40 protein-coding genes, 2 tRNA genes, 1 other RNA gene and 2 pseudogenes are annotated in these 49,486 nt (G+C 60.3%); 28 read left to right on the top strand and 17 right to left on the bottom strand.

What is annotated here, in order from left to right:
* Positions 1-179 precede the first annotated feature (179 nt).
* The 5 genes from M5J06_RS11675 to M5J06_RS11655 all read right to left on the bottom strand — a co-directional run bounded on the left by M5J06_RS11675 (position 180) and on the right by M5J06_RS11655 (position 5,600).
* Entirely contained in the window at positions 180-707 is a 528-nt protein-coding gene (locus M5J06_RS11675; protein ID WP_250224726.1) for a hypothetical protein, read from the bottom strand.
* Positions 700-1,734 carry a hypothetical protein gene (locus M5J06_RS11670; RefSeq protein WP_250224725.1) on the bottom strand — a complete coding sequence of 345 codons (1,035 nt, stop codon included), beginning with the start codon at positions 1,732-1,734 and terminating at the stop codon, positions 700-702. Before M5J06_RS11670 ends, M5J06_RS11675 begins: the two co-directional genes overlap by 8 nt.
* Positions 1,735-2,167: 433 nt before the next feature.
* Complete coding sequence (locus tag M5J06_RS11665) at positions 2,168-3,262, bottom strand: XRE family transcriptional regulator (RefSeq protein ID WP_250224724.1); 1,095 nt, start codon at positions 3,260-3,262, stop codon at positions 2,168-2,170.
* Positions 3,237-4,190, bottom strand: a complete 954-nt coding sequence (locus tag M5J06_RS11660) for a hypothetical protein (protein WP_250224723.1) — start codon at positions 4,188-4,190, stop codon at positions 3,237-3,239. The genes M5J06_RS11665 and M5J06_RS11660 overlap by 26 nt, the downstream gene beginning before the upstream one ends.
* A gap of 186 nt (positions 4,191-4,376) precedes the next feature.
* Positions 4,377-5,600: a DUF3322 domain-containing protein gene (locus M5J06_RS11655; RefSeq protein ID WP_250224722.1), complete on the bottom strand. Its 1,224-nt coding sequence runs from the start codon at positions 5,598-5,600 to the stop codon at positions 4,377-4,379.
* Positions 5,601-6,776: 1,176 nt separating this feature from the next.
* Between M5J06_RS11655 and M5J06_RS11650 the strand changes: the two genes are divergently transcribed.
* Positions 6,777-10,445 carry a hypothetical protein gene (locus tag M5J06_RS11650; protein WP_250224721.1) on the top strand — a complete coding sequence of 1,223 codons (3,669 nt, stop codon included), beginning with the start codon at positions 6,777-6,779 and terminating at the stop codon, positions 10,443-10,445.
* A gap of 395 nt (positions 10,446-10,840) precedes the next feature.
* Here the strand turns inward: M5J06_RS11650 and M5J06_RS11645 are convergent.
* Positions 10,841-11,383 (bottom strand): annotated as a pseudogene (locus M5J06_RS11645) (DUF488 domain-containing protein).
* Between the two features lie 523 nt (positions 11,384-11,906).
* On the opposite strand from M5J06_RS11645, the pseudogene M5J06_RS11640 reads away from it, so the two are divergent.
* Positions 11,907-12,076, top strand: a pseudogene (locus M5J06_RS11640) (HigA family addiction module antitoxin); the annotation flags it as partial.
* 3 nt (positions 12,077-12,079) lie between these two features.
* On the opposite strand, the gene M5J06_RS11635 reads toward M5J06_RS11640, so the two are convergent.
* On the bottom strand, positions 12,080-12,427 hold the full coding sequence (locus M5J06_RS11635) for a VOC family protein (protein ID WP_250224720.1): 348 nt from the start codon (positions 12,425-12,427) through the stop codon (positions 12,080-12,082).
* Between the two features lie 76 nt (positions 12,428-12,503).
* On the bottom strand, positions 12,504-13,838 hold the full coding sequence (locus tag M5J06_RS11630) for an AAA family ATPase (protein WP_250224719.1): 1,335 nt from the start codon (positions 13,836-13,838) through the stop codon (positions 12,504-12,506).
* Between the two features lie 152 nt (positions 13,839-13,990).
* Here M5J06_RS11630 and M5J06_RS11625 point away from each other — a divergent pair, with 152 nt between their 5' ends.
* From M5J06_RS11625 to M5J06_RS11590, 8 genes are all read left to right on the top strand, one after another.
* Positions 13,991-14,416, top strand: a complete 426-nt coding sequence (locus M5J06_RS11625) for a hypothetical protein (protein ID WP_070532726.1) — start codon at positions 13,991-13,993, stop codon at positions 14,414-14,416.
* Between the two features lie 212 nt (positions 14,417-14,628).
* Positions 14,629-14,702 (top strand) — tRNA-Ile (locus M5J06_RS11620).
* 31 nt (positions 14,703-14,733) lie between these two features.
* Complete coding sequence (locus M5J06_RS11615) at positions 14,734-15,807, top strand: trimeric intracellular cation channel family protein (protein ID WP_250224718.1); 1,074 nt, start codon at positions 14,734-14,736, stop codon at positions 15,805-15,807.
* A gap of 38 nt (positions 15,808-15,845) precedes the next feature.
* On the top strand, positions 15,846-17,444 hold the full coding sequence (locus M5J06_RS11610) for a peptide ABC transporter substrate-binding protein (RefSeq protein ID WP_250224717.1): 1,599 nt from the start codon (positions 15,846-15,848) through the stop codon (positions 17,442-17,444).
* 43 nt (positions 17,445-17,487) lie between these two features.
* On the top strand, positions 17,488-19,068 hold the full coding sequence (locus M5J06_RS11605; protein ID WP_250224716.1) for a mechanosensitive ion channel family protein: 1,581 nt from the start codon (positions 17,488-17,490) through the stop codon (positions 19,066-19,068).
* A 256-nt stretch (positions 19,069-19,324) separates the two neighbouring features.
* Positions 19,325-19,891: an excalibur calcium-binding domain-containing protein gene (locus M5J06_RS11600; RefSeq protein WP_250224715.1), complete on the top strand. Its 567-nt coding sequence runs from the start codon at positions 19,325-19,327 to the stop codon at positions 19,889-19,891.
* Positions 19,892-19,901: 10 nt separating this feature from the next.
* The gene (locus M5J06_RS11595; RefSeq protein WP_143334723.1) at positions 19,902-20,705 is read left to right on the top strand and encodes a serine hydrolase domain-containing protein; all 804 of its coding nucleotides are present in this window, start codon (positions 19,902-19,904) and stop codon (positions 20,703-20,705) included.
* Positions 20,706-21,104: 399 nt separating this feature from the next.
* A complete protein-coding gene (locus tag M5J06_RS11590; protein ID WP_070596522.1) occupies positions 21,105-21,539 on the top strand; it encodes a hypothetical protein in 435 nt (144 codons plus the stop codon).
* Between the two features lie 3 nt (positions 21,540-21,542).
* Here the strand turns inward: M5J06_RS11590 and M5J06_RS11585 are convergent, their stop codons facing one another.
* Entirely contained in the window at positions 21,543-22,322 is a 780-nt protein-coding gene (locus M5J06_RS11585; protein ID WP_250224714.1) for an HAD-IIA family hydrolase, read from the bottom strand.
* Positions 22,319-22,621: an acyl carrier protein gene (locus M5J06_RS11580; RefSeq protein WP_154762671.1), complete on the bottom strand. Its 303-nt coding sequence runs from the start codon at positions 22,619-22,621 to the stop codon at positions 22,319-22,321. The genes M5J06_RS11585 and M5J06_RS11580 overlap by 4 nt, the downstream gene beginning before the upstream one ends.
* Positions 22,622-22,647: 26 nt before the next feature.
* On the opposite strand from M5J06_RS11580, the gene M5J06_RS11575 reads away from it, so the two are divergent.
* On the top strand, positions 22,648-23,661 hold the full coding sequence (locus M5J06_RS11575; RefSeq protein ID WP_250224713.1) for an alpha/beta fold hydrolase: 1,014 nt from the start codon (positions 22,648-22,650) through the stop codon (positions 23,659-23,661).
* Positions 23,662-23,886: 225 nt separating this feature from the next.
* Here M5J06_RS11575 and aceE read toward each other — a convergent pair whose 3' ends face one another.
* On the bottom strand, positions 23,887-26,643 hold the full coding sequence (gene aceE / locus M5J06_RS11570) for a pyruvate dehydrogenase (acetyl-transferring), homodimeric type (RefSeq protein ID WP_070532701.1): 2,757 nt from the start codon (positions 26,641-26,643) through the stop codon (positions 23,887-23,889).
* A gap of 173 nt (positions 26,644-26,816) precedes the next feature.
* Between aceE and M5J06_RS11565 the strand changes: the two genes are divergently transcribed.
* The gene (locus tag M5J06_RS11565) at positions 26,817-27,254 is read left to right on the top strand and encodes a DUF3052 domain-containing protein (protein ID WP_070517365.1); all 438 of its coding nucleotides are present in this window, start codon (positions 26,817-26,819) and stop codon (positions 27,252-27,254) included.
* A 110-nt stretch (positions 27,255-27,364) separates the two neighbouring features.
* Positions 27,365-27,440: transfer RNA gene (locus M5J06_RS11560), tRNA-Val, on the top strand.
* Positions 27,441-27,534: 94 nt separating this feature from the next.
* Here the strand turns inward: M5J06_RS11560 and M5J06_RS11555 are convergent.
* Entirely contained in the window at positions 27,535-28,491 is a 957-nt protein-coding gene (locus M5J06_RS11555) for an SURF1 family cytochrome oxidase biogenesis protein (protein WP_250224712.1), read from the bottom strand.
* Between the two features lie 31 nt (positions 28,492-28,522).
* Complete coding sequence (locus M5J06_RS11550; RefSeq protein ID WP_070519723.1) at positions 28,523-29,014, bottom strand: low molecular weight protein-tyrosine-phosphatase; 492 nt, start codon at positions 29,012-29,014, stop codon at positions 28,523-28,525.
* A 102-nt stretch (positions 29,015-29,116) separates the two neighbouring features.
* Here M5J06_RS11550 and M5J06_RS11545 point away from each other — a divergent pair, with 102 nt between their 5' ends.
* From M5J06_RS11545 to M5J06_RS11525, 5 genes are all read left to right on the top strand, one after another.
* Positions 29,117-29,965, top strand: coding sequence for a Nif3-like dinuclear metal center hexameric protein (locus M5J06_RS11545; RefSeq protein WP_070519725.1), 849 nt, complete (start codon positions 29,117-29,119; stop codon positions 29,963-29,965).
* Positions 29,966-30,682, top strand: coding sequence for a zinc ribbon domain-containing protein (locus M5J06_RS11540; RefSeq protein ID WP_070519727.1), 717 nt, complete (start codon positions 29,966-29,968; stop codon positions 30,680-30,682).
* The gene (locus M5J06_RS11535) at positions 30,679-31,860 is read left to right on the top strand and encodes a bifunctional RNase H/acid phosphatase (protein ID WP_250224711.1); all 1,182 of its coding nucleotides are present in this window, start codon (positions 30,679-30,681) and stop codon (positions 31,858-31,860) included. The genes M5J06_RS11540 and M5J06_RS11535 overlap by 4 nt, the downstream gene beginning before the upstream one ends.
* A gap of 15 nt (positions 31,861-31,875) precedes the next feature.
* Positions 31,876-32,309: RNase P RNA component class A (gene rnpB, locus M5J06_RS11530), an RNA gene on the top strand.
* Positions 32,310-32,345: 36 nt separating this feature from the next.
* Positions 32,346-33,749, top strand: coding sequence for an RNB domain-containing ribonuclease (locus tag M5J06_RS11525; protein WP_250224710.1), 1,404 nt, complete (start codon positions 32,346-32,348; stop codon positions 33,747-33,749).
* Here M5J06_RS11525 and M5J06_RS11520 read toward each other — a convergent pair.
* A complete protein-coding gene (locus M5J06_RS11520) occupies positions 33,746-35,017 on the bottom strand; it encodes a galactokinase family protein (RefSeq protein ID WP_250224709.1) in 1,272 nt (423 codons plus the stop codon). The two genes, M5J06_RS11525 and M5J06_RS11520, sit on opposite strands and share 4 nt — an antisense overlap.
* 146 nt (positions 35,018-35,163) lie before the next feature.
* On the opposite strand from M5J06_RS11520, the gene M5J06_RS11515 reads away from it, so the two are divergent.
* Complete coding sequence (locus M5J06_RS11515) at positions 35,164-35,352, top strand: hypothetical protein (protein ID WP_070519735.1); 189 nt, start codon at positions 35,164-35,166, stop codon at positions 35,350-35,352.
* Between the two features lie 124 nt (positions 35,353-35,476).
* On the opposite strand, the gene M5J06_RS11510 is transcribed toward M5J06_RS11515, so the two are convergent.
* Together M5J06_RS11510 and M5J06_RS11505 are read right to left on the bottom strand one after the other, a co-directional pair.
* Positions 35,477-37,201: a CYTH and CHAD domain-containing protein gene (locus M5J06_RS11510; protein ID WP_070623325.1), complete on the bottom strand. Its 1,725-nt coding sequence runs from the start codon at positions 37,199-37,201 to the stop codon at positions 35,477-35,479.
* A 110-nt stretch (positions 37,202-37,311) separates the two neighbouring features.
* Positions 37,312-38,175, bottom strand: coding sequence for a DUF2786 domain-containing protein (locus M5J06_RS11505; RefSeq protein WP_230310853.1), 864 nt, complete (start codon positions 38,173-38,175; stop codon positions 37,312-37,314).
* Between the two features lie 411 nt (positions 38,176-38,586).
* Here M5J06_RS11505 and M5J06_RS11500 point away from each other — a divergent pair, with 411 nt between their 5' ends.
* The 4 genes from M5J06_RS11500 to M5J06_RS11485 all read left to right on the top strand — a co-directional run bounded on the left by M5J06_RS11500 (position 38,587) and on the right by M5J06_RS11485 (position 43,950).
* A complete protein-coding gene (locus M5J06_RS11500; RefSeq protein WP_070519741.1) occupies positions 38,587-39,924 on the top strand; it encodes a glutamine synthetase family protein in 1,338 nt (445 codons plus the stop codon).
* A gap of 7 nt (positions 39,925-39,931) precedes the next feature.
* Positions 39,932-42,991, top strand: coding sequence for a bifunctional [glutamine synthetase] adenylyltransferase/[glutamine synthetase]-adenylyl-L-tyrosine phosphorylase (locus tag M5J06_RS11495; RefSeq protein ID WP_250224708.1), 3,060 nt, complete (start codon positions 39,932-39,934; stop codon positions 42,989-42,991).
* Between the two features lie 175 nt (positions 42,992-43,166).
* Positions 43,167-43,484 carry a Cgl2226 family protein gene (locus M5J06_RS11490; protein ID WP_070519746.1) on the top strand — a complete coding sequence of 106 codons (318 nt, stop codon included), beginning with the start codon at positions 43,167-43,169 and terminating at the stop codon, positions 43,482-43,484.
* 34 nt (positions 43,485-43,518) lie between these two features.
* Entirely contained in the window at positions 43,519-43,950 is a 432-nt protein-coding gene (locus M5J06_RS11485; protein WP_227485674.1) for a hypothetical protein, read from the top strand.
* Positions 43,951-44,259: 309 nt separating this feature from the next.
* On the opposite strand, the gene M5J06_RS11480 is transcribed toward M5J06_RS11485, so the two are convergent.
* Positions 44,260-45,561: an MFS transporter gene (locus M5J06_RS11480; RefSeq protein WP_250224707.1), complete on the bottom strand. Its 1,302-nt coding sequence runs from the start codon at positions 45,559-45,561 to the stop codon at positions 44,260-44,262.
* Between the two features lie 38 nt (positions 45,562-45,599).
* Here M5J06_RS11480 and thrC point away from each other — a divergent pair, with 38 nt between their 5' ends.
* The 5 genes from thrC to M5J06_RS11455 all read left to right on the top strand — a co-directional run bounded on the left by thrC (position 45,600) and on the right by M5J06_RS11455 (position 49,304).
* A complete protein-coding gene (gene thrC / locus M5J06_RS11475; protein WP_250224706.1) occupies positions 45,600-47,045 on the top strand; it encodes a threonine synthase in 1,446 nt (481 codons plus the stop codon).
* A gap of 4 nt (positions 47,046-47,049) precedes the next feature.
* Complete coding sequence (locus M5J06_RS11470) at positions 47,050-47,202, top strand: hypothetical protein (protein WP_168165060.1); 153 nt, start codon at positions 47,050-47,052, stop codon at positions 47,200-47,202.
* A 61-nt stretch (positions 47,203-47,263) separates the two neighbouring features.
* Positions 47,264-48,043, top strand: coding sequence for a trypsin-like serine protease (locus M5J06_RS11465; protein WP_230310854.1), 780 nt, complete (start codon positions 47,264-47,266; stop codon positions 48,041-48,043).
* A 17-nt stretch (positions 48,044-48,060) separates the two neighbouring features.
* Complete coding sequence (locus M5J06_RS11460; RefSeq protein ID WP_070623311.1) at positions 48,061-48,591, top strand: NUDIX hydrolase; 531 nt, start codon at positions 48,061-48,063, stop codon at positions 48,589-48,591.
* A gap of 131 nt (positions 48,592-48,722) precedes the next feature.
* Positions 48,723-49,304: an META domain-containing protein gene (locus M5J06_RS11455; protein WP_250224705.1), complete on the top strand. Its 582-nt coding sequence runs from the start codon at positions 48,723-48,725 to the stop codon at positions 49,302-49,304.
* Positions 49,305-49,486: the final 182 nt, after the last annotated feature.

The raw sequence follows: 49,486 nt of genomic DNA, 5'->3' as shown, positions 1-49,486 counted from the left end.
CGCACCCGAGTGGTGCGGCTACCGGAAGTATCACCCCGAGCGCCGCGAGCTGCTACCAGATACTCACTGAAGCGCTACCAGATAGTCACGACACTGCTACCAAATAGCCGGTCGCAACACTTGCCTCGGGCTCTATGGCGTCAAACGCCTGGCGGGAAGCCTAACAGCAAGATATGCAGTTAGGGCCTCATCGCAAGTCTTAATGAACGAAATCGGTTGATTATCATCCCCGACATAATAAAAAGGTGTGCCAGTAAGAAAGCCACGAGACCAGTCGTGATATCTGATGCAATGCCGAACCAAGCTGGTTCGGTGAAGAATGTCGCGCACACCAAGAGGCTAGTAGTCAGAACCCCGACCGCCACTGTGTAATTCACATTTGCAAACAGCTGGTCGACAAGCGTAATTGTGTCGCTGTCTCCTTGGAAGAATATATCAGCTCTCAAGGAGAGGCTCTTATCAAAAACCTGAAAAGCCAAGTTGAACACCAGCCCAGTGTATACAGCTACGGCGGAAAGGAGCGAAGAGATATTAGCATGCGGGTCACCGAAGAATCCCGCACCTAGCCCGAACAAAAGAGGTAATACGTAGAGCGAAATTAGCATGTCCGCTCGAATTCGTTTTCGCCCATCTCGAGTCCTTAGGGTGTCGAGTTGGTCTTTGACGACCTTTATCGGGGTTGCACCAGAGTAAATCAAGTTACTCATCTAATTTCCAAACCTCGAAGCTTTGCAGGCTGCCGACTTCTTCAAAGCTATCTATATTTTTACTGGGGCGCGAGTCAATGTCAGTGAGATTAGACGTTCCCTCGATAACGAAATCTGCTGTTGCGAGAAACTCTGCGTCTGTGGGAACTTCGTCTTGAATTTCACGTTCAATGGAGAACGATACTGACGGAGTTTCCTCATCGAGGATTGAAATGGTGCGCGACTTGCCCCGAGCAGTTTCGACTGTTGCAACGACTTCAGTTTCTTCTAGATTTTCCGGGTAATAACCAAAAGTTTGGGCGAGCTCTTCGGTCGATTTATTGCGGAATTTAGAGAACTGACCAAATCCACCACGTACTGTGTACTTGGTCGCTCTCTTCAAAGAAGCACGCGCAATCCAATCGAGGGGATTAACTTCATCTTCACCCGCGGCTTCTTCCTCTATTTCAGATTCTCCTCGAGCAAGTGGCACTCGAAACTCAACCGACTTCGTTATCATCTCTCCAAGATTCTGACCCATCGTTCTTATATCCTGAATTGGCTCGAATCTTGCAGTAAGGTCTCTTTTGAGGTTAACTCGCGCTGCATTCTTGAATAGTTCTGAGATGATTCCATATGCGCTATAATTTGCGACACGCTCAACTAGAAGCAAGGCCTTTCGGCCTCCTTGGATCGAAACAAACAGTGCGCGCAGCGTGAACCATTCAGCATCTCCAAACTTTCTAGTGGCGGTCGTTCCAAGTGAAGCAAGATCTAGGTTGCTGTTGAAGCCTTTGATGCCGACGCGCATTTTAAAGAGTACTTGGTCTCCGGATCTTAGTACCTCCATCCCCTCAAGCAATCTGGTCGAATCAGTGCCATACACGCGTGGGTCTTCTTCTTTGACTAGCTGATAAAAACAATTGGCGGCAAAGTCGGATCCTGTTAGTTCGGGATTAGAGCAAACGTTTCCCATTTTCAAAATCTCTGTGGGTTTACCTTTCGGTGCTAGTGAGAATAAATAAGGGGTAATGGAGTGCTCAGCCATAGCTTTTCCTCTCAGTTGATCAACCGGATAGGCCTACGAGACCTCGATTTTACGGCTCTACGGTTCCGATTCTCGAAGTTCTAGAAGTGATTTTCTCATGTTCTAGTCATTTCCGCAGTTGGCTAGGTGCGGTTATCCAGGCACGTAACGTGCTAGCCAACCTGGGCAAAAAGCACAGTAAAGCCACCCTAGAAGCAGCATGCCAGCAGGTTGTGGATAAGAACCTGGCTCCTACGATGGCAGTGATCAAACGCATCCCGACTGATATTGCCCACGCTTGTCAGATGCGAGTTTTGGTACCGAGTCCCCAGAACACCGGTACCAAAACTCGGATCTGACACGAGACCTTATGCTTGACTACTTTCTTAGGGTAGGCCTTTATGACGGTTTAGGTGTCTACAAAATCTGGCGAATTTAAAGAGTTTCGGCTTTTTTAAAGAACTACTCGCAGTCTCGGGGAGTGTGGGGCTCCGACGATTTTTTCTAGCTGGGGTAGCCTGAGATTCGATTCTTTGGCGATTACCTCCCGATGAACACCATTCTCTTCAAGAAGCTGAATGGATTTTTCCAATAGCGCAGGGCGGTCACATTCGGTGACGAGGCCTGGCTCTGCGCGCCTCCACTTCTTACGCGAAAGAGTGGTCATCGCGCCGCGGTAGCTATTTTCGCTAATCGTACCGAGCCGACGCATTCTGAATAGCAGCGCCTGAACGGACATGCCCCACTTTTCTTTCAGTTGGAAGAGTCGCTGCCAAGACTGCTGATTTATCGAACTAGGGAGGTCAGGGAGCAACGACGGGGTTGGTGCCAGAAATTCTGATGCAAAAAGATGGGCTTGAGATTCTGCAACTGTCTCGCCTGGCTCGGCTCCATCATGCATAACCAAATGCCCAAGTTCATGCGCTATATCGAATCTTTGGCGGTAGAAGTCATTCTTCTGGGGATTTAGTATGATGTACGCTCTATCTGCCACCCACATCGAGTATGCATCAACATTGGCGGTGGCTTCTTCGTTGAAAGCGACAATCACCCCTTTCCTTTCGGTGGTGAGAAGTAAGTTCTTTATCGGAACCGTGCCCAAGCCCCAGAATTCTCGGAGCAGAGACGCTGCAGCTTCCACTTCGCCATCTTCTTCAGGAAATTCTACTGACGGCAAGTCTGGTTCCGGAAGAATCAGATGTTGCTCTAGGGTGTCAGTGACAATGGCGGCGAGCACCCCAAACTGATGGGCTTGTTTGCGGGTTTTTTGAGGGGTAGCTTTCAAGGAACGAAAATGCGGTGGGGTTGAGGAACTTACAAGTGGGGAAATAGTCTTGCGGAAAAACTCCGGTTCGACCTCGAGTTCATTGGCTAGTCTAAAAATAGAGTCCTCAGTAGGGGTTTTAGTTCCGCGCTCCCAAGAAGAGACTGCTGCCGGTGTCACGTTTACACGCTCTGCGAGCTCCTTCTTGAGCAGACCACTAAGCTCACGTGCCTGAGCCAATCGCTCTGGTGCGAATGAATCAGCTACTTCCTTTAACCTGCCCATTTGTCTGTCCTCGGTTGCTTGTTCTTGTTTGTGGTCGAGTCGTGCGCGTCGATGTGTTGCGCAGCTGAATCCCTAGTTCATCGGCTGAATGGTTGGAGGCTGGTACTGCCTTCTTGATGGTCTTAGTGGTGGTCGGAAGCGAGAGGTCTAGATTATTGTATGTTGCCCAAGCACTCCCGAGAGTTTGGCCCTCTGTTGGAACGCCAATTCTAGCTTCTAGGAGTCCGTCGGAGGGGGAGGCTCGATAGGCTACGAAAATTACGGAGTGGAAGGAGGTGATTTCTTGGATTTTTTGATAAGCAAGCCCGCCGACGAATGTTGAGGCTTCATGCAGGAATAGTGCAGTTTGGGTCCCTGAATTGTTCTCTGCGTCGGAAGCTCTAACAAGATCACGACGGATGTCACTTTGTTTCATCCAATCTACAGTGTCTAGATCCTTGAAGGCTGAGCAGTTAATGACCGTGATGATGCAGCCATTAGAGATCCATCCGTGGAAGCCTCCGTATGAAACTTCGCTGATGTCGAAGTCCGGTTTTGGGGGAAGTGACGCAAACATTTCTGGGGGAAGGTTTTGGGATAGGACATCCATCCCCGCGTCGTCAGCACTCTGCTCGGGTATTGCGTATTCCTCCAGCCTAAAAACCCTCCTGAGCTCATCGCGTAGATACTCTTGGCAAAGTGCAGCAAAGGTTTTGGGTCCTTGCTTCTTTTCGGGTGTCCAGTCCTGGTTTGCCCTAGCAATTGCCGAGAGCAGGGCAAAGGATACGGATTGCTGAAATGGATGGCTGCTAATTAACTGATATGGGGCAATCGCGGAAGTAAATATACCATAGTGCTGCGATAGGTGAGTAAAACTTAACCAGTCGAGGTTGTTGTTAGGGCTACAAGTGGAGATGCAATTAGATGAGCCGTTAGTCAGCGCGCACATGAATAGTTGTATTCGTCTACCTGGTGACAGGGCGGGTTCATCAGAGGAGCGGAGAGAACTTCCGATGGAATGGACAGTGGCTACTTCCAAGTCGGTGCATCCTTCGAAGGGGCTGGCTTTGATAGGAACCATCGCTCTGATGACACAAAACCGTCAGGAGCCCTTTGAGAGTCATGCAGGAAGCGCTCAACGACCTGCGCCATTTTGATTAGTCGGGGTCGCGGGGGAATTCGAAACGAAGGGAGAATGACATCTGAGTTGTTTGTGTTCCATGTCAGCGGGGCTTAACAAAGTACGGATTTTCGCACTCACATAGGAAAACGGAATCCGCTCCTGTTCAATGCGCAGCCTTCCTTTGGTGTAAAGCAAGCGGTAGGCGCGTTGCTCGTCGGTGGTGAGGTGGGTGAGTGTGGCGGAGCCGTCGCCGGGGTCGGGGACGGCGAGGTGCTGGAATTCGGTGACGGTGGCGGGGTCCATGAGTAGTGATGTGGTGTGGGGGAAGTGGGCGCGCACGGCGTTGAGGATGGCAAAGCCGGCAGCATCGAGGTCGCCCCAGTAGGTGATGTTAGCTCGCTGTAGCCAGCCCAGTGCCTGGAGTTGGTGGGCGGCGGTGCCGGAGCCGAGGATGGCGATGGTGGTTGGGGAGGCGTCGGCAAGCGCGGGAAGTGCCAGGAAGGTTTGTTTGTTCTCCACGATGAGCACTCGGGGTGGGGTGTCGGGGAAGAGGGTTGCGGCGTCGGCGAGGGGGATTTCGATATCGGAGAGTGCCGGGGCGTGGTTAAGGTAGCGCAGGCGCAGGCGGGCGTCACTGCGGCGCAGGCCCAAGTCGGTGATGCCGAAGGGAGCAAGGAGTGCTTGGAGCAGGCGGCGGTGGGTGCCTATCCATTTGCCGTCCACACCTTCCACCGGCACGGCGCGCTCCCATTCGCCGGAGTGGGGGTTGGCGCGCAGCCAGGTCAGACACGGCCCAAGGCAGCGCAGGTCGTAGGCGCTTAAGTCCTTCCACTGGTTGTACGTGCGGCGGACGGTATGAGTGAAGTCCGGGGAGTCGGGAAAGATGGCGGCGATGCCCTGGGCGCGCTGGAGAGCCCGGTTATAGTCGGACATCAGGCCCGCGGCGGCAGCGATGCGCGCGGCGCCGGTGAGTACTGCGCGTGTGGGAACGTCGTTGGTGCCAAGGCCCGCGCGGGACCAATTGCGGGATTCATAGATGACCTCGTCCTGGTGCGGCCAGCGCTGCCAGGCGCGGATGAAGTCCCTCGTGGCCTTGATATCGCGGGCGGCGGCCGTAGCTGTTGGCGGGTGCAGCGGCCAGTCCAGGTTGAGTGCAGCGGGATCGGCGAGTGCTTCGGCGTAGTGGTTGCGCAGGTACTTGGCGGCATGCCCCTGCAGGTCTTTAGGAGTCCGCATCGTCGGAGTCCTTGGGGGTGGGTTGTTGGGGGTCGTGGGTGGTGGAGGCGTCGATAAGCTTCTTGTCTCGCCGGCAAGGTGGCGTTGGACAACTTCCTTCTTGATTTCGAACGAGTACTGCTGCTCGCGCTGATATTCGCTCGGCAAATTTCGTGCTCTCAATGAAAACTGCTCCCCTCTAGTCGGAAACTGATTTCTCAGTCCTACTAATGGGGAGCAGCTCACCCAGGCTGGCGGGGTTTTATTTGTGCTCATTGCTGGCCACCGCCCAGGAGCCGAGCGAGGCGGTGGATCTGCTGATCACTCAGCGGGGAAACAGCGGCGGCGATGCGGCTCACGGCCGACTCGATATCCTCAAATGTCGGCTGGCGGCCGGTGGGGCGTTTGAGAGCCTCGAGGTCAGCTCTCTCGATCTTGATGCGCCCACCGTTTTGCTGGCGCGCAGATGCCCCTCGGAGATGTACTTGCGGAGGGCGGAGTAGCCGCCGAAACCTTCGGCCACCGCATCCTGCAGGGTAAGAAGTGTTTTCTCGTCTTCTAGTGACGGTAAGGCGAATGTGCCCATGGAAACTCCCGGTAGCGTTTCTCCTTCCGTCAAGAAGGCGCTACCGGAGCCAATCGGCGCTCCGGCCCGGGGTCCATCCCCTCAGACGTGTTCGGCGAGCCCGTTCCGTCGCGCGGGCCAGTGGCGACCATTGTCGCCAGCCGTCGAATCCAATGACGCTCCAGGCAATTACTCCCGTCATGCTGTAGATGAAGGATAGTCACACCAGCACAACGTGACGCCAGAATAACACGGATGAGCGGCCCAGAGCGTGACTGAGCGCTGTGAAGTTATAGTTGTGTGAAACGTGGTGGTCCAGTTCAACATATGGTGCTCTTCCGTAATTACTCTTCTGATATTGATCAATTTGGGGCCGCGCGTTCAGGTATAAGGAATCGTTTATCCATTAAACTCTCTAAAGCTGGGCCTGGAGCGACCGAGTTTATGGGGAGTAACTTGCGCGACTGGAGGCGTATCCCGTGAGGAATAGAGCAGGCTACATTGACCGAAGTAAGCTGAAGAACTGGGCCGATACTCGTAATTCGGAGTCTGAACTCCCGCGTCTGGTGCGCCGTCTCATCCTTGAAACGACACCGGGGTTGGTCCAGCTAGGGATGCCCGCAGGCGACGGTGTGGCAGCAGGAGATTGGGACGGTTCTGTTCGGGCAACCGAAGCGACGGCTTGGGTTCCAGATGGTTTGTCGGTATGGGAGCTGTCGGTTAATTCCAGCCCTAACAAGAAAGCCGATGAGGACTATTCTAAGCGAACAGACACTCCAGACGGTACACGGACCGCTGAATGCACCTATATCGAAGTAATCCTGCGCACTTGGACGGCACGGGACAAATGGGCTAAAAATAAGCGAAACGACCAGGTCTGGAGAGACGTCAAGGCTTTTGGGCTTGATGATATCGAGACTTGGCTTGAGGCCGCCCCAATTACATGGGCGTGGCTGTCGGAAGAACTGGGGCTTTCTCCATACGGACTTCGCACCGGTCTGACCTGGTGGCGAGATTGGGCAGCACAAACGAATCCAACATTGATACCGAAAGTTGTGCTCGCCGGTCGAACTGACACTGCCAAGAATCTCGAAGACCGGCTTGGTTCATCCGGCTCCGTCACTACGATTGCTGGCGCCTCGATGGAGGAAGTATGCGCCTTCATCGCTGCGATCGCCGTCAACCTTGATGACCAGGGCAGCGGCCAGATGCTCGCACGGCTCGCATTCGTCGACGACATTTCCACATGGAGGCAGTTGATAACCTCGTCCCAACCGCTCGTCTTGGTTCCTCGCACACCCGAGTTGGCAAGCGAGATCCCTGCAGGTACTGTGCACAACTTTTGTGTGCCGGTTGTCTCCAACGAAGGTGCCGACGTCACACTTCCAGCGTTGGATGCTGCTGAGGCAGCAGTCGCGCTGACGAGCGCCGGAGTCACAGATAGAGATAGGGCCGATGAGCTCGGTAGGCTCGCACGGCGAAGCTTGACCGGTCTGCGGCGAAACTTGGCTGTAAAGGCCGTCCTGCATCGACCGACCTGGGCTGATGCGAGTCCGTCCCGAAACTTCCGATCAATCCTGTTGGCTGGCTCCTGGGGAGACACTGCAGAAGGGGATCGTTTGATCCTCGAGGCGCTCACGGGAACTGACTACGAGTCGTTTAGAGAGGCGATCACAGGAATAGCCGACAATCCTACCGATCCTCTGGTAATCCGCACTGGCGAAGCTTGGCATCTTGTCTCACCGGTGGATGCTTGGATGCTGTTGGTGCCGAAGCTGACTCACGATGACATGAAGCGGTTCGAGACCATCGTCGAGCGGGTCTTCGCAGAGGACGATCCGGCCCTCGACCTACCGCGAGATCAACGGTGGAGAGCATCGATTGATGGCAAAACCCGTCGCTACTCCGGTGACCTCCGTCGCGGCCTCGCTCAGTCACTCGCTCTATTGGGAATGTACGGCGAAACTGTCGTCTTGTCGGGTGGAGTATCAGGGTCAGACTTCGCAAACTATCTGGTTGGGAAGCTACTCGAAAGGGTGTCGACAGATGATACCGGGCGAGCGTGGCAATCACTAGCTGACATCTTGCCCCTCCTCGCTGAGGCCGGGCCGGACGCCTTCCTCGATGCGGTCAGTGCAGCAACAGCAGGCGATTCCCCTCTATTGGCCACCATATTCCAGGACAACGCCGACGAATCGGGAATCTTCTCGGGCGGAACTCCCCACAGCAATCTGCTGTGGGCGCTCGAGTGCGTGTCCTGGTCCTCTGATCATTTCGGACGTGCTGTCGATCTCCTGGCACGCCTTGACGAGATCGATCCGGGTGGTCGGCTGGCTAACCGTCCCGCGACCTCTTTGGCTGCAATATTCCGCCCGTGGCATCCAGATAGCTCTGTCGATCCTGACCGGCGGCTTATTGTCCTCGACACGTTGCGCCGAAGACGCCCTGGCGTTGCCTGGAAGTTGGAGTGCAGCATGCTTCCTGAGGGGCACGGGACGCATTTCCCGATTAGTACACCTGCGTTCCGAACTTGGAGGCCGGACAAACTATCTGTGACATACGGCGAATTCTGGAAGATGACGACCGCCGCGGTAGAGCGTTGCATCGAAGATACTGGTCAGGATGCGCAGCGCTGGTCAACGGTCCTTTCTCACGCGGCAGAGTTACCACCAGCAGACCGAGCGCGAGTGGTGGATGCTCTCGAATCGATGGCCGACCAGCCGGAGTTTACGGCTGACTTTCGAGAAGCGGTGTGGCGAACCCTGGTGGACCTCATCGGCCGTCATCGCAAGTTTCCGGATGCTGCCTGGACACTTCCCGACGAGGAACTCGGCAAGCTCGACGCACTGGCAGCGCGCTACCAGCCGAGGTCTGCGTATGTCCGACTGATCGGACTCTTTCAATCATGGACTCCGTATATCGGCGCTCACAAACAAGATGATTATGAAGCCTTTGAACGTGAGCTCGGGCGCCGACGCGTCCAAGCCGTAGAGAAGATCGAGGCCGAGGGCGGTTTTGACGCCATCACGAGACTGGCACGAGACGCGTCGGTGCCGGGGGCCGTTGGTACCGCCTTGGCGAAAATCGGCTCGTCGCACGATGATGAGTTGCTCGGTTGGTTGACGTCTGCCGACCAGGCTCTCGCCAGCACCGCGATGTCGTATTTCTTGACTCGCTATTCCCTAGAAGGTTTCGCTCTGATCACAGACTTCCTTGAAAAGAGCGATCTTTCGGTCGATCAACGTGTTCGACTCCTGCTTGTCGCGCGCGACAACCTCGCGGAGGTATGGGCTCTGGTTGGTAAGGACCCGGATCTTGAGGCCCGGTACTGGAGGGCATTCCAGACAATCGGCTTGGGGCAAGACATTGACAAGATCGACGAGATTGCTGAGCACTTGATCCAAGTTGGCCGCCACGCCGACGTTGTACATCTCATGAGCATGTACACCCACATCGGCAAGGACGGTCCGCGTCCCCAGGTAGCGAAACTCATTGTGCGAGCACTGGACGGGCTCCTGGCAGATCAAACTCCATCTGCCGCTGCTCGTGATCTATCGTCCTATGATTTTCAGCGGCTCTTCGCCTACCTCGAAGCTATGCGCGAGCACCTTGAGCCTGGCTGCCTTGTTCGACTGCAGTGGTCGTACCTTCCGGCGCTCGGCTATGACGCGAGAGTCCCAGCGCTATCCGAAAGCTTAGCTGCCGACCCTGCAAAATTCGTCGAAATCGTGTGCACTGTTTACCGTGCCCGGCCGAGCGGTGAGGACGAAGAAGGCACCGAGGACCCGGCTCGCGAAGAACAACACGACGCTTCTCTGGCAACCAATGCGTACCGCTTACTCAATCTATGGGACACACCGCCCGGCCTCGTCGATGGAGTCATGAATGCCGAGGTGCTTCGAGCCTGGCTTGATCGAGCTATGGAGCTCCTGGCTGAACGAGGCCGGACCGAGGTTGGCCTGCAGCAGATTGGCCAGGTTCTCGGCCATACCCCATCAGACGATGACGGCACCTGGCCGGGTAACGTCGTGCGGGATCTCATTGAAGAAGTGCAGCTTGATCACATTGAGACCGGCTTCTACCTCTATATCCTCAATAGTCGTGGAGTTACTAGTCGCGGCTTGGAAGACGGTGGCGAGCAGGAGCTTAAGCTTGCTGCGGACTATCGAGTCAAGGCCCAAACATTCGCCGACATCGCGCCTCGAGTGGCTGGTTTGTTTAGGAGAATCGCTGTCTCGTACGAAAACGACGCACGACGGAACGAGGAGGAGGCAGAACGTTTCCGGCGCGGGCTGCACTGAGCGGCATAAATCGCGTCACACAGCGAGCTTGCAGGCCACTGTGAGCTGGAGTGTGTATGCACATCGCTCGAGACGTTATAAGGATATGGAATGTGGTGGACTTCAAGTTCAACGTCTAGGGCCGTGGCAAGTCGGTAGCACGTTTTTCGATTCGACGCTTTGGGGCACTACCGGGGCTACCGGTGGTCTTCTTAGATTGAGCGGTTCAGATTTCCTAACCTAAAGCTCGTTTGAGCGTGCTACCCGCTGGTCTGTCTCCGATGCTGCTGCTCATAAGGTGGTGGGCGCTCCAGGAATACAAGGCGTAGGTCGCGCCTGAAAGCAGGCAGAGGAGGATGCCGTGGCTGACTGAGTCGTAGTCCGAGTTTCCGCACCCCTGGCCTCTGGTGTACGCGCTAGCCCCGCTCGGGGTAGCACACGAGGAGATCGTTGCCGATGACTGCGCCGTCGTTGAGCGTTGCCTCGCTTACCTTCGCCCCGGCTGCACCCAGGCCCATAATGTGGCCAACCGCGTCACCGTGGGCGATGAGGTGGGCGGCGATGATACGCCGGTGGCAGCGCCACCACACCGCCTCTGCGCACATGATCGCGGTGGGGGTTTCGGCGGTGTTCGCCCGTAGCTGCGAGAACGCGTCCGAGGACTCCTCGCCCAGCGCAGAGTCGGCGTAATTGTGGAAGCTGCGGTTACGCCAGTTGCCGTTAACCTCAAACGGCACCGCATGGGACACGTTGCGCCTCCCGGTGAGGCCCTCGCTTCTGCTGTAAGTGATGCCACATGTGGGAAGGTGTTCGGCAAGGTGGTCGCCGTTGAACTACGGGTACTTCCTGGACCCGGGCAGCTTGCGCACATTCACGATGGATGCCACACCGGCAGCCTTGAACATTTCAGCGAAGTCCTCGAACTCGAGGTTGGAGTGGCCCACGATGAAAATGCGCATGTCGCCAATGCTACGCGCCAAGCGGTTACACCCACATCGGCGTCCAGGTATCGTGCACCGGCAGGTACTCGGACCGGTAGAACGCGCGGGTAGCAGGGAGGACGTTTAATGTATTCGCGCCCACCTTTGCGCGGCATCAATCCTATTTACGGCCGAGCGTTCCGCACGGACCGTTCGGTAAAGTTTCAACGGACTACCTGGGCGGTATTGGAAGCCTGAATTAGCCGTTTGCGGGGCGAATCCCATGTATGTCTTGTTAAAGGACGCTGCTGCACGATGAGCGGGGGCTGAGGCTACCTGGTACGCACTCTATCGTTGCCGCACATAGCCAGGGTGGTGGTTTTAGCTGCTGTTCACGAATGAGAAGGTTTCTTTGCGCCGACACGCCGTCGAGTTCAGGTTTAACGTGTGATCCGACTTCGGTCGCCGAGCGTGCGCTCCGAGACGAGAAAACCGTGTAGCGTGAGCTGAATCCCAGTTGCAAGGATAAGGGGAGGATTGTTGACTACCACTGAGGTAAATGGTGACTGAGAAGCTTTACGTGCCGATTCACCCTGGCGAGGTCCTGACGGAGGACTTCATTGAGGGACTCGGCATCGCACATTACAAGCTCGCTGAGTCTATCGGTGTTCCCAGCGGCGGATCAAAGAGATAGTGCATGGCAAGCGCGCCAACACTGCCTTGCATCTTGGGTGCTCATCGAGAATGTATGCCAACGTTGATGGCGTTGCTTGATCCGTCGCGGTAGAAGAAGCGCGTGACGCCCCGCTCTTCGGTCGTGAGAGGGTGCACGATTTCACGACCTGCCTCGACAGTGCGACAGTAGGCGGCTTCGACATCATTGACGAAGATTAAGACATCGGGGTTCTCGCGGGCTGTGGCATCTCTCGTGAGGAGATTCAGCTGACAGCCTCTGGAATAGGCGAGTGTGACGATCCAGCCGTGATCCATCACCACCTCGAGACCGAGGACCGCAGCGTGTTCGTCGACGCTTCTGCGGAGATCTGCCACTGTGAGGTTGGGGACGATGCGTTCGATGTTCATGCAGTCAAGTTTCCCGATGAAGGCGCGCCAGGCAAGAGGTTATTCGACTACAGAACGTGGTCAAGCGCTCGCCCTTTTATACGCCGTCCGCGACGAGCTCCTTGAGTGCATTGAGCGCCTCGCGTGAGGCGGTGCCGTAGCGCTGGCGCAGGAAGTGGTGGGTGGCGTCGGGGTTGCCCAGGGACACGGGCGCCTCGCTGAGGTTGTGCAGTTCCGATTCGCCGGCTGAGGTCTTCTCCACGGACCAGAAGCTTTCCGGGCGCAGACCCAGCTCGCCGGCGCGCTCGAGGACGCTGAAGGTGTGGGATGCAAAGATGAGCTGCGCGCCGTTGACGTTGATGCTGGGCTCGCGGAAGGCCTGGATGATGAAGTCGAGGAGCGCTGGGCGCAGGGCGGAATCTAGTTCATCGGCCACCAGGATCCCGCCGCGGCGCAGAGTATCGAGCACCAGGGGAGCGGTGGCCATCCAGTTCTGCGTGCCGCCGGATTCATCGGTCAGCTTCAGCTCGTAGAAGGAATCATCGGCCTTGTGCTCCACGATGATGGCGTGCAGTAGGGATTCAATCTCCGCATCGGAGTAGGCGCTGAACTCGTCGGGGCGGCGGAGCCGTGCGCTGCTGCGGCTGAGCGCGTTAATGACCGGGCGCATCTGGCGGAAGACGTGCTCCGGGATGCGGTCCTGGTTGAGGCGTACGGAGTGGATTCCGGCATCGGCCGCGCGAAGTAGGGCGGCAGCCTCATGCAAGTGCAGCTTGCCAGTCCGGATGAGGGTGGTGATGCGTGAGGCCGTGCTGATGGAGGAGTGCCCGTGCGGCAGGTAGGCCACGTCGTGCACCAAGGCACGGGCTAGCGGGGCGAGGACCGGGTGACCATCGCGCAGGCCGGCGGAGAGGAGCAGCTCGGTGTCCGTAACGGGGCCGAGCTTGGTCGCATCCCCCTTGTCCATGAAGGACCTCGTCCACTGCACCTCCTCACCGCGGGTGCGCACGAAGCAGGGGCTCCACCTCGTCGATGGCACGCGGCTGAGCCATTCCGCGTGCACGCCGGTGAAACTCCACTGGAATCCGTAGAGGTAGCGCACGCCATCGAGCTCAAATTCCAACTCGAAGGTGCTGGGCAGGCGCTGCGTGCGGGGATCCAGGCGGTACGGGGCGTGGGGGAGTTGGTTGGGTGGGGCGTCGGCAAGCCAGGTGGTGGCGGAGGATTCGATGGCGAGCAGTGCAAAGGCGAGGGCATTGAGGACGCTGCTCTTTCCCGACGCCGTGGGGCCGATGAGTACGGTGGTGGGCTCGCTGACCTGTGCCCATCCTTCCTCCGGGGCGGTGGAGTGCTGCCAATGGTGGTACAGCGAAAGCGTCTGCGTCGCGCGGATGCTGCGGAAGTTAGACACACTAAAGGAAAGGAGCCTCATGGTCGCGACACTACAGGCTCACACATGCCGGATCATAGAAGGCTGTTTCAGAACCGGGTGCGTGCCCTCATCCGGATTTCGGACTCACTCCAGCAGTCGCTGGTAGCGTCTGTTTACATACCGCAACCAGCAACCACAGGAGGCCGCATCCTATGGACGGAGATATCACTGGGCTGCTTGTGTGTGTCGGTTTAGTGCTGGTCATGGTGGCCTATTGGACCTTTTATATCCGGTACGTGCGGAGGAATCCCCAATCAGAAGAGTGGTACGACTCAGCTGATGCAACAGGTGCAGAAAGCGATGGCGTCCTTTTCATTTATCCTTATGGCACGCTCATTATGGGCGCGGCCGGTGCCACAGGGTTGGTGGCAAGTGCGAACCTTCCCGAGTCCGTCGAAACGGTGCTGATTGTTCCGCTCGTGGCAGCTTTCGTCATTGGAGTTATTGGGTTTACGGGGGCGATTGGGATTCCGCTTCCGTGGCCTTTTGTTCCGCGGTGGGTCGTGGACATCCGCAAAGCAAAGCGCGCGCGACGCCGCGCGCGCAGGCAAGCCAGAAGAATGAAGAAGAAAGAATAGGCCTGGCCGTTATCCCAGCGTCCTGAAACTCAGCCCGGCCAAAAAGTGAGCAGAAGCGTGCCTTGGCTCCGTCGTGGCGGTGAAAGGGCGGAAGAGCGCTGCTGAAGCTTAGACAGCGATTTCAGGGGCCTAAATTGCCGTTTTCTGGGGCCGCCGATTAATGTTGCTGGGAGCGGATTCGCTGTGTGCATAAAAGCAGGCGGGGAATACGCGGGGCTATAGCTCAGTCGGTTAGAGCTACGGACTCATAATCCGTTGGTCCCGGGTTCGAGCCCCGGTGGCCCCACTTTTGCGGCTTACCCGATACGATGACCACCATGAGCGTTGTCGAGATGGACCCTTTGATCGAGTCGCTGTACTACTGGTCCGACATCATCGGTGTCCTCCTCATGGGCATGATTGGCGGCACCATGGCCCGCCAGCGTGGCTATGACATCGTGGGCTTCTTCTTCATCGCGATGTTCTCGTCTCTCGGCGGCGGCATGATCCGTGACGTGCTGATCAACCGCGGCACTGTCGCCGCGATGAGTCAGCCGGAGTATCTCTACCTGGCGTTTGCCGGCGCAATCATCGCCCGCTTCGTCTACTTCAAAGGAAAGACGTGGGATTATGTCCAGTCCCATGGGGATGCGGTGGTCTCGGCGCTGTGGGCGTCGACAGGCGCGCTCAAGGCCATTGCTTATGGGCTGCCGCTGATTCCCTGCATCATGATGGGCGTGTTCACCGCCACGGGTGGTTCCATGATCCGTGACATCGCCATGGGGCGCGAACCCGCCGTCTTTGGGGATAACACCCCCACCGTGATCCCCGCGGTGGCCTGCGCTTTGGTGGTCCTCGGCGCGGATTCGGCCGGCTACTTGGCCTGGGGAGTCATTCTTGGCCCGGTCGTCTCCTTCGTGATGACCATGCTGGGTATCTGGGCCGGGTGGCGCGTGCCCGCCCGCCAGGAGTGGGCGCCGGTTAATGACACCGCGGCCTACGTCATGGTGATGGCGCGTAAGGCGGAAAGCAAGGGCAGGGCAGTGGGGCGTCGCCTAGAGCCCTCCAAGCTCCGCTCTTGGCGCCACAACCAGATGGAAAAGGCACTGCAGCGCCGTATCGAGCGCGAAGTGCGCGCCGGCAAGCGTCGTTCGGAAGCAGCCATCGATGCCACCGAGTTCCTCGACTCCTTCAATGAGGAAGTCGCGGAGATGTCACAGATGATGGAGCCGCCCGCCGCGGAAGCGGAAACCTCCGATTTCGGCGTGGACTTGAGCGGAGACTCCTACGAGACTCCGAGCGCCGAGGGGCCGACACCACGCGAGCTTTTGGATCGCATTTTGGCCGATGACCAGCTCACCGATGAATTGGTGGAGAGGCTCATGCGCCGTTATGAAAAGAGAGATGATTAGATCCTTTAAAGTATTAGTGAGAGTGAGGTGATGAACGCGTGACTTCGAGGCGTTCTTTTCTAGGCATGCTGGCGGCGCTAGCGGTGTCGGGCGTCGTGGCGCCCACGGTGGCGGGATGCACGGCGGAGCCTGGCAACGTCGACACCTCTGACATGAACCTCATCACCACGGATATCTCGGAGCCACAGCGCACCCTCATCCCGGCTGATTCCAACGATGCGCCGGGGCAGACCATCATCAACCTTGTGTACTCGGGGTTGATGTACCTGGATGAAACCGGTGGCGCTCACTATGACTTGGCGGAATCCATCACGCAGGTCGATGACACGACATATGACGTGGTGATTCGAGATGACGCCGTGTTTTCCGACGGTTCAACCGTGGAAGCAGAAGACTTCGTCGATACGTGGAATACCGCGGTGCGCCAGTCGCTGCTCTCCGCGCATCACTTTGAACCAATCCGTGGCTTCCACGAAGGCAGGAAGTCAATGCGCGGCCTTAAGGTGACGGGGCCGAAAACTTTCCGCATTGAGCTCTCACGCCCCACGGCGGGATTCCTCGAGCGCCTGGGATACTCGGTCTTTTTCCCCATGCGCTCCGAAGACCAGGATAGGCTGAGCGATCGCGGAACGGATCCCATCGGCAGCGGGCCTTATGTGCTGGCTTCCTGGGAGCGCGAGAAAGCTGTGACCCTCGTGCCGAACCCTCGCTACAAGGGGCCGCGAACGCTGCAGAATGAAGGCATCAAGTTCGTGGTGTATTCCTCGGAGGAGCAGGCCTACCAGGACCTCGTAGATGGCAAGCTGGACGTGCTCACGCGGATCCCGGCGGAGAAGCTAGGCAGCTTCGAAAAGGAACTGGGCTCCCGCGCCTTGACCAAGCCCGGCGGCTCCATCATGGAAATCACCATCCCCGCCAACGATGCGAACTTCCGCGGTGAGGCCGGACGCTTGCGCCGTCGCGCGTTGTCCATGGCAATCGACCGCGAAGGAATGGCCCGGGACATCTTCCACGGTATGGTGCTTCCCACCACCGGCTTCGTCGCGCCGCTGGACGGTTCCATTCCACCAACACCGGAGGGGGCCGACGTCTTGACCTACCAGCCGGAGAAGGCCCGCGAACTGTGGGAGCAGGCGGAAAAGCTGGAACCGTTTGATGGGATTTTCAGCATTTCCTATAACACCGACGGCGGCCATAAGACGTGGATCGACGCCGTGGCGAAGCAACTGTCGGATACCCTCGGCGTGCCGGCGGAGGGCCATGAGTTTGCCACTTTGAAGGACCTCAGACAAGAGGTAATTGCCCGTCATCTCACCGGTGCCTTCCGCACGATTTGGCAGGCGGAGTTCCCAGAGGAATCTACCTTCCTGGTGCCGCTATATGCGTCCTACTCTTCGGAGAATGAATCAGGCTTTAACAGCTCTGAATACGATGAGCTGCTGAAGAAGGCGGGTCAGGCGAAGAGCCGGGAGGAAGCCCAAAAGCATTACACGGAGGCTCAAGGCCTGTTGCTGGAAAAGATGCCTGCGATTCCACTGTGGACGACGAAGACTTTCTGCGCTTTCGGCGAGGACATCGTCCCCGCGGGCTACACGTGGAAGCCAACCCCGAATTACTATCTCATCCACCGCGCTTAAGGCTCCAAGGGTTCTGTCAGGCTGAAGGACTAGGCTTGGCGCAATGCTGAAGTATTACTTGTTCGCCGTGTGGCAGGCCATCGTGGATCACGGCCTGCCGCTGTTGGGAATGCTGTTGTTGGCGATTCTCATCCCGCGCATCGGCCGCTTGGCAGTGCGGGTCATTGAGTCCCGTCTGGATGAGAATCAAGAATCTACCAAGGCGCGTTTGGCGCTTGCCGGTGCACTGGTCTACGTGGCGCAGGCGGTGGCCTATTTCCTTCTTGTGTTGGCTGCGCTGGCCAACCTCGGGGTGCCGCCCCTCGGCGCGGCTATCCCGGCGACAGTCGTTTCGGCCGCCGTCGGTTTTGGCGCGCAGGCCATCATCGGTGACTTCCTTGCGGGATTCTTCATCCTCTCGGAAAAGCAGTTCGGCGTGGGTGATTACGTCAGCTTCGACGGTGTAACTGGCGTGGAGGGCACCGTCGTTTCGCTGACGCTGCGCACGACGACTGTGCGCACACCTACCGGTGAAGTGGTCATGGTGCCGAATGGTTCCGCGGGCGTGGTCACGAACTTCTCGCAAGAATGGTCGCGCGCGGTGGTGGATATCGCTATCCCGGTCCACGAGGGCGAGTCCTTGCCGGAGATCACCGAACAGGTGGAAAAGCTTTCGAAGCGAGCCCTTGAAGCCCCAGACATCCACGCGGATGTGGCCGGTGAGCTCGACGTTCTGCCCGCCACTGGGCTCACGGCCCCCACTGCGGCCGGCCAGCCATGGCAGGTGCAGTACCGCGTCCTTGTGCAGGTCAACCCCGCCCGCCAGTGGGCGGTGGAGCGCGCGATCCGCTCGGCGCTGCTCTCCACCTTCTGGGATCTGTACAAGCTTCCCACCACTGAGGGCGTGCCGGGGGATGCCTCGCAGGAGCTTGGCGACGTCTCCGCTGCCGACGCCCCCACCACCATCATGCCGGCGGCAAATACTGCGGAGCTTTCGCACAAAGACGTGGCATCGGATGCGGAGACGGAGGTCATTGCTGCCGACGCCGTCGCTGATGCCGGCGCTATGCCCCAAGACAGCAAGGATGACGGGCCGGGCCGGCCGGCTTATGCGGGCGACTCCGAGGAGGATGAAGAGGACGATTATCAGCGCGGTATCTGGCGCGACGATAAGCCGGACAACAAGTGGAACTATTTCTGGACTCTAGGCGGGCGCGTGCGGGCCTCAACGACGGGGCTCATCGTCGGCCTCGGTGTAGTTGGCCTGTTGCTGCTTTCCTCCGCTAACCCTGATGGGGTGGACGCTGGGTGGCTGTCGCCCTCGCGGTGGATGGGGCAGTCCGAATCCACTTCTGAGTCGGCGCAACCTTCTGCGTCTTCCTCCGCGCCACTGACCACACCTCAGGAGGCGCCGGCAACTGACTCCACGGGCTCCGCAGAACAGGAGCCGACGGCAGAAGTTGATCCGCACACGCCAACTGATAGCACCCCGGACAGCGAAGCTGTGTATGCCCCCGCGGATCCGCAGGACGCCGAAACCCAGGCCCCAGTGGAGCAAAACTCCGAAGCACCCGCGCCCACGGCGAACGAGCAGCCTTCCGCGATCGTTTCTGAGGGAGCCGCAGAGCCGTCCACCGTGATGTAGCTCCGCGGCATCACCGAGAGGCGCCGCAAAGAAATGAGAGAGGCGCGTGGAGAGGGCGCACCAGAGATATGAGTGATAGGGAAGTGCAGCGACGAAATGCGCTACATTTTTGATATCGGCGCGGCGGGCTCATCCGTTAACTCATGCGGTGTAGCCCGCTGCTGGCTTCCAGCTCGCTGTGGCTTTCCGGCGTGATGTAGCCCTCGGATGAGTGCGATTTCCTGCGGGGTAGTGCTGCAGGATATAACTTGAGTTTATGAAGAAGTTCTCTCGCGCGGTTCTCGCCGCCTCTGTTTCTGTATCTGTCGCACTGTCCGTTGTTGTTCCTGCTCAGGCGGAGACCGCGGCCCCTAACTCCGAGGCAACCGCAACGGTTTCCTCCGAGTCTGACTCCTCCTCCCAGGAGGCTGATTCCTCGAGCCAGGGTTCTGGCTCCTCCAACAAGGACGAGGATGACGCCGAATTCCAGCAGTCCTCCGAAGGCGAAATGATTGCGCTCGGCGTAGGCATTACCGCAGCGGTCCTCGCGGCTGCCGCCGGCGGCGTGTACTGGGCGGTGCAGCAGCGCATCATTCCGAACCCGCTGCCGGGCATCATCCTGTCTCCGCCGGCACCAGCTCCGGCTCCTGCTCCAGCCCCGGCGCCCAAGCCGGCTCCCGCACCTAAGTCGGCTCCGGCCCAGAAGCCTGCCCCCGCGTCCTTTACTCGCTGCGCAGACGTGTGGAACGCACTAGGCCGCCCGATCTATGCGGGTGAGCCAGGTTTCCGCTCCAAGTTCGACCGCGATGGTGATGGCGTAGGCTGCGAGCGCGATCCTCGTTAAGCTGGAGCGCATGAGCGCTTTTTCTTCTCTTGAGTCCTGGCCAGTCGATACCGTTGCCGCCGCCTTGTTGCACCGCGGCGAGGTAGTAGAGCAGCTGGGGGATGCCCCCCGCCGCTTCCCGGTGGCCTCCGTGACCAAGCTGGTGGCCGCCTATGGGGTGATGGTGGCCGTGGAAGAAGGGGCGGTGGAGCTGGATCAGCCGGCAGGCCCTGAAGGCTCCACGTTGCGCCATCTTTTAGCCCATGCCTCGGGGGTGGGCTTTGATACTCGGGAGCAACAAAAGCCTGTCGGCGAGCGCCGTATCTACTCCTCGGCCGGCTATGAATGGGCCGCCGAGGAAGTGGAGAAGGCCACCGAGATTCCTTTTGCTGAATACCTTGCTGAAGGCGTGTGCGCCCCGCTGGGGATGCGGGCCACTACCTTGGAAGGCTCGGCCGGGCACGGTTTGGTTTCTAGTGTGGAGGACCTCGTCGCCTTTGCTGCTGAGGTCTACTCGCCCAGCCTGCTTGATCCTTCGACGGTGGAGGAAATGCGCAGCGTTCAGTTCCCCGGTCTGCGCGGCATTGTTCCCGGCTATGGCAGCTTCAAAGACTGCCCGTGGGGGTTGGGCTTTGAAATCCACGGTGAGAAGCAGCAGTGGATGGGTGGCTTGCCCGCCGATGCCGTGGGGCATTTCGGCATGAGCGGTACCTACCTGTGGGTGGCTGGTGACTGGGCCATGGTTTCGCTGACGGATCGCGATTTTGGCGAGTGGTGCAAGCCTTTGTGGGCCGAGACCAACACGGCCATCTGGCAGGAGTGCCAGGCGGGGTAGCCGGGGTGGCATGACGGTGTTGAGCGTCGTCGCGGCGTACCGTAGGGCGCCGCAACGGGGGTGGTGGGGTAGCTGTGGCGACAACGCGCGCGTGTTACACGCGTTGACTTATGTGACTGAAGTGATTGGTGGGGCGGTTTTCAGGGGGGAAGTCTCAAGTTCTTGTTGAGGCTGTGGGGGCTTAAGCGCAGGTTGAGGGTTGTTGTGGTTCAAGTGGCGGGGGAAAATTGTGGGCACACAACGACGCACCGTGTGGCCGCATACTGCGGCCACACCAAGCGGTGTTCGCGCCTCGGCGCGAGTGACGTGATGAAGACAAGTTCGTAGGGGAAGACGAAGCTCGTCTTGCGTCGGCGCATGCCGGCGTGCCATCACTCGCACGTCAAAGGAGTTTAAGGAGTGAATCAACGCGTTCACCCGCAGCTGGCCGGTGACACCGCGCCGGCCGCTTCAGCCACCCCACTTGGCAGCCCGGCAGATAGCTGGCCTAACCGCGCCTGCGGTGAGGTCTGCACCGCCGTGCTGCAGATCTCGGGCATGCCGCGCAACCTGCGCCCTGCCATCGAGCGCGCCATGGCGCGCTGCATCAGCAGCGAAAGCGAGTTCATCGTGCCTGGTGATGACCCGCTGACCGCACAATGGTGTACCCGTTGGCACCGCGACCCAGTATGGGATCCGCTTAGCGGCCGCGTTCCTGACAACGCAGGCGGCCTCGGGATAGGCTGCCAGCAAGTTATTACGGGAACGCCCAGCGAACTGGACGCACTGGGCCGCGCCGTGGAGATGTTGGCGGGGGAGTACGGATTCAGGGGCGTCGTCAAGCGTGCGGTCTAAGTCCTAGTCCGCGAAGGGATCCAGGATGCGCTCCGGAAGCTCCGTCACGGAGTCAATGACGTGAGTCGGGCGGAAAGGGTAGCGCTCGATGATGCTGTCATCACTGATGCCTGAGCGCACCAGGATGCTGCGCATGCCGGCCTCCAAACCGGACTTGACGTCGGTATCCATGCGGTCACCGATCATGACGGTATTTTCCGAGTGCGCGCCGATGTTATTCAAAGCGCTGCGCATCATGACTGGGTTCGGCTTGCCCACGTAGTAAGGCTCGCGGTTGGTCGCCGCAGTAATGAGTGCCGCGACAGCACCCGTGGCCGGCAGCACGCCCTGCGGGGCCGGGCCCGTGACGTCCGGGTTGGTCGCGATGAACCGCGCGCCGTTGCGGATAAGGTTGATCGCCGTGGTGATGGCTTCAAAAGAATACGTGCGGGTCTCACCCAAGACCACGAAGTCCGCGTCGCGGTCGTTGAGAATCCAGCCGGCCTCGTGCAGAGCGGTGGTCAGCCCGGACTCGCCCACGACGTAGGCCGTGGAGAGGCCAGCCTGGGTGGACAGGAAGGCCGCCGTGGCCGTCGCCGAGGTCCAGATGCGCTCCGCCGGGATGTCGAGACCGGTGTTCTTCAGACGTGCGGAGAGATCCCGCGGGGTGGACATCGAGTTGTTCGTGAGCACCATGTACTCGATGTTGTTATCCTTCAGCGCCTGGATGAATTTATCCGCGCCGGGAATCATTTCCCCTTCCTTGATGAGGACGCCGTCCATGTCTGAGAGATAGGAAATCACGAGTGTTCCTCCACATAATCAGCAAGTTCGCCCACCGTGGTGACGGAGAGCATGGTTTCTTCGGTGAGGCGGACTCCGCAGGCTTCCTCGAGGCGCACGGCTAATTCGATACGCTCGAGCGATTCAACCCCCAGGTCCTCCAATTTCGCTTCGCGCTCCAGGCCTTCCTCCACGCCGGTCACCTTCGTGATGAGGCGGGTGAGCTCGCCGTATGCGTCGCCAGCGGGTGCAGAATCATTCTCTTCCGCCGGCGCGGAGCCGAAGCGGGCTTGGAGTTGCGCTGAAAGGTCATTAGCCATGGGGCCCAGTCTAGTATTGAAATGTCATGGTTATTCGAGCACGTTCCTCCGCCATCGCCCGCAGCTGGTCGCGCCGGGCCCGCCCCCGCATGCGCTCCATCGAGCACACCGTCCACGATCAGTTGCATGATCTCACGACAGAGCCGGGCCTGACCGGGGTGAAGGACTCGGGCTTCGTGGACAACGACGGCGTGCGCGTGGCATGGTACGAGGTAGGCCCGCAGGACGCGGAGGTCACCGTGGTTTTCATCCACGGCTACTGCTTGTCTGCTGAGAGCTTCTACTCCCAGGTCAACAACGTGCGCCGCAACTACCCTTCGGTGCGCTGCCTGCTTGTCGACGTCCGCGGCCACGGCCAATCCACCCACGTCGCCCCCGCGCAGTGCACGGTTCGGGGCGCGGCCGATGACGTGCTGGCCGTCATCGCTGAGCGCGCCGCCGAGGGGCCGTTGGTGCTGCTTGGGCACTCGATGGGCGGAATGATTGCGCTTAACCTGCTGCGGCGCGCCCCGCGGGAGGTCTTTCACCGCGTTAAGGGCATGACGCTGGTGGCTACCTCGATGCAGCGCTTTGCGGCCGAGGGTGTGGCGCGAGTCTTGGAATCGAAGACTCTGGGCATGGTCTATCGCGCCTGTTTGCGGTTGCCGAGCCGGCTCAACCGCGTGCGCTTCGAGGCCGCAGCGCTTATCGCCCCGGCCTTCGCGGCGCTGCTGCAGGGCTTCCCGCAGATGGACAAGCTGCAATTCCACGTGGCGATGCTGCTGGATACTCCGATGTCGAGCTACGCGGGCTTCTTCGACGACTTGGTGGAGCACTCCGAGTTCGGCGCGACGGCCAGGATTAGAAACGTGCCGGGCGAAATTGTGGTGGGCAGCCTTGACATCGTGACCCCGCACCGCCAATCGGAGGTCATTGCCCGCCACTGGCCGGACTCCACCCTGACTGTCATCGACGGCGCCGGGCACATGGTCATCTTGGAGGAGCCCAGCGAGATCTCCAAGGCTTTGGGGCGCGTCCTCGATGGAGTGCTGGGCAGCTAGGGTCTGCTGCTGATGGCGGTTGAGCCTTCTATTGGCGTTGGCTGGGCCTCCTGTGGTGGTCGAACTGCCCGTTCTGCCAAAGTTATAGCCTCTGATTCAAGATCTGGCCCGATCTTTGGCAACAAGGGCAGTTGCCCCTCGGCTTGAACATGAGTTGAACATGAGAAAGCCCCTCCTGCTCAGGCAGAAGGGGCTGGAAAGCTTGAGGCTTTTAAGTCCTAAGCCTTAGTCCTCATCGGAGGACGTGGAGAGGGTGGACGTCGGGTCGTCGAGCTTGAGCTCGCGAGCTGCCTTCTCCACGGTGCTGCGCTCCACCTTGCCCTCGCGAGCCAAGCCCTCGAGGACTGCGACGACGATGGACTCGGCGTCGGTGTTGAAGTAGCGTCGGGCACCCTCGCGGGTATCAGAGAAGCCGAAGCCGTCTGCACCCAGGACGATGTAGTCACCCGGGACGTAGGGGCGGATCTGCTCCTGCAGGTCCGTGGCGAAGTCGGAGACACCAACGAACGGTCCCTCGAAGCCCTTGAGCTGGGAGGTGGCGAATGCCTCGGTGGGCTCAACGCCCTTGCGCAGAGCTTCCTTGTTGCGGGCAGCGCCGTCGCGCGCCAGCTTGACCCACGAGGTGACGGAGAACAGCGACGCCTTGACGTCGTAGCTTTCAGCCAGGATTTCCTGTGCGCGCAGGGCCTCGTACATGCCCACACCAGAGGCCAGGATGTTGGCCGGGATGGAGCCGGACTCAGCGGTGTTGTAGTGGTAGATGCCCTTGTGCAGGCCCTCGACGTCGAGGTTCTCCGGCTCGGCAGGCTGCTTGACCGGCTCGTTGTACACGGTGATGTAGTACATGATCGGCTCGTTGTCCTCGCCGTACATGCGCTCGATACCGCGCGGAACCAGGTGTGCAATCTCGTAGCCGAAGGCTGGGTCGTAGACCTCCACGGCCGGGTTGGTCGATGCCAGGATCGGCGAGTGGCCGTCCATGTGCTGCAGGCCCTCGCCGGTCAGGGTGGTGCGGCCGGCGGTAGCGCCGATGATGAAGCCGCGGCCCAGCTGGTCGCCGGCGGCCCAGAAGGCATCGCCGGTGCGCTGGAAGCCGAACATCGAGTAGAAGATGTACAGCGGAATCATCGCCTCGCCCTGGGTGGCGTAGGAAGTAGCAGCTGCGGTGAAGGATGCGGCTGCGCCTGCCTCAGAAATGCCCTCGTGCAGAATCTGGCCGTCGGCAGCCTCGCGGTAGGAGAGCATGAGGTCATGATCCACCGGGACATAGTTTTGGCCGCGCGGGTTCCAAATCTTGAGAGTCGGGAACCAGGAGTCCATGCCGAAGGTGCGGGCCTCATCCGGAATGATCGGAACGACGCGCTTGCCCAGCTCCTTATCGCGCATGAGCTCCTTGAAGGTACGCACCAGAGCCATGGTCGTGGCCACGTCCTGCTTGCCGGAGCCCTTGCGCACCGAGCGCAGCTTGGACAGATCCGGGGTGGTGAGAGTTTCGAAGTTCTCACGGCGCTCCGGCAAGAAGCCACCCAACTCGTTGCGGCGCTCCAGCATGTACTTGATTTCCGGGGCGTCCTTGCCCGGGTGGTAGTACGGCGGCAGGTACGGATCGGCTTCGAGCTGCTCGTCGCTGATCGGGATTCCCTGCTTATCGCGGAAGAGCTTCAGATCCTCCAGCGTCAGCTTCTTCATCTGGTGGGTCGCATTGCGGCCCTCGAAGTTGTGGCCCAAGCCGTAGCCCTTAATGGTGTGGGCCAGGATGACCGTCGGGCGGCCGGTGCCCGCGTAGCTCAGCGCCTTGTCGTATGCGGCGTAGATCTTGCGGTAGTCGTGGCCGCCTCGGCGCAGTGCCCAAATCTCATCATCGGACATATCCTCAACCAGCTTGAGCGTGCGCTCATCGCGGCCGAAGAAGTGCTCGCGGACGTAGGCGCCGTCGTTAGCCTTGAAGGTCTGGTAGTCACCATCAGAGGTGGTGTTCATGATGTTGACCAGGGCGCCGTCCTTATCGGCTTCAAGCAGCTTGTCCCAGCCGCGGCCCCAGACAATCTTGATGACGGACCAGCCGGCACCGCGGAAGAAGGACTCCAGCTCCTGAATGATCTGGGTATTGCCGCGCACCGGGCCGTCGAGACGCTGCAGGTTGCAGTTGACCACGAAGGTCAGGTTGTCCAGTTCGTAGAGGGACGCCATTTGCAGCAGACCGCGGGACTCCGGCTCATCCATCTCGCCGTCACCCAGGAAGGCCCAGACGTGCTGCTTGGAGGTGTCCTTAATGCCGCGCTTCTCCAGATACTTGTTGAAGCGTGCCTGGTAGATGGCGTTAATGGGGCCAAGGCCCATGGACACGGTGGGGAATTCCCAGAAGTCCGGCATCAGGCGCGGGTGCGGGTAGGACGGCAGGCCCTTGCCTTCGCCGCGCGAGTGCTCCTGGCGGAAACCATCGAGGTCTTCCTCAGTGAGGCGGCCTTCCATGAAAGCACGTGCGTAGACGCCCGGTGAAGCGTGGCCCTGGAAGAAGACCTGGTCACCGCCGGAGGGATCATCCTTGCCCTTGAAGAAGTGGTTCAAGCCCACTTCGTAGAGCGGGGCAGCACCTGCGTACGTGGAAATGTGTCCACCGACGCCAATGCCCGGGCGCTGTGCGCGGTGCACCATGATGGCCGCGTTCCAGCGGATCCAGCGGCGGTAGCGCTTCTCCAATTCCTCATCGCCCGGGAACTCCGGCTCGAGGGAGGTCGGGATGGTGTTGACAAAATCCGAGGACGTCAGGGACGGCAACGGCACGCGCTTGGCGGTAGCGCGCTCAAGAAGACGCAGCATGAGGTAGCGGGCGCGCTCCGGATCGGAAGAGTCCAGAAGACCGTCGAGGGAGTCCATCCACTCGCGGGTTTCCTCCGGGTCGGAGTCGTGCAGGTATGCTGCCACGCCATCGCGAACGATGGGGAAGTTGGAGTCGCCGTTGTGGGCGTCCAAGTCGGCCATTAAATCCTCCTGGTTCGTAGTACAAAGATCTGTTCCTAGGATACGCGCCGCTTTCACGGCGGGGCATTTGGAGGCCCCCAGGGGTGGTTTCATGGGGGAAAATGTCCACCACTGGGGAAGATGGGGGGAGGTTCGTCGCGAAAAAGTGCACCGTAGACGTTAAAATACTCTGCATGACATCAACTACTTCATCGGAAGGAACTCAGCGAGTGACGGGATTTGCAGCCAAGCTCGGCATCGAAGAGGGGCAGATTGCTCTGGAGCTTGGCTGGGACGAGGACTGTGACTCCACGATTTCTGAGTCCATTGAGGACGTGTTGGGGGAGGACTTCCTCGATGAGGAGACCGACGAGCTGTGTGACCTCGTGTTGCTGTGGTGGCGCGCGGAGGACGGCGATTTGGTCGATGGGCTGGTCGATGCCACCCGTCCCCTGGGTGATTCGGGCCGTATCTGGCTGCTGACCCCAGGTGCTGGAAAGCCGGGCAACCTCGAGCCCGGTGAGATCTCCGAATCCGCACAGCTGGCTGGTCTGGTGCAGACCAAGGCTGAGCGCCTCGGTGAGTGGCAGGGCTCCTGCCTTGTGGCCCGCGGCTACACCAAGAAGCCTTAAGGAGTATCGCAGGTTATGCCTGCTCACGCGGCATTCGCAGCGACTAGTTGCACCCTGATTTGTTGCTGCGGGTGCCCATAGGCTAATCTTGTGCGAGCACACAGTGCACTGCGGCTTTAGCTCAGCTGGAAGAGCAACTGGTTTACACCCAGTAGGTCGGGGGTTCGATCCCCTCAGGCCGCACCATTTCAGACCCCCTTTTCGAGGAATCGAAAAGGGGGTCTGTCGCATATCCACGGCAATCCCACGACGCCCCAGTGGGCCCGTGGAACTAGGAAGGCTAGTAGCGCTCCTGACCGCGCTCGCGGATCTTCTCGTAGAAGTCCGGCTTGGCGGAGCCATAGCGCGAGCGGGAGCGGCGCGAAGGCTGCGTGGCAGCCGCAGACGTCGTAGCATCAGAGTGCTCGCCGGAAGGCTCCTTGTGCTCGGAGCTTTCGACGTCCGCGGCCGCATCGGGGGAGCCGGCACCGGTGGCGGCCGCAGTGGCCTCAGCAATCAGGGCATCCTCATCGCGGGCGCGGCGGCGCTCCCGAATCTCAGACCACACGAAGTAGGCAAACCCCAGCGGTGCCATCACACCGAAGGCAATCCACTGGTAGCCATAGGACAAGTGGTTGCCGCGGTCCAGCTTTGGAACCGGCAGCGCATGCAGCTCACCTGGCTGCTCGGGGGAGAGTTGGAGGTAGTCGTGGGCTAGGGGGACGTCGACAAGCTCTGCAATCTGCTCCGTATTGATGGAGTAGACCTGCGTATAACCCTGTTCCTCAATGGGTGCGGAGGTGTGCTTGCGCTCGTCGTAGCGCGCCATGGCCACGATGGTGACCTCGCCCTGCGGGGCCGGGTCGATGTGGGGGACGGAGTTGCCCTCATCCGTGGGCATCCAGCCGCGATTGACCAGGAAGGTCTCACCAGACTCGGTTTCAAAGGGGACCAGCGATTGGAATCCCGGGGCGGATTCCACCGGGCGCAGGCGCAGGAGCACCTCATCTTCTGAGAGGTAGTGGCCGGTTAGCTCCGCGCGTTCCCACTCCTTGTGCAGGGAGCCATCAGCAGAAAAGACTTCGGTGACCGGCTGGGGGTCGGCGTCGTAGGCCTCCTCAATGAGGTGGTTGCGCTCCACAATCTGCGCGTCCTTATTCAGCTGCCACGGAGCGAGCACCGTGAAAGACAAATAGGAAAACGCGACGATGAAGATGAGAGAGAGCACCCACCCAGGCTTGAGGAATGTCTTAAGCATGATGACCAGTCTAGTAGCCGCGCAGAATTATCTAGCCGTGGTTTTCTTTAATCCAGTCGAGCAGCCCCGGAACGGAAGCATCGATCTCACTGCGGGTGCGGGCGAAGTCCTCCTCCGTGCCGTAGAAAGGATCCTCCACGCTGGCATCCTCCGGTGAGTTCGGATCGAAGCTGCGCATGAGGCGCACCTTGTCTTCCGGGATGCCGCGCTCGATGAGGGCATCGCGGTGGCCGGTGTCCATGGCCACGAAGAGGTCCGCGTCCATATGGTCCGGACCCAGCTGGGCGGCCTGGTGGCCGGCGCCATCGTGGCCGCCGCGGCGCAGCTCAGCCACGGCGCGCTCGTCCGCGCCCTGGCCCACGTGCCAGCCGCCGAGGCCGCAGGAAGAAACTCGCGCGAGGAGATCGAGCATGTCGGTCTCCATGGCGTCGCGTGTAATGATTTCCGCCATGGGTGAGCGGCAAATGTTGCCCGTGCACACGAAGACGATGTGGAGCTGGTTGTCGTTCTCCGGAGGCGTCATGCAAAGGCTCCTTAAGCTAGAGGGGTGCGCTGGCGAACGAAAGCTAGGATATAGCAGCGACGCGACTGACGTGAAACCTCAAGCCAACAAGGAGCATACGAGATGGCAGAACGAACGACCGTTGGCGAGATCCGCCGCGTAATCCACGAGGCCTATCCGCCGCAGCTGGCCGAGTCCTGGGATGCCGTTGGCCTGGTGTGCGGCGACCCCACAGACGAGGTGAGCACCGTGGCCTTCGCTCTGGACTGCACCCAGGAAGTGGCAGACAAAGCCGTGGAGCTCGGCGCGCAGATGCTCGTGGTGCATCACCCGCTGCTGCTTCGCGGGGTGACCTCGGTGGCGGCGGATACGCCGAAGGGCAAGGTCATCCACACTCTGATACGCAATGGCGTGGCCCTGTTGGCCGCGCACACCAACGCGGATAAGGCCCGCCCGGGTGTCAACGACAAGCTGGCTGAGCTCGTCGGTATCACGCCCGGCCGCCCCATCGTCCCGGTGGAGCCCTATGAGAACCTCGACGAGGCCTTAGGGCTAGGGCGCGTGGGCGAGCTTGAGCAGCCGGTGACTCTGCGCGAATTCACCCAGCGCGTGGCCGATGCCCTTCCGGAAACCGAATGGGGAGTGCGCGCGGCCGGCGATCCGGAGCGCATGGTGAAGAAAGTTGCCGTCTCCAGTGGCTCGGGGGATTCCTTCCTGGACCACGCGGCGGCTCTCGGCGTGGACGTCTACGTCACCTCCGATTTGCGCCACCACCCAGTGGATGAGCACCTGCGCGCCGCGCACCTGGCGGAGCCGGAGGGCCCGGCCGTGGTGGATACCGCTCACTGGGCCAGCGAGTTTCCCTGGACTGCCCAAGCGCGCGATATTGTGGAGGACGCATTGCGCGTGAACACCGAGATCATCGATGTCCGCACCGACCCATGGACGATTTCTGCGCATAAGGAGAACTAAATGAAACTGCCACAGGACCTGCAGAGCATCTTGCTGGAGCTGGCCACCCTCGAGCGCTCCCAGGCGCTAGGTGGGGCAACCACCATCCCGGAGCAAGAGGAGTACGAGAAGGCCCAGGCCGCACACGCCCGGCTTGTCGACGCCTCCGGCTCCGCCCAGCTCGCCGTCGACGACATGGAACTGGAGATCTTGCGCATTCAGGCTGACGAGCGCAAGCTGCGTCAGCGCGAGCGCGATGACAAGGCGCAGCTTGGTGCTGCGACCGACCCAGAGACCCGCAAGGACCTGGAGCACGATCTCTACGCTGCAAAGTCCCGCATCGCGGATCTTATGAGCGAGCTACAGGAAGCCCATAACGAAATCCACGCACTGCGCGCCAACCTTGATGTTCACGGCGCGAAGGTCTCCGATTCCGAGCGTAAACTCGAAGTACTCAAGCGCGCGGCCGAGGCCGCCCAAGAGGCCGCGGCGAACCGCCCGGATCCGCAGGTGCGCATCGGCGAGCTGCGCGAGCAGCTGCCCGCGGATGTCCTGGAGGAGTACGAGACCGTGCGCGAAGAAAACGGCGTGGGCGCTGCGGCCTTCACCGGGCGTGGTTGCGGTGGTTGCTTCATCGTGCTGCCGCCGGCCGAGCAGAACGCGGTGCGCAACGCTGCTGCCGACGAGGTTCCGCAGTGCAGCGACTGCGGCTCCTACCTGGTGCGCCCGGCCTCATGAAGCTAGTCATCTTTGCTGACGGCGGCTCCCGCGGCAATCCCGGGATCGCCGGCTCCGGAACTGCGGTCTATAACGAGGACCGCTCGCAGCTGCTCAGGGAAATCGCTTACGTCGTGGGCCAGAAGTCCACGAATAACGTGGCCGAATACCACGGGTTGCTGCGCGGTTTGGAGGCCGCGGTGGAGCTGGGCGCGGATGAGGTGGAGTTCTATATGGACTCCAAGCTCGTGGTGGAGCAGATGAACGGGCGCTGGAAGATCAAGCACCCGGATATGCAGAAGCTCGCCATCGAGGCGCGCCGCCTGCTCAACCAGATTCCGCGCTTCAGCCTCGAGTGGGTTCCGCGCGCCAAGAACTCGGTGGCCGATGAGCTCTCCAACGTGGCGATGGACGCCGCCGCGAAGGGCGAGCCCGTGGGCATCCTCGATATGGGTGCCGGCGACGCCGTTGAAACCGGCGCCGCTGTCGATGCTGCGGGCAGTGAAGAACCCGGCGGGGAGGCAGGGGAGACGTCGCCAAGCACGGCGTCTTCAACCGCGGCCGACTGGCGCTCCGAGACCGGACAGTCCACCCGCTTCATCCTGCTGCGCCACGGGCAGACGGCGATGTCCGCCGCCAAGCAGTACTCCGGGCGTGCAAACCCCGAGCTGACCGAGCTGGGCAAGAAGCAAGCGCTCGCCGCTGCCCAAGCCCTGGCCGATACCCACATCGATGCCGTGGTGTGCTCGCCGCTGCGCCGCTGTCAGCAGACGGCTGCCGCCGTGGTTAAGGGCCGTGAGCTGCGCGTGGAAACCGTCGAGGACCTCATCGAGGTGGACTTCGGGCGCTGGGAAGGCAAGACCTTCGCCGAAGCCGATGCCGCCGACCCCGAGCTCCACGCGCGTTGGCTGAAGGATACGTCCGTGGCCTGCCCGGGTGGCGAGTCCCTGCGCGCAGTGCACCGCCGCGTCAGTGCTGCGCGCCGCGAGCTGCAGCAGCGCTATGCAGAGCAGACTGTCCTCGTGGTCTCCCACGTCAACCCCATCAAGTCCTTCGTGCGCCAAGCACTCGATTCCGGACCGCAAACGCCCAACCACCTCTTCCTTGAGCTGGCTTCCTTGAGTGAGGTCGAGTTCTTCGACGGCGGTAGCACCCTGCACCGTTTCAACGATGTGGGGCATCTGGGCGCGCTGCGATAAACTAACAGGCGCGAATGAGCCGACCGGGCAAACGCGTTCCGTCGAACCGGCCCCATTATGGAGCTAGGCGCGGGCCGAGGAAAGTCCGGACTCCACAGAGCACGGTGGTTGCTAACAGCAACCCGGGGTGACCCGCGGGAAAGTGCAACAGAAAGTAGACCGCCGCGTGCCTCCACTGCGTTTCGGCGCGGCGAAAGGGAAGCGGTAAGGGTGAAAGGGTGCGGTAAGAGCGCACCAGCACCGTCAGCGATGGCGGTGGCTGGGTAAACCCCACTGGGAGCAAGGCATCACGGCCCGCCACGCTTGCGGGCCCGATCAGGCGTTAGTAGGTTGCTCGCCGAAGCCTGAAGGTAGCTGCTTGAGCCAACTGGCAACGGTTGGCCTGGATGGATGTTTGCCACCGCGCCACGCGCGCGGCACAGAATCCGGCTTATAGGTTGGCTCATTCGCACCCACGCTTTTATTTTTTGGAACAATGGGGCAGCATGAAACTGTATGCCGCGCCCTTGGACTTTCGGCCCATCGCCGAGGAATTTTCCGTTCCGACAGACTTCCCGGAGGACGTCACCGCACAGGCCGCCTCCGCGCAGGACCGCTATGCCGAACAGCGCCGCGATGCCCGCGACATCCCGCTGGTGACCATCGACCCGGCCGGCTCCATGGACTTGGACCAGGCCGTCTTCATCGAGGCGCGCGATGGCGGCTACCGCGTGCTCTATGCCATCGCGGATGTCGCCGCGTTCATCGAACCGGGCTCCGCGCTGGAGCAGGAATCCCTCAAGCGCGGCCAGACCATTTACCTGCCCGATGAGCCGGCGCGGCTGCACCCGGCAGAGCTCTCCGAAGATAGGGCTTCGCTGCTTGCCGACGTCGACCGCCCCGCCGTCCTCTGGACCTTTGACCTTGACTCCGCGGGTGAGGTGGAGGACTTCTCTGTGGAGCGCGCGCTCGTGCGCAGCCACGCGCGGCTGGACTACGACCAAGTGCACGCCGACTTGGAGAAGGGCACGCTGCATTCCTCCATCGCCTTGCTGCCGGAGGTGGGAAAGCTGCGCCAGGCTTCCTCGCTGCGCCGCGAGGCGATCAACTTGCGCATTCCCTCGCAGCGCGTATCCGAAAGCAGCGATGGGGAGAAAGGCCACTACGAGCTGGTCATGGAGCCGCGTCATGAGGTGATGGACTATAACTCGGAGATTTCCTTGCTCACCGGGATGTGCGCGGGGCGGCTGATGGAATCACATGGAGTTGGTTTCCTGCGCACCCTATCGGCGGCCACCCCGGAGGCTGAGGCCACCTTCCGCTCTGAGGCGGAGGCGCTGGGGTTTGACCTGGGGGAGCGCAGCATCTCTGAATTCCTGCATTCCGTGGATGCGGATTCACCGCGCGGGATGGCGGTGATGCGCGAGGCCCAGCGTTTACTTCGTGGTGCTGACTACGTGTGGCTGGAGGATGGCCAGGCGGACGTGCACGCGGGAATCGGCGGCTACTATGCGCACGTGACGGCCCCGCTGCGGCGTCTAGTTGACCGCTTCGCCACGGAGGTCTGCTTGGCGCTCAGCGGCGGCTACGAGGTTCCGCAGTGGGTGCGTGAGCGCGCCGGGGATGTCATTTCCACGATGCGCTCGACATCGCAGCTGGCCTCCCAGGTGGATAAGGCCTGTTTGAACCTTACGGAGGCGACGGTCTTGGCGCCGTGGGTAGGCACTAACTTCGAAGCCGTGGTGGTCGATGGCGGGGAACAGCGCGAGAAGGCGCGCCTCTTCGTCTTGGACCCGCCGGTGATGGGGCAGGCCGTGGGGCACCCGGAGACCGGCAAGGAGACGATGGTGTCCTTGGTCAAGGCCGACGTTGAGGAGCGCGATGTGCTCTTCGCGTGGCCGGCGGACTAGTCCTCGGTGATTGCTGGGCTTCCGGCAGTAAGCGGGACGACAAGCAGGCCGTCCTCGGCCAAGTCGGCCGCAAAGTTTGTGGCCTTGGTGCTCGGCACGTAGGCGATGACCGCGGAGGACGTGCCCGCGTGGGCGGAGCGTGCCGCTGCGGCGCCGCGCGCGGTGGCCAGCTGCGCGAGTTTCTCCGCGGAGCTGAATTCATACACGGTGGACAAGGCTGACTGCGACTGTGTGAGGAGCGGGAAAAGCTCGGTGCCGCGGCGCGAGCGCAAAGCGCGGGCAACTCCTTCGGCGCGCTCGGTTTCCTCTGAGTAGAAGGTCAGCCACGCGGTGGCTTGCGCGATGGTCGGCTGATTCTCGGTGCCGTGCACCTTGTGGACAGCGGCGAGCCACTCGAGGACGCGTTGGGGTGCATCCGGCAACAGGCGCAGCGAAGGCGTGCCGAAGGCGCGGCAGGCGGCGTCGATGAAACGCTCGCGGGTGCGAATTTCTGCGACGGCTTCTAGGGAATCGGCGTCACTTGGCACGGCCAGCGCGAAGGCTGCGATGTCTTTGTTGACCATGTGCGGTGCCTGGGTGACGGAGCCGTCGGCGTAGTCGATGATGGTGATGGACTCACCAGCGCCGCGCAGGGCGGCGGAGTGGCGGGCGCGCAGCGCAGGGAATCGGGCGAAGGTGCCAACTGCTTGGGAACACACCTCCGCGATACGGGCACGCAGCGGGGCATCGTGCAGATCATCCGCGTTGCCGAGCAACGCCAGCGCTGTGGCAATGTCGATGGCTGCGGCGGCGCCGAGTCCAGTTGAATCGGGGATGTCGTTGACCACGGTGATATCGGCGCCGGCGGTCTCGCGGGTAAGGAGCTGGCGGTTGATCATGGTGTAGATGATGCCGCCGAGGCGCGCGGCGATGGCCCCTTCGGGTGCAGGGGGTTCGATGGGCTGGCCTTCGGAATCGACGCTGGGCTGTTGCTCCGCGGCGAGGGAAGAGACCTGCTCGAGGGAAATTTGGTCTTCGATGGTTTCGCCGTTGGTGTGCTCTAGGCGAACCTTGACCAGTCCGTCGCTGCGGGGGCTGACAGCTGCTGCCGCGCGGATGTTGGCCAGGCCCATGATGGCGATGCCGCCGTAGTGATCGATGTGCTCGCCGATGAGTGCCCAGGTGGCAGGGGCGCTAGCAACATGAGCTGCATCAGCGCCCACGTTCTCGCGGTGTGCGGCGCGAACGCGGTCGACGGCCGGGGTCGAAGGGGCAGTCCACAGGGGCATCGGGAAGGTTCTCCTTTGCTGGTGGCGAAAGCCTGCCTAAAAGAAAAGGCAGGAGTAGGTGACCAATCTATTCTAACGGGCAAGGCCCGCGGGCGGTCTGTAGTGTGGGGTGCACTGATTACTTGCCCGACAGAACGGAGAAAACTATGGCTGAGGCTGACAACAAGTGGTTCTACGACCCGTCTACCGGCGAGGTATCCCAGGGAAAGGTGTCCGGCTGGGAGAACCGCATGGGCCCCTACAATTCCCGCGAGGAAGCCGAGCGCGCTATTGAAATCGCGCAAGCCCGCACCGCCGCGGCTGATGCTGAGGATGCCGCCGAAGACGATAACTAAACGCCTCATGGCCGGCCATGAAGCGGCTACGAAAAGCTCGGGCCCACACCACCGCAAGTAGGCGATGGTGTGGGCCGTTGTGGTGACTGCACAACTACGCAGCCACGCAGGATGAGCCGGCGGCCTAGCGCAGCTTCTTGCGCAGTGGCTTAAACGCGGACTTGATGGCCTTAAAGCTGTCCGAGTAGGCGTTGAGTGCTTCCAACCCGATGACGCGCTCGCGCTGGTAGAGCAGACCATAGCCGAAGGTATCCTCGCCACGCCGGCGTGCGGTTTCTGCCAATTCGAGCAACTTATCGCGAGATGTCACGGAATCCTGGAAGTCTCCCAAGACAGATTGCATCTGCTTGCAGGCCTTGTAGAGGTTCTTGGTCTTTAGCGTGGTGGCTGAACCAGCTGCCTCAGCTGCATAGCGCAGTTTCTTTGCGGCCTTGCGCATATCGTGGAAGTACTCTTCACGCTCATGCAGCGTCAGCTCGGTGTTATCCCAGTTGGAGATAGCCTTCTTGTGGCGCTTGACCAGCTTGTCATAGGCCTGCTTGAGGTGCAGCGCCATCACCGTGTCAAGATCGTGGGACTCTTCTTCATCACGTTTGGCGTGCTTCGGCGCATAGTCCTTCGCTGCCTCCTGCTGCTCAGATAGTTCAGCGGAAGCTGTGGCAGCGGAATCAGATTCCACCGCACCGTTGTCCCCGGCGCTGGTGTCTTCGTCAACCGAAGCATCCTCGGCGGCGACTGGCGGGTTGGAAAGGAATGCGTCGAGCGCATCGAGCAGAGCCAGGTACTGGTCAGAATCGAGAGCAGCGATGACACGACGATGCGCGCGGCGGTAAGCGCGGCCCATATCGTGCGCGATGTGTTCGCGGGTGGCTTCATCAAGCACATCGGAGTCCTCGGAGGCGAGGAGATTCTGCCAGCGCTCTTCCACGACCTCGGCGTCACGAGCAACGCCAAGCATGGCCGCAAGCTCCTTGAGATCGGACTCTAGGCGCTTGATCTCCGGGCCCACGACAATGCCGTGGAAGGTTTGAAGGTGGCTGCGCAATTCGCGGGTAGCAACGCGCATTTGGTGCACGGAATCCCATTCATCACGGCGTACCCGCGGATCAAACTCGACGAGCTTATCCCGATTAGCTCGCAGTGCCTCCACGACTGCCGCCGCAGGGGATCCGGGCTCGACGTTAGACGTTGCGAGTGCTGGGGGAAGCTCGACATTGTTGATGGACTGCCCCAATGCTGACTTCAGCTTGGACGGTGAGGAGGAAACCCGCGCACCAGAACTGATCAACAGGGAAGTGGCATGCCGCAGTAGCGCGCTGCCCTCCTTCGTACCGGGCAGTTCTCCTGCGAGCTCTACTTCCCACTCGCGCCACGTGCTCTGAGAGCCACCTGGTAGGAAAGAGAATGCGGTGACATGGTCATCGCAGAACTCAGCGACAGGCTGCTCGTCCGCGTTTACGAGGAGCAACTCGGTGCGGTTGTTGTCCACTTGTGCAATGGGTTCAAGCGGGTGGTTACGGATCACCGAACGAACCTGGTGGAGGAGCTCGGCAGGGACTTCGTACTTGCCGTCGACGGGGTCACCGAGTTCGGCTCGGATTTCGGTACGACCTTCCGCGCCGGGAATTTTGATATGCCAGCCATCGTCATTTCCACCGGTGCGGCGTCGCAGCGTGATCTTCGCGTGAGTAAGACGGAGATCCTCAGTGTCGTAGTAAATCGCCGACAACGAGTGGTGGCGAGTTTCTGCGACTCGGGCTACCTCATCGAGGCGGGCGAGATCTGGTACCGGGGTGGTTTCATCCACGGCGAACTTGGCTTCGATTTCAAGAAACGTCTTTGGAGACATGTACACACCTTCGTCGGGGAGCGAAATGATAAAAGAAGAGGTATAAAACCTCTGCACTGCCTTCTAGGTTACCTGGCTAATAGTGCAAATGTGCCAACCCTTGCTGGTCCTTAACCGGTGAGTTGGCGGCGCCCACCCAGGCCCGAGGAATCACCACCCAAGTGGGAATTCTCCGCGGCAGTTGCACCTGCGGACATTCCTGCATGGTTCCTCATTGCTAAGGAGATGGTTCGCGAATCAGGGAAGAGGTGATCAGCTAAAGCTTCTGCCTTATGTCTGCGTATTTCCACCGCTGATAAAGATCGCTGAGCGAGGGCTACGTCGTTTTTCCTTTTGGCGTTGCTGCCCGCAGCCGAGTCTGTCTGTTTCTCGTCGTGAGGCGCCAATGAGGCGTTCGCTTCCTCCAAAAGCTCCCCAATGCGGGTGGCGTAGGCCAAAATGAAGCTTCGGCGAAACGACGCTACATTGCCGAGTAATCGCGCGTTGTCGGCAGCCTCCCCATGAGTCATGTGCCATTCGCACTGCCGCAGGAGGGAAGCGAACAGGTCGCTGACATGATCAATGTCCGCCTCGGCGCCAAAGACGGTGATGATTCCCTTGGGGTGAAGCTTGAGGACGGTGCATCCATTGCGATCTGCGATGACGCTAAGAAGCGTGGTTTTGTGGTTGATATAGGGCGCACTGATATGGATGCGTGTGGACATCACCGTGTCCGGGGATTCGGCCAGTGCCTCATCGAGACGGTGCCGTTGTTGAAGGCTCTGTGCTTTGGCAATGAGCGCACTGGCTTCCTCTTCATAAGGAGTGGATTCAGCCTTTCGCAGAAGCTGGGTGATCTTGTTGCGGATCCGATTCTCTTTGCTGTCTTGGCTTGCCCGAGAACTAGTTTTCTCTGCTGCGAGCACGTCAACGTCACGCAGTGGGGGCAGAGCGGAAGTAGCGTCAATGAGCCGTATGAGGTCATCGGTCGACATAGTCATCGAGTTAGGTGGGGAGACGCTTAACCATTCCTTGCGCAGCACAGTAGAACTAATTTGCGCGGGAATATGAGCAGCGGCACGATAAATAAGAGGGTGGCAAAAGCTGCCTAGGACGTGGAGTAAGTCCTTAGGTGACCATCCTTGACTGGCCGCTTGGCAAATGAGCTCGAGTCCTCGTGCGCTTAAGGTTCCGTGGTGGTTGTTCATAGCTGTTCCTGTTCCGTTTGTATGGGTACATCTGTTCGGTTGTGGGGCCATTCAAGCACGTGAAGTTGACATCTGGCCTAAGAATCGAAAAAAGTTGCCCCCGAGATACTCTTGTCAACTGGGGGAATAGTTGGCGGGGCGGGGGCAAAAGATGCAACTCCCGCCGTTACTTGGGCCCGCGGCGGTAGGGTTTAGAACATGAACAGCCAACACGAATTCGTCCTTCGTACAGTTGAAGAACGCGATATCCGCTTCATTCGCCTTTGGTTTACTGACATCTTGGGGGCGCTGAAATCGGTGGTAATGAGCCCTTCAGAGTTGGAATCTGCCTTCGAGGAAGGTGTTGGCTTCGATGGTTCCTCGGTGGAAGGGTTCTCCCGCATCTCAGAGGCAGACACCATCGCTATGCCCGACCCTTCAACCTTCCAAATCATGCCCTTTGACAAGGAAGAACCAGAGCTTCTTTCGGCGCGCATGTTCTGTGACATTACCCAGCCCGATGGGCAACCTTCCCTGGTGGACCCACGCCACATTCTGCGCCGTCAGGTTACTGAGGCTGCCAATGAAGGGTTTACGTGCAAGGCTTCTCCTGAGATTGAGTTTTATCTCTTGGAAGACGCCCGCGATATCAATACCCTGATTGCCACCGATAACGGAGGCTACTTCGACCAAGCCACGCACGATAACGCCCCGAGTTTCCGGCGCCGGTCGATGTACGCGCTGGAATCCATGGGCATTGCCACGGAATTCAGCCACCATGAAACCTCACCTGGGCAGCAGGAAATCGATCTACGCCATGCCGACGTGCTGTCCATGGCAGACAACATCATGACTTTCCGCTACCTCATTAAAGAGGTTGCCTCCCAGCAAGGAGTGCACGCCACATTCATGCCGAAGCCATTTGAGCATCGCTCTGGCTCGGGCATGCATACCCACTTGAGCCTTTTCGAGGGAGATTCCAACGCTTTCCACGACCCCGACGATGAGATTTCACTTTCCAGTACGGGGCGGCAGTTTATCGCCGGCATCCTTGAGCACGCTGTGGAAATGACCGCAATTACCAACCAGTGGACCAACTCCTACAAGCGCTTGATGTTTGGCAGCGAAGCCCCGGGATCAGTGACGTGGGGAATCTCCAACCGTTCGGCTTTGGTTCGAGTTCCTACCTATCGTCTTTCCAAAGAAATGTCGCGCCGCGTTGAAATCCGTTCACTAGATTCAGCGATGAACCCCTACCTGGGCTACGCGGTGTTGCTTGCCGCTGGCCTGCGCGGAATCAGGGAAGGCTATGAGCTTGGTGATCCCGCTGAGGATGACGTCCATCAGCTGACCCGTCGTGAGCGCCGCGCGATGGGGTACAAGGATCTGCCAAGCAGCTTGGACCAGGCACTCCGTGAATTCGAGCGCTCTGAGTTTATGGCGGAAGTCCTAGGAGAGCACGTCTTTGAGTACTTCCTGCGCGCCAAGTGGGATGAGTGGCACGAGTATCAGCAGCAGATCACCGCATTCGAGTTGCGCAACAACCTGAATTTCTAGGAGAAGCATGCGACCAGCATCTGTACCGTCCCCGGCAACTCTTGGCCTTACCCGGCCAACTGCTGCGGAGGACTTGTCCCGCCTTGGGTGGGATAATCCTGAGTCTCTCGAGCTGCTGTGGACCCTGGCCGCAGCCGGTGATCCCGATATGGCCCTCAATACGTTAATGAGGATCATCGAGTCAGCGCCTGAGATTGGCCCGGCGATGCGTGAGGACGAAACCTTCCGGGTACGGTTGATGGCCCTGTTGGGCGGCTCCTCTGCGTTTGGTGATCACCTTGCCGCCCACCCAGAGACCTGGCGCGAGCTCCAGCGCCCGCTGCCGACTCCCACGGAAATGCTGCACACCTTGTTGGAAGAGGTAGGCGCGGAACCGGCAACGTACGCCGAGCCGCCCACTCGTCCTGATACCGCGAGCCCCGATCTGACCTCTCCCGGTACATACCGGGCGGCTCTTGGCGACCACAAGGCATCGCTCAAGGTGGCTTACCGGACGCTCATGATGCGCATCGCCGCTCATGACCTCGCAGGGACTTTCCATTCGCGCAAGGGACAGTCACGGCCGCAGCCGCGGGTGGGCTTCCGTGAAATCACGCGGCTGACGACGGCCCTCGCTGACGCCTCCTTGACGGCAGCGCTCGCGGGTGCGGTCCGAGTGGTCTACGAGGATCAGCCACTCGATGCGCAGCTGGCAGTCATCGCGATGGGCAAGTGCGGTGCGGGCGAGTTGAACTACATCTCCGACGTGGACGTGATCTTCGTGGGCTCGGAGGCTACGCCACGGATCACCCGTCTCGCGTCAGAATTCAATCGAATCGGCTCGGCGTGCTTCTTTGAGGTTGACGCCAACCTGCGCCCAGAAGGCAAATCTGGTGCGCTGGTCCGAACACTGGATTCGCACGTGGCCTACTACAAGCGGTGGGCGGAAACGTGGGAATTCCAAGCCCAACTAAAGGCGCGGCCGCAGACCGGCTACCTGCCCTTGGGCACGGACTATCTCGACCAGATTGGGCCCATGGTGTGGACTGCATCGCAGAGGGAATCCTTCGTGGAAGACGTCCAGGCTATGCGCCGTCGAGTACTGGACAACGTCCCGGAAGATATGCGCCTTCGCGAACTCAAACTCGGTGAAGGCGGTTTGCGGGACGTGGAATTCGCCGTCCAACTGTTGCAATTGGTTCATGGCCGCTCAGATGAATCGCTGCGCACGCTGGCGACGGTCGATGCCCTCGCAGCGCTCGTGCGCGCCGGGTATGTCGGACGCGAAGACGGCACCCAGCTCATCGAGGCTTATGAGTTTCTTCGCTTGCTCGAGCACCGCCTCCAGTTGGAGCGCTTCCGCCGTACCCACACATTGCCGGAAAAAGATGACCTCACGGCGCTGACGTGGCTGGCCATCAATTCAGGATTTCACCCACAGGGGCATCAATCAGCAGCGGATCGGATGAACGCCCACCTACGGAAGATTCGCCTACTCATCTCTGAGCTGCACTCGCGCTTGTTCTACCGCCCGCTGTTGAATTCCGTGGCGTCGATGTCTGCTGATGAGCTCAAATTGTCGCGCGAAGCAGCGCTTTTGCAGCTGGCGGCACTTGGCTATCGCCACCCAGATCGTGCCTTCGAGCACCTCACCTCCCTGGCGGCTGGGCAGTCGCGCAAGGCCCGTATCCAGGCCATCCTGCTGCCGACGTTGATGGAGTGGCTCTCAAACACGGCCGATCCAGACATGGGCCTGCTGAATTATCGCAAGCTGTCGGAAGCGGCCTACGACCGAACGTGGTTCCTGCGCATGCTTCGCGACGAAGGCGTCGTCGGCCAGCGCCTCATGAAGATTTTGGGCACCTCGCCATTTACATCGGAGCTCATTATCCGCGCGCCGGACGTCGTCAAGCAGCTCTCCGATGGTGCGGCAGGGCCCAAGCTATTGGAAACCAAACCGGCGCAAGTTTCCTCCGCCTTGATTAATTCCACCAAGCGTCACGCGGACCCTGACAAAGCCGTGTCGGTAGCCCGAGCCCTTCGCCGCGCGGAGCTGGCGCGGATCGCTGCCGCGGATCTGCTGGGATTCTTACCGGTCCAGCAGGTGTGCTTTGAGCTGTCCACCATCTGGAATGCAGTGCTGGAAGCCGCGCTGCGCGCCGAAGTCAGGGCCTGGAGGCTGGAGAACGATGACGCCGAACCACCAGCCCGCATCGCCGTGATTGGAATGGGGCGGCTCGGCGGCATGGAGCTGGGCTTTGGCTCGGACGCCGATGTCATCGTGGTGGCCGAGCCAACGGAAGACAATGCCGAAGAGGAAGCCCTGCCGTGGGCAATTGGCATTATCGAGAAACTGCGCCGCCGTTTGGCAAAACCATCAGGGGATCCGCCCCTGGACGTCGATTTGGGCTTGCGCCCAGAGGGTCGGTCGGGAGCAGTTGTGCGCTCGATCGAGTCCTATGAGCGTTATTACTCGCAGTGGGGCGAACCCTGGGAGATGCAGGCACTACTCCGCGCGGCTTTCGTGGCGGGGGACAAAGACGTCGGGCAACGTTTCCTCACCATGGTGGATGCCTTCCGCTATCCACCGCAGGGCGTAAGCGAGAAGACCATCCGCGATATCCGCAGAATGAAAGCGCGCGTTGATAACGAGCGTTTGCCGCGCGGCGCTGACCGCAATACCCATACCAAGCTGGGGCGCGGCGGGTTGACCGATATCGAATGGACCGTCCAGCTGCTGCAGATGATGCATGCTCACGACGTGCCGGCGCTCCATGATCCTTCCACACTGCGCGTTCTCGACGCCCTCGAGGAGAGCGAGGTCATTCCAGTCCAACAAGTGCAGGAGCTGCGAGAGGCCTGGCTGTTGGCCACCGATGCCCGCAACGCCCTGGTATTGGTGCGTGGCAAGCGTGTGGACCAGCTTCCGGCACCGGGCCCTCAACTGGCGCAGGTGGCTGGTGCGGCCGGCTGGGCGCCCGAGCGCAACCAACAATTCCTAGAGCACTACCTCAAAGTCACCCGGCACGCCCGGAAGGTAGTCGACGAGGTGTTTTGGGGTGAGACTGAGTCATTCGAGCACGATTAGTAGAGCACAGCGTGGGCAGGTGTTTATCCTCCCTGACCCGCACCCTGAGTTAACCCGGAGCTATCCCTGAACTAAACGCACGCCCCTGTTCAATCAGGTGATAAGCCGTTAGCCTTAGACAGCAGTGAGCGGCACTTGCCCCGCGCCCTTTAAGGAGCCCGAAAAGGAGAACACCATGAGCCTTAATCTTTCTCTCGATCTCAATGCTGCCACGCTGGCTGATCTCGATGCATTCTTGTCCGCCGCCCGAGCCGCCGGGTGCGATCCCGCCGCCGCGCTGAGCGTGGAGGGGACGGTGATGCGGTTGGACGTCGACAAGCCCCGCGTTGTCCCTCCTGAGCCGAAGCCAGAGACCCCACGCCGCAGCAGCCTTGATCGCTCCGTAGCGGAATCAACAATCCGGTCCATCATTGATGCGCTGTCCGAGCGCCTGGATTCGCCGCATCCCCCGCGCGGTACCTCTTTTGGGACCTTTGGTCCTGGCGCGGATTAAGCCGGCGGTGTGAGAAAAGTCTAAGGTTGTGGCCGTGAAGTCCAAGCAGTTTATCGCCGTGTGGGTCCTCGTTGTGATCGCAGTCATCACCGCCGTCGGCGCAGGCTGGTGGGCCACAGAGCGGCACCAGGTGCCGGAGGGCGCGCTGACCGTGGAGCAGGTGGTCAACGGTGGCGTCCCGCAGGATCAGTCGGTTGATGTTCAGCTCGACCCTGCTGAAAACGACCGCATTGTTTCGCTGGCAGAGGCACTGGGGATCCCGTCGGAGTCGGTTCCTCGCGGCCTCTTGTCGGTGGCATCGGACAGGTACCGCTCCCGCCAGATCCTCGAGACTGATCTCAAGAAGGCCGTGGAGGCGGGTGCAATTACGAAAGATGATGCGAAGGGTGTGCTCGCCGCCTTCGACGCCGGGGTCGTCGCCCCGGTGGATGGCCCGATTCTCGTGGAATCGACCCCGGCCGAATAGCCCGATGAACTAGCCCGGCTGGGGTGCCGGCGCGAATACACAGGGACTGGCAGGTGATACGCAGTCAACGGGGATCTGCCTGGCAGCCGCGGATCTTAAGCTCACACGCACAGATAACGAATCGATAAAGGTTGGTGCGTTGAGGTGGAGAAACAACGAAAACTACGCGAGCTGCTCAGAACCGCCCTGGGGGTGAGCATTGCCGTCCTCGTTCCGATTGGCGGTGGGCTCGGGGTCTTCGAAGTGGCCAATTCGGTACCCCTTGAGGCGGCGTTAAGCGCCGCGGCCCTTCATTAGCCCAGCCCTGAACTAACCAACCTGCACGATGGTGACGTGCGGGCCGCCGTCCTCGCCGCGGCCGCGCAGGATGTGCGTGATGAGAACACCCACGATGCCAATGCACCACACGCCAAAGACTGCCCAGGCGGCGAGCCGGAAGTCATGGAAGGGGTAGTCAGGCCCATTGCCCAAGTGATCGAGAACCATGCCGACGAGCTGGGCGCCGATGACCGTGGCGATGAAGCCTCCCATATTGGCCAGGCCCGTCGCCGTGGCGACGACAGTGCGGTCGAGGTTTTCACGGACAATGTCGAAACCGTAATTTGCCACCGGTGTGCACAGGGCTACCAGGCTGATGAGGATGAACAGCGAGAGATAGCTGCCACCGAAGAGGAAGAACAAGGCCCACACCGCGCAGTGGGTAGCCACAAACCCTAAGGCGAGCCACGGGCGGAAACCGCTGGCCCTGGAGGAAAGCTTGCCGTGCAGTGGGCCGACGAGCACCATGCACACGCTAAACCACGTCAGGATCCAGCCGGCGCTAGTCTTAGAAAAATCCATGCCTGCAGTCATCAGCGGCACGCCCCATAGCATGACGAACACGTTGGTGGCCCCTAGGCCGATCCAGTGAATAAAGAATGCCTGCCAGGCTACGGGGGAACGGAAAACGGTGGATAACAGCGCTGCTGTGCTTTCCGGCTTCGCGTTAGGTTTTTCTTTCGGCTTGGGCACGATGCCGAGGGATTCTGGGGAATCAGCCACCGCCACCGCGGCCGCAACGGCGATGAGGATGCCCACCGCACCCAAGCTAACGAAGGCCATGGTCCACCCGCCCCAGCCCAGCAGCATGGCGAAAGGAAGGGCGGACAAGAACTGACCCAGCTGCCCAAGCGACGAGGTGACCTGAGTGAACATGGGGGTGCGGTGCAGCGGGAACCAGTAGGGGAGAATACGCATCACAGACAGGAAGGCGGTGGCATCGCCCGCGCCGATGAGCAGGCGGGCGGCGATGGCTACCCAATAATTGCTGGTGAAGCCAAGGAGTACCTGACCCACGCCCATGATGACGGAACCAATGACGAGCAGGCGCCGCGGCCCGAACTTATCGATGAGCATCCCGGTAGGGATCTGCGCCAGCGAATAGATACCCAATTGCACCGCGGTGAACACGGCAATGCGGGAGGCGTCGACCTCGAAGCGATCGATGGCTTCGAGGCCCGCCACGCCAAATGACGTGCGGCCGGTCATCGCCACGATATAGACCAACACCGCAGCCACCCACACAGAGAGAGCCTTCGTGGTAATTACATTGCGTGGATGAGGAACCGACATGGCTGATACTTTACGCGTCACCAACTAAGATGCAGGGGGTGAAGTACATTTCGACCCGCGATACCGCCCGCCAGCCCGCCGCCTTTACGGATATCCTCCTTGGAGGCTTGGCCCCTGATGGTGGCCTTTACCTGCCGGAAACCTATCCCCGCATTGATGACGCCACCCTTACCCAGTGGCGCCAGACCTTGGCTGAGGGCGGCTACGCGGCCTTGGCCGCGGAGGTGCTCAAGCTCTTCGTGGACGATATTCCTGCAGAGGACCTTGAGGGGATTGCCCAGCGCGCCTACACCTCCCCGAAGTTCGACGATGAGGAAATCGTCCCCGTCAGCGAACTGGGGGAGGGCCTCTACATTGGCCACCTCTCTGAAGGGCCGACGGCCGCCTTCAAGGACATGGCCATGCAAATGTTGGGCGAGCTCTTCGAATACGAGCTGGCCCGCCGTGGCGAGACCCTCAACATCTTGGGCGCTACCTCGGGCGACACCGGTTCTTCGGCGGAGTACGCCATGCGCGGGCGCAAAGGCATCCGCGTCTTCATGCTGACCCCGGCCGGGCGCATGACGCCCTTCCAGCAAGCCCAGATGTTTGGCCTGGATGACCCGAATATCTGCAATATCGCCCTCGACGGCGTGTTTGATGATTGCCAGGATGTGGTCAAGGCGGTATCGGCCGACGCTAACTTCAAGGCAGAAAACCGCATCGGCGCGGTCAACTCCATTAACTGGGCCCGCCTCATGGCGCAGGTGGTCTACTACATCAACTGCTACCTCAAGGTCACCACGGAGAACACCGAGAAGGTCTCCTTCAGCGTGCCCACCGGCAACTTCGGTGATATCTGTGCCGGACACATCGCCCGTCAGATGGGCCTGCCCATCGACAAACTCATCGTCGCAACCAATGAGAATGACGTGCTCGATGAGTTCTTCCGCACGGGCAGCTACCGCCCGCGTTCCTCGGAGCAGACGTACAAAACGTCCTCGCCGTCGATGGATATTTCCCGCGCCTCGAACTTCGAGCGCTTCGCTTTTGACCTGCTTGGCCGCGATGCCGCACAAATCAAGGATCTGTTTGGCACGAAGGTGAAGGAAGGCGGGTTCAACGTCGACAAGCAGGCGCTCGACGCTGCCCGCGCCGAGTACGGCTTCCTGTCTGGTTCCTCGACCCACGCCGACCGCCTTGCCATCATTAAGGATGTCCACGAGCGCTACAGCGTGCTGGTGGATCCGCACACTGCCGACGGCATCAAGGTTGCCCGCGCAGTTAAGGATGAGTTCGGCGTTGACACTCCCATCGTGTGCCTAGAAACCGCGCTTCCGGTGAAGTTCGCGGAGACCATCGCGGAAGCCATCGGCAGCGAGCCGGAGGTGCCGGAGCGTTTCGCCGGAATCCTGGAAGCCGAGCGCCACGTCACCGATCTGCCCAACGATGCGGTGGCGGTGAAGGATTACATCACGCAATACATCAAGAGCACGGAGGTTTAAGCCAATGGCACAGGAACAATTCTCGGGTCCGGAGTACTTCACCGAGTTTGACCCGGAGAAGTTCATCCGTGACATGAAGCAGGTCGCTGAGATGGAGAAGGAAAACAAGGATCAAAAGGCGGACCCGGGTGAGGCTGCATCCGCTCAGGAGGACTAGGCCTTACCTTCTGGTGGTGCTCAGCGCGACTGCGCTGGCAGTGGCTGGATGCTCAATGCCTATGGGGGTTGACTCCGTTCCCGAAGCTGCCTCGAGCACGTCCGAGTACACCACGATTTCACCGGCCCCGCCGCAGACGCATACGCCCGATGCCTCCCCGGTGCCGCCGGGCGCGGCGCTCGACATCTCTGCTATGCAGCCCGTTCCCGGCGAAGCCTTTGACTTCAACCTCTGCACGGTGGCGTGGAGCTTCGTGCTTGACGACGCCCGTACCATCGCTGTCACCGCCTCCCATTGCGGTGAGCCAGGGGATACGGTGTGGGCGGGCGCTGAGGATAGGGAATTCGTGTACCCAGCGGAGCCCGTCGGCACCATCATCTATTCCGATCTCAGCTCACCTGACACACACCAGCTCGACTTCGCTTTGGTGGAGATCACGCGGCAGGCGGAGTTTTATGTCCCGCAGGACATGCCTACCAGCGTGGTCGCTGCGGGGCAGGAGGAGCTTCCGGATGAGGTGTGCAAGCTGGGGCGCATCACGGGAGAGACGTGCGGACCGCTAACGCATGGAGAAAGCCACGGGAAACTTCAGTTTGGCGACCGAACGTTGGACACCGTCTCGGCGAGTGCCCGAGTCTGTTCCACGCATGGTGATTCCGGGGCGCCGGTCTTTGGCGCGCCGGGCAGCCCCTTTGAAGGCGTGATCGTCGGGGTTCTGTCAGGGACGACGGAAGCCGCGGCACGTAGTCAGGGCTGCATCGATGGGTCTGAGGCGGAGATGTCCTTTACCGCTGCCTCCGACATCGAGGCACTCCTGCCGGAGATTCTGGAGCGGGTTTAGGCGCTAAGATTAAACCCATGCCGACTCCTGATTTTATTGTGTCCCTGCGTGAGAAGATTGGTCACGAGCAGCTCTTCCTTCCCAGCGTGACCGCGGTTATTGTGCGGGCGGTTCCTACCGGTTCTGCGATATGGGAGCTGCCTTCCGTGCTGCTGGCCCAACGAGCCGACAACGGCACATGGGCTCCCATCTCCGGTATTTGTGAGCCTGGCGAGGAAGTCACGACGACCGCGTTGCGTGAGCTCAAGGAAGAGGTGGGTCTCGACGGCCGTATCGAAGCGCTCCTCGGCGTCGGTCAGGTGGGCCCAGTGGTCTGTCCCAATGGGGATAAGTGCATCTACATGGATACCTCCATCCGTGTCTCCGTTCCGGATGATGCGGAGCCGGTCGTCTCCGACGAAGAGAACCTTGCCGCGCAGTGGTTCTCGGTGGCGCAGATGCCGACGTCTGTCAGCGCGCGCCATCGCATGATCATCGGGGACGCCGTGGCGCAGATGAAACATCCGCAGGGCTTCCGTCCGCGGATGGGCTACGTTAAGCGCAACTAAAAAACCCAGTTCAGGGGTCTTTTCTTTGAGGTTTGTCCGTGGGCTGGGAATCGTTGGAGTTACCGCACAGTATCATCAGAAACGCATGAAGTGGGTTGATGTTGCCGTTGGTGCTCGATAGCTTCGGGGTCATGATTTCACGCACACTGAAGAAAGTAACCACTGCAACCGCGTTCGTCGCCCTCGCGGGCGGCGTCCTGGGTGCCGGTACTGCCGGTGCGCAGGAACCATCCTCCGCTGACTCCGTGAAGTCCAGCCAGATTCAGGAGCTGAGCTCGCGCCTGTTCGGTGACTCCTTCTCGTCCTCCACGAAGCCGGAAGCTCCGCAAGGCTCTGGCTTGATTGAGAAGTATGAAGACATCGACGGCCTGCAGGACAAGCTGCCCGCTGATGAGGCGCAGAAGGTTCTCAACGGTACCTTCACTGCCAAGAAGAACCCGGCGATTTCCGTGACCTTCAATGACGACGGAACGCTGACCTACAACGATGGCTGCAATTCCGGTGGCGGCAGCTACAAGCTTGATCAGGCCGATGCCATCGTGGTGGAGAACCTGACCTCCACGATGCGTGCTTGCTCCCCTGAAGAGATGGCCGATGCCGATGCGCTCAACACCATCCTCACCGCCAAGCCAGTCGTTATCCCCGTGGAGGGCAACACCTTCGCGCTGGGCAGCCAGGGCCAGGCCATCCAGTTCACCAAGGCTGAAAACTAAAGCCTGATAAACACGCTGACAGCGTGCACTGCGGAGCTAGTTCGAGATTGGGCTAGCTCTGTTATGTCCATGGGCTTTTTGGACACGGAGTCCAGTAACTTTTTGGGCTAGGAGTCCAATGACTTTTTGGACGTGGAGTCTCCCTGCTTTTTGGGCAGGGAGTCTTTGGTGTTTTTGGACAG

It is taken from the genome of Corynebacterium intestinale (genome assembly GCF_023574125.1).
Classification (GTDB): domain Bacteria; phylum Actinomycetota; class Actinomycetes; order Mycobacteriales; family Mycobacteriaceae; genus Corynebacterium; species Corynebacterium hesseae.
This window is presented reverse-complemented; position numbering and strand designations above follow the sequence as displayed.

Bases quoted from the DNA above. Each gene is read 5' to 3' on its own strand.
- M5J06_RS11540 (WP_070519727.1), top strand. From the start codon at position 29,966: ATGAAACTGCCACAGGACCTGCAGAGCATCTTGCTGGAGCTGGCCACC.
- M5J06_RS11635 (WP_250224720.1), bottom strand. From the start codon at position 12,427: ATGAACATCGAACGCATCGTCCCCAACCTCACAGTGGCAGATCTCCGC.
- M5J06_RS11595 (WP_143334723.1), top strand. From the start codon at position 19,902: ATGAGCGCTTTTTCTTCTCTTGAGTCCTGGCCAGTCGATACCGTTGCC.
- M5J06_RS11660 (WP_250224723.1), bottom strand. From the start codon at position 4,190: ATGTGCGCGCTGACTAACGGCTCATCTAATTGCATCTCCACTTGTAGC.
- M5J06_RS11455 (WP_250224705.1), top strand. From the start codon at position 48,723: ATGATTTCACGCACACTGAAGAAAGTAACCACTGCAACCGCGTTCGTC.
- M5J06_RS11495 (WP_250224708.1), top strand. From the start codon at position 39,932: ATGCGACCAGCATCTGTACCGTCCCCGGCAACTCTTGGCCTTACCCGG.
- M5J06_RS11515 (WP_070519735.1), top strand. From the start codon at position 35,164: ATGGCTGAGGCTGACAACAAGTGGTTCTACGACCCGTCTACCGGCGAG.
- M5J06_RS11545 (WP_070519725.1), top strand. From the start codon at position 29,117: ATGGCAGAACGAACGACCGTTGGCGAGATCCGCCGCGTAATCCACGAG.
- M5J06_RS11505 (WP_230310853.1), bottom strand. From the start codon at position 38,175: ATGTCGACCGATGACCTCATACGGCTCATTGACGCTACTTCCGCTCTG.
- aceE (WP_070532701.1), bottom strand. From the start codon at position 26,643: ATGGCCGACTTGGACGCCCACAACGGCGACTCCAACTTCCCCATCGTT.
- M5J06_RS11525 (WP_250224710.1), top strand. From the start codon at position 32,346: ATGAAACTGTATGCCGCGCCCTTGGACTTTCGGCCCATCGCCGAGGAA.
- M5J06_RS11655 (WP_250224722.1), bottom strand. From the start codon at position 5,600: ATGCGGACTCCTAAAGACCTGCAGGGGCATGCCGCCAAGTACCTGCGC.
- M5J06_RS11465 (WP_230310854.1), top strand. From the start codon at position 47,264: ATGGGGGTTGACTCCGTTCCCGAAGCTGCCTCGAGCACGTCCGAGTAC.
- M5J06_RS11670 (WP_250224725.1), bottom strand. From the start codon at position 1,734: ATGGCTGAGCACTCCATTACCCCTTATTTATTCTCACTAGCACCGAAA.
- M5J06_RS11470 (WP_168165060.1), top strand. From the start codon at position 47,050: ATGGCACAGGAACAATTCTCGGGTCCGGAGTACTTCACCGAGTTTGAC.
- M5J06_RS11605 (WP_250224716.1), top strand. From the start codon at position 17,488: ATGCTGAAGTATTACTTGTTCGCCGTGTGGCAGGCCATCGTGGATCAC.
- M5J06_RS11500 (WP_070519741.1), top strand. From the start codon at position 38,587: ATGAACAGCCAACACGAATTCGTCCTTCGTACAGTTGAAGAACGCGAT.
- M5J06_RS11665 (WP_250224724.1), bottom strand. From the start codon at position 3,262: ATGGGCAGGTTAAAGGAAGTAGCTGATTCATTCGCACCAGAGCGATTG.
- M5J06_RS11675 (WP_250224726.1), bottom strand. From the start codon at position 707: ATGAGTAACTTGATTTACTCTGGTGCAACCCCGATAAAGGTCGTCAAA.
- M5J06_RS11615 (WP_250224718.1), top strand. From the start codon at position 14,734: ATGAGCGTTGTCGAGATGGACCCTTTGATCGAGTCGCTGTACTACTGG.
- M5J06_RS11565 (WP_070517365.1), top strand. From the start codon at position 26,817: ATGACATCAACTACTTCATCGGAAGGAACTCAGCGAGTGACGGGATTT.
- M5J06_RS11575 (WP_250224713.1), top strand. From the start codon at position 22,648: ATGGTTATTCGAGCACGTTCCTCCGCCATCGCCCGCAGCTGGTCGCGC.
- M5J06_RS11555 (WP_250224712.1), bottom strand. From the start codon at position 28,491: ATGCTTAAGACATTCCTCAAGCCTGGGTGGGTGCTCTCTCTCATCTTC.
- M5J06_RS11510 (WP_070623325.1), bottom strand. From the start codon at position 37,201: ATGTCTCCAAAGACGTTTCTTGAAATCGAAGCCAAGTTCGCCGTGGAT.
- M5J06_RS11550 (WP_070519723.1), bottom strand. From the start codon at position 29,014: ATGACGCCTCCGGAGAACGACAACCAGCTCCACATCGTCTTCGTGTGC.
- M5J06_RS11580 (WP_154762671.1), bottom strand. From the start codon at position 22,621: ATGGCTAATGACCTTTCAGCGCAACTCCAAGCCCGCTTCGGCTCCGCG.
- M5J06_RS11625 (WP_070532726.1), top strand. From the start codon at position 13,991: ATGGACGGAGATATCACTGGGCTGCTTGTGTGTGTCGGTTTAGTGCTG.
- M5J06_RS11520 (WP_250224709.1), bottom strand. From the start codon at position 35,017: ATGCCCCTGTGGACTGCCCCTTCGACCCCGGCCGTCGACCGCGTTCGC.
- M5J06_RS11480 (WP_250224707.1), bottom strand. From the start codon at position 45,561: ATGTCGGTTCCTCATCCACGCAATGTAATTACCACGAAGGCTCTCTCT.
- M5J06_RS11535 (WP_250224711.1), top strand. From the start codon at position 30,679: ATGAAGCTAGTCATCTTTGCTGACGGCGGCTCCCGCGGCAATCCCGGG.
- M5J06_RS11600 (WP_250224715.1), top strand. From the start codon at position 19,325: ATGAAGAAGTTCTCTCGCGCGGTTCTCGCCGCCTCTGTTTCTGTATCT.
- M5J06_RS11630 (WP_250224719.1), bottom strand. From the start codon at position 13,838: ATGAGGCTCCTTTCCTTTAGTGTGTCTAACTTCCGCAGCATCCGCGCG.
- M5J06_RS11490 (WP_070519746.1), top strand. From the start codon at position 43,167: ATGAGCCTTAATCTTTCTCTCGATCTCAATGCTGCCACGCTGGCTGAT.
- M5J06_RS11460 (WP_070623311.1), top strand. From the start codon at position 48,061: ATGCCGACTCCTGATTTTATTGTGTCCCTGCGTGAGAAGATTGGTCAC.